Annotated in this window: 57 protein-coding genes, 3 tRNA genes and 1 riboswitch (2 of these 61 only partly in view); of the genes, 41 read left to right on the plus strand and 19 right to left on the minus strand. The window is 60.4% G+C overall.

Features of this window, described 5'->3' with window-relative positions; genetic code table 11:
- Positions 1–215, plus strand: partial view of a DUF533 domain-containing protein gene (locus HCZ23_RS01410; protein WP_167599914.1) — the 3' end only. Its footprint begins 496 nt before the window's first position; 215 of the gene's 711 nt are visible here — the last part of the coding sequence; the start codon falls outside the window, past its left edge; its stop codon occupies positions 213–215.
- A gap of 126 nt (positions 216–341) precedes the next feature.
- Here the strand turns inward: HCZ23_RS01410 and HCZ23_RS01415 are convergent, their stop codons facing one another.
- Positions 342–1229 carry a DMT family transporter gene (locus HCZ23_RS01415; protein ID WP_167599915.1) on the minus strand — a complete coding sequence of 296 codons (888 nt, stop codon included), beginning with the start codon at positions 1227–1229 and terminating at the stop codon, positions 342–344.
- 74 nt (positions 1230–1303) lie between these two features.
- A riboswitch (FMN riboswitch) is annotated at positions 1304–1470 on the minus strand.
- Between the two features lie 265 nt (positions 1471–1735).
- Here HCZ23_RS01415 and HCZ23_RS01420 point away from each other — a divergent pair.
- From HCZ23_RS01420 to HCZ23_RS01430, 3 genes are all read left to right on the plus strand, one after another.
- Positions 1736–2689: a hypothetical protein gene (locus tag HCZ23_RS01420; RefSeq protein ID WP_167599916.1), complete on the plus strand. Its 954-nt coding sequence runs from the start codon at positions 1736–1738 to the stop codon at positions 2687–2689.
- 174 nt (positions 2690–2863) lie between these two features.
- Positions 2864–3031 (plus strand): 50S ribosomal protein L33, encoded by a 168-nt coding sequence (rpmG, locus tag HCZ23_RS01425; protein ID WP_009572866.1) that lies wholly within the window; start codon positions 2864–2866, stop codon positions 3029–3031.
- A gap of 122 nt (positions 3032–3153) precedes the next feature.
- Positions 3154–3771: a GNAT family N-acetyltransferase gene (locus tag HCZ23_RS01430; protein ID WP_167599917.1), complete on the plus strand. Its 618-nt coding sequence runs from the start codon at positions 3154–3156 to the stop codon at positions 3769–3771.
- Between the two features lie 79 nt (positions 3772–3850).
- Here HCZ23_RS01430 and HCZ23_RS01435 read toward each other — a convergent pair whose 3' ends face one another.
- Both HCZ23_RS01435 and HCZ23_RS18265 read right to left on the minus strand, forming a co-directional pair.
- The gene (locus HCZ23_RS01435) at positions 3851–4621 is read right to left on the minus strand and encodes a Bax inhibitor-1/YccA family protein (RefSeq protein WP_167599918.1); all 771 of its coding nucleotides are present in this window, start codon (positions 4619–4621) and stop codon (positions 3851–3853) included.
- A gap of 281 nt (positions 4622–4902) precedes the next feature.
- Positions 4903–5205 carry a DUF1127 domain-containing protein gene (locus HCZ23_RS18265; RefSeq protein WP_368487264.1) on the minus strand — a complete coding sequence of 101 codons (303 nt, stop codon included), beginning with the start codon at positions 5203–5205 and terminating at the stop codon, positions 4903–4905.
- Between the two features lie 54 nt (positions 5206–5259).
- Here HCZ23_RS18265 and HCZ23_RS01445 point away from each other — a divergent pair, with 54 nt between their 5' ends.
- A complete protein-coding gene (locus HCZ23_RS01445) occupies positions 5260–6138 on the plus strand; it encodes a LysR family transcriptional regulator (RefSeq protein WP_167599919.1) in 879 nt (292 codons plus the stop codon).
- A 124-nt stretch (positions 6139–6262) separates the two neighbouring features.
- A complete protein-coding gene (locus HCZ23_RS01450; RefSeq protein ID WP_167599920.1) occupies positions 6263–6766 on the plus strand; it encodes a hypothetical protein in 504 nt (167 codons plus the stop codon).
- Positions 6767–6904: 138 nt separating this feature from the next.
- On the opposite strand, the gene HCZ23_RS01455 is transcribed toward HCZ23_RS01450, so the two are convergent.
- A complete protein-coding gene (locus HCZ23_RS01455; RefSeq protein ID WP_167600285.1) occupies positions 6905–7864 on the minus strand; it encodes an NADPH:quinone oxidoreductase family protein in 960 nt (319 codons plus the stop codon).
- Positions 7865–8309: 445 nt separating this feature from the next.
- Here HCZ23_RS01455 and HCZ23_RS01460 point away from each other — a divergent pair, with 445 nt between their 5' ends.
- From HCZ23_RS01460 to HCZ23_RS01480, 5 genes are all read left to right on the plus strand, one after another.
- A complete protein-coding gene (locus tag HCZ23_RS01460) occupies positions 8310–8693 on the plus strand; it encodes a helix-turn-helix domain-containing protein (RefSeq protein ID WP_167599921.1) in 384 nt (127 codons plus the stop codon).
- Positions 8694–8896: 203 nt separating this feature from the next.
- Positions 8897–9706 carry an inositol monophosphatase family protein gene (locus HCZ23_RS01465; RefSeq protein ID WP_167599922.1) on the plus strand — a complete coding sequence of 270 codons (810 nt, stop codon included), beginning with the start codon at positions 8897–8899 and terminating at the stop codon, positions 9704–9706.
- 42 nt (positions 9707–9748) lie between these two features.
- Positions 9749–11107 (plus strand): 8-oxoguanine deaminase, encoded by a 1359-nt coding sequence (locus HCZ23_RS01470; protein ID WP_167599923.1) that lies wholly within the window; start codon positions 9749–9751, stop codon positions 11105–11107.
- Between the two features lie 43 nt (positions 11108–11150).
- On the plus strand, positions 11151–11648 hold the full coding sequence (locus tag HCZ23_RS01475) for a CAP domain-containing protein (protein ID WP_167599924.1): 498 nt from the start codon (positions 11151–11153) through the stop codon (positions 11646–11648).
- Between the two features lie 223 nt (positions 11649–11871).
- A complete protein-coding gene (locus HCZ23_RS01480; RefSeq protein ID WP_167599925.1) occupies positions 11872–12372 on the plus strand; it encodes a CAP domain-containing protein in 501 nt (166 codons plus the stop codon).
- Between the two features lie 245 nt (positions 12373–12617).
- Here HCZ23_RS01480 and HCZ23_RS01485 read toward each other — a convergent pair whose 3' ends face one another.
- A complete protein-coding gene (locus HCZ23_RS01485; protein ID WP_167599926.1) occupies positions 12618–13262 on the minus strand; it encodes a DUF4236 domain-containing protein in 645 nt (214 codons plus the stop codon).
- 380 nt (positions 13263–13642) lie between these two features.
- A complete protein-coding gene (gene guaD, locus HCZ23_RS01490; RefSeq protein WP_175580858.1) occupies positions 13643–14938 on the minus strand; it encodes a guanine deaminase in 1296 nt (431 codons plus the stop codon).
- 137 nt (positions 14939–15075) lie between these two features.
- On the opposite strand from guaD, the gene mgtE reads away from it, so the two are divergent.
- The 5 genes from mgtE to HCZ23_RS01515 all read left to right on the plus strand — a co-directional run bounded on the left by mgtE (position 15076) and on the right by HCZ23_RS01515 (position 20703).
- Positions 15076–16464, plus strand: coding sequence for a magnesium transporter (gene mgtE / locus HCZ23_RS01495; RefSeq protein WP_167599927.1), 1389 nt, complete (start codon positions 15076–15078; stop codon positions 16462–16464).
- Complete coding sequence (locus HCZ23_RS01500; RefSeq protein WP_368487265.1) at positions 16461–17051, plus strand: 5-formyltetrahydrofolate cyclo-ligase; 591 nt, start codon at positions 16461–16463, stop codon at positions 17049–17051. The genes mgtE and HCZ23_RS01500 overlap by 4 nt, the downstream gene beginning before the upstream one ends.
- A 33-nt stretch (positions 17052–17084) precedes the next feature.
- Positions 17085–17897 (plus strand): TIGR00282 family metallophosphoesterase, encoded by an 813-nt coding sequence (locus tag HCZ23_RS01505; protein WP_167599928.1) that lies wholly within the window; start codon positions 17085–17087, stop codon positions 17895–17897.
- Positions 17898–18055: 158 nt separating this feature from the next.
- The gene (locus HCZ23_RS01510) at positions 18056–19837 is read left to right on the plus strand and encodes an SLC13 family permease (RefSeq protein WP_167599929.1); all 1782 of its coding nucleotides are present in this window, start codon (positions 18056–18058) and stop codon (positions 19835–19837) included.
- Between the two features lie 125 nt (positions 19838–19962).
- A complete protein-coding gene (locus tag HCZ23_RS01515; RefSeq protein WP_167599930.1) occupies positions 19963–20703 on the plus strand; it encodes a YebC/PmpR family DNA-binding transcriptional regulator in 741 nt (246 codons plus the stop codon).
- 6 nt (positions 20704–20709) lie between these two features.
- Here HCZ23_RS01515 and HCZ23_RS01520 read toward each other — a convergent pair whose 3' ends face one another.
- A complete protein-coding gene (locus HCZ23_RS01520; protein WP_167599931.1) occupies positions 20710–21630 on the minus strand; it encodes a LysR family transcriptional regulator ArgP in 921 nt (306 codons plus the stop codon).
- 76 nt (positions 21631–21706) lie between these two features.
- Here HCZ23_RS01520 and HCZ23_RS01525 point away from each other — a divergent pair, with 76 nt between their 5' ends.
- Positions 21707–22324: a LysE/ArgO family amino acid transporter gene (locus HCZ23_RS01525; RefSeq protein WP_254869849.1), complete on the plus strand. Its 618-nt coding sequence runs from the start codon at positions 21707–21709 to the stop codon at positions 22322–22324.
- On the opposite strand, the gene HCZ23_RS01530 is transcribed toward HCZ23_RS01525, so the two are convergent.
- From HCZ23_RS01530 to HCZ23_RS01545, 4 genes are all read right to left on the minus strand, one after another.
- The gene (locus tag HCZ23_RS01530; RefSeq protein ID WP_167599932.1) at positions 22321–23631 is read right to left on the minus strand and encodes an FAD-binding oxidoreductase; all 1311 of its coding nucleotides are present in this window, start codon (positions 23629–23631) and stop codon (positions 22321–22323) included. The two genes, HCZ23_RS01525 and HCZ23_RS01530, sit on opposite strands and share 4 nt — an antisense overlap.
- Before the next feature lie 17 nt (positions 23632–23648).
- Positions 23649–24071: a RidA family protein gene (locus tag HCZ23_RS01535; RefSeq protein ID WP_167599933.1), complete on the minus strand. Its 423-nt coding sequence runs from the start codon at positions 24069–24071 to the stop codon at positions 23649–23651.
- Positions 24072–24126: 55 nt separating this feature from the next.
- Entirely contained in the window at positions 24127–25266 is a 1140-nt protein-coding gene (locus HCZ23_RS01540; protein ID WP_167599934.1) for a tyramine oxidase subunit B, read from the minus strand.
- Positions 25267–25427: 161 nt separating this feature from the next.
- On the minus strand, positions 25428–26459 hold the full coding sequence (locus HCZ23_RS01545) for an AraC family transcriptional regulator (RefSeq protein ID WP_167599935.1): 1032 nt from the start codon (positions 26457–26459) through the stop codon (positions 25428–25430).
- A gap of 205 nt (positions 26460–26664) precedes the next feature.
- On the opposite strand from HCZ23_RS01545, the gene HCZ23_RS01550 reads away from it, so the two are divergent.
- From HCZ23_RS01550 to HCZ23_RS01560, 3 genes are all read left to right on the plus strand, one after another.
- The gene (locus tag HCZ23_RS01550) at positions 26665–27600 is read left to right on the plus strand and encodes a tripartite tricarboxylate transporter substrate binding protein (protein ID WP_167599936.1); all 936 of its coding nucleotides are present in this window, start codon (positions 26665–26667) and stop codon (positions 27598–27600) included.
- Between the two features lie 62 nt (positions 27601–27662).
- Positions 27663–28202, plus strand: coding sequence for a tripartite tricarboxylate transporter TctB family protein (locus tag HCZ23_RS01555; protein ID WP_167599937.1), 540 nt, complete (start codon positions 27663–27665; stop codon positions 28200–28202).
- A gap of 12 nt (positions 28203–28214) precedes the next feature.
- On the plus strand, positions 28215–29687 hold the full coding sequence (locus HCZ23_RS01560; RefSeq protein ID WP_167599938.1) for a tripartite tricarboxylate transporter permease: 1473 nt from the start codon (positions 28215–28217) through the stop codon (positions 29685–29687).
- A gap of 26 nt (positions 29688–29713) precedes the next feature.
- Here the strand turns inward: HCZ23_RS01560 and HCZ23_RS01565 are convergent, their stop codons facing one another.
- Positions 29714–30574 carry a DMT family transporter gene (locus HCZ23_RS01565; RefSeq protein WP_167600289.1) on the minus strand — a complete coding sequence of 287 codons (861 nt, stop codon included), beginning with the start codon at positions 30572–30574 and terminating at the stop codon, positions 29714–29716.
- Positions 30575–30800: 226 nt separating this feature from the next.
- Here HCZ23_RS01565 and HCZ23_RS01570 point away from each other — a divergent pair, with 226 nt between their 5' ends.
- From HCZ23_RS01570 to HCZ23_RS01600, 7 genes are all read left to right on the plus strand, one after another.
- The gene (locus HCZ23_RS01570; RefSeq protein WP_167599939.1) at positions 30801–31043 is read left to right on the plus strand and encodes a YdcH family protein; all 243 of its coding nucleotides are present in this window, start codon (positions 30801–30803) and stop codon (positions 31041–31043) included.
- Between the two features lie 195 nt (positions 31044–31238).
- On the plus strand, positions 31239–31934 hold the full coding sequence (locus HCZ23_RS01575; protein ID WP_368487266.1) for a thermonuclease family protein: 696 nt from the start codon (positions 31239–31241) through the stop codon (positions 31932–31934).
- A 66-nt stretch (positions 31935–32000) separates the two neighbouring features.
- Positions 32001–32076: transfer RNA gene (locus HCZ23_RS01580), tRNA-Val, on the plus strand.
- A gap of 61 nt (positions 32077–32137) precedes the next feature.
- The gene (locus tag HCZ23_RS01585) at positions 32138–32455 is read left to right on the plus strand and encodes a hypothetical protein (RefSeq protein ID WP_167599941.1); all 318 of its coding nucleotides are present in this window, start codon (positions 32138–32140) and stop codon (positions 32453–32455) included.
- 179 nt (positions 32456–32634) lie between these two features.
- Positions 32635–32711: transfer RNA gene (locus tag HCZ23_RS01590), tRNA-Asp, on the plus strand.
- A 62-nt stretch (positions 32712–32773) separates the two neighbouring features.
- Positions 32774–32850 (plus strand) — tRNA-Asp (locus HCZ23_RS01595).
- A 139-nt stretch (positions 32851–32989) separates the two neighbouring features.
- Positions 32990–33838 carry a DMT family transporter gene (locus tag HCZ23_RS01600; protein ID WP_167599942.1) on the plus strand — a complete coding sequence of 283 codons (849 nt, stop codon included), beginning with the start codon at positions 32990–32992 and terminating at the stop codon, positions 33836–33838.
- 2 nt (positions 33839–33840) lie between these two features.
- Here HCZ23_RS01600 and HCZ23_RS01605 read toward each other — a convergent pair whose 3' ends face one another.
- Together HCZ23_RS01605 and HCZ23_RS01610 are read right to left on the minus strand one after the other, a co-directional pair.
- Positions 33841–35238 (minus strand): short-chain fatty acyl-CoA regulator family protein, encoded by a 1398-nt coding sequence (locus tag HCZ23_RS01605; protein WP_167599943.1) that lies wholly within the window; start codon positions 35236–35238, stop codon positions 33841–33843.
- A 126-nt stretch (positions 35239–35364) separates the two neighbouring features.
- Positions 35365–36582, minus strand: coding sequence for a multidrug effflux MFS transporter (locus HCZ23_RS01610; RefSeq protein WP_167599944.1), 1218 nt, complete (start codon positions 36580–36582; stop codon positions 35365–35367).
- Between the two features lie 262 nt (positions 36583–36844).
- On the opposite strand from HCZ23_RS01610, the gene HCZ23_RS01615 reads away from it, so the two are divergent.
- From HCZ23_RS01615 to HCZ23_RS01650, 8 genes are all read left to right on the plus strand, one after another.
- Entirely contained in the window at positions 36845–38377 is a 1533-nt protein-coding gene (locus tag HCZ23_RS01615; protein WP_167599945.1) for an acyl-CoA carboxylase subunit beta, read from the plus strand.
- A gap of 10 nt (positions 38378–38387) precedes the next feature.
- A complete protein-coding gene (locus HCZ23_RS01620) occupies positions 38388–38774 on the plus strand; it encodes a hypothetical protein (protein ID WP_167599946.1) in 387 nt (128 codons plus the stop codon).
- The gene (locus tag HCZ23_RS01625) at positions 38771–39184 is read left to right on the plus strand and encodes a DUF6497 family protein (RefSeq protein ID WP_254869850.1); all 414 of its coding nucleotides are present in this window, start codon (positions 38771–38773) and stop codon (positions 39182–39184) included. Before HCZ23_RS01620 ends, HCZ23_RS01625 begins: the two co-directional genes overlap by 4 nt.
- Position 39185: 1 nt before the next feature.
- Positions 39186–39941 carry a RidA family protein gene (locus tag HCZ23_RS18020; protein WP_254869851.1) on the plus strand — a complete coding sequence of 252 codons (756 nt, stop codon included), beginning with the start codon at positions 39186–39188 and terminating at the stop codon, positions 39939–39941.
- A gap of 14 nt (positions 39942–39955) precedes the next feature.
- Complete coding sequence (locus HCZ23_RS01635) at positions 39956–40375, plus strand: hypothetical protein (RefSeq protein WP_167600292.1); 420 nt, start codon at positions 39956–39958, stop codon at positions 40373–40375.
- Positions 40376–40727: 352 nt separating this feature from the next.
- Entirely contained in the window at positions 40728–40928 is a 201-nt protein-coding gene (locus HCZ23_RS01640; RefSeq protein ID WP_167599947.1) for a glycine zipper 2TM domain-containing protein, read from the plus strand.
- Between the two features lie 161 nt (positions 40929–41089).
- Positions 41090–43087: an acetyl/propionyl/methylcrotonyl-CoA carboxylase subunit alpha gene (locus HCZ23_RS01645; RefSeq protein ID WP_167599948.1), complete on the plus strand. Its 1998-nt coding sequence runs from the start codon at positions 41090–41092 to the stop codon at positions 43085–43087.
- Positions 43088–43208: 121 nt separating this feature from the next.
- A complete protein-coding gene (locus tag HCZ23_RS01650; RefSeq protein WP_167599949.1) occupies positions 43209–44456 on the plus strand; it encodes a hypothetical protein in 1248 nt (415 codons plus the stop codon).
- Positions 44457–44460: 4 nt separating this feature from the next.
- Here the strand turns inward: HCZ23_RS01650 and HCZ23_RS01655 are convergent, their stop codons facing one another.
- The gene (locus HCZ23_RS01655) at positions 44461–44934 is read right to left on the minus strand and encodes a DUF4174 domain-containing protein (protein WP_167599950.1); all 474 of its coding nucleotides are present in this window, start codon (positions 44932–44934) and stop codon (positions 44461–44463) included.
- Between the two features lie 105 nt (positions 44935–45039).
- On the opposite strand from HCZ23_RS01655, the gene scpA reads away from it, so the two are divergent.
- Positions 45040–47163: a methylmalonyl-CoA mutase gene (scpA, locus tag HCZ23_RS01660; protein WP_167599951.1), complete on the plus strand. Its 2124-nt coding sequence runs from the start codon at positions 45040–45042 to the stop codon at positions 47161–47163.
- Positions 47164–47253: 90 nt separating this feature from the next.
- On the opposite strand, the gene nhaA is transcribed toward scpA, so the two are convergent.
- Positions 47254–48486 (minus strand): Na+/H+ antiporter NhaA, encoded by a 1233-nt coding sequence (gene nhaA / locus HCZ23_RS01665; protein WP_167599952.1) that lies wholly within the window; start codon positions 48484–48486, stop codon positions 47254–47256.
- 91 nt (positions 48487–48577) lie between these two features.
- Here nhaA and HCZ23_RS01670 point away from each other — a divergent pair, with 91 nt between their 5' ends.
- Genes HCZ23_RS01670 through HCZ23_RS01690 form a run of 5 tightly spaced genes read left to right on the plus strand, consistent with a single transcriptional unit; the run spans position 48578 to position 51829 of the window.
- Positions 48578–49210, plus strand: a complete 633-nt coding sequence (locus HCZ23_RS01670) for a VOC family protein (RefSeq protein WP_167599953.1) — start codon at positions 48578–48580, stop codon at positions 49208–49210.
- Complete coding sequence (locus tag HCZ23_RS01675; protein WP_167599954.1) at positions 49207–49710, plus strand: GNAT family N-acetyltransferase; 504 nt, start codon at positions 49207–49209, stop codon at positions 49708–49710. Before HCZ23_RS01670 ends, HCZ23_RS01675 begins: the two co-directional genes overlap by 4 nt.
- Before the next feature lie 52 nt (positions 49711–49762).
- Positions 49763–50446, plus strand: coding sequence for a molecular chaperone DjiA (locus HCZ23_RS01680; protein WP_167599955.1), 684 nt, complete (start codon positions 49763–49765; stop codon positions 50444–50446).
- Positions 50446–51504, plus strand: a complete 1059-nt coding sequence (locus tag HCZ23_RS01685; RefSeq protein ID WP_167600293.1) for an endonuclease/exonuclease/phosphatase family protein — start codon at positions 50446–50448, stop codon at positions 51502–51504. The genes HCZ23_RS01680 and HCZ23_RS01685 overlap by 1 nt, the downstream gene beginning before the upstream one ends.
- Positions 51505–51535: 31 nt before the next feature.
- A complete protein-coding gene (locus HCZ23_RS01690; RefSeq protein WP_167599956.1) occupies positions 51536–51829 on the plus strand; it encodes an AAA+ family ATPase in 294 nt (97 codons plus the stop codon).
- Between the two features lie 3 nt (positions 51830–51832).
- Here HCZ23_RS01690 and HCZ23_RS01695 read toward each other — a convergent pair whose 3' ends face one another.
- The 3 genes from HCZ23_RS01695 to HCZ23_RS01705 form a co-directional block, all read right to left on the minus strand.
- Positions 51833–53398 carry a Ppx/GppA family phosphatase gene (locus HCZ23_RS01695; RefSeq protein WP_167599957.1) on the minus strand — a complete coding sequence of 522 codons (1566 nt, stop codon included), beginning with the start codon at positions 53396–53398 and terminating at the stop codon, positions 51833–51835.
- Between the two features lie 104 nt (positions 53399–53502).
- Positions 53503–54186, minus strand: coding sequence for a DnaA/Hda family protein (locus HCZ23_RS01700; RefSeq protein WP_167599958.1), 684 nt, complete (start codon positions 54184–54186; stop codon positions 53503–53505).
- Positions 54187–54188: 2 nt separating this feature from the next.
- On the minus strand, positions 54189–55131 hold the 3' portion of the coding sequence (locus tag HCZ23_RS01705; RefSeq protein ID WP_167599959.1) for an AI-2E family transporter. The gene runs 140 nt beyond the window's last position; the window shows 943 of its 1083 coding nt (coding positions 141–1083); the start codon falls outside the window, past its right edge; its stop codon occupies positions 54189–54191.

Genomic DNA, 55131 nt, shown 5'->3' on the forward strand with positions numbered 1-55131 from the left:
TGCAGGCGGAGCTGGACGCGCCGGTCGATCCGATGGCTCTGGCCAAGGACGCGGGGACGTCCGCAGGGGCGCAGGTCTATGCGGCGGCCTTGATGGCGATTTCGGTGGATACCGAGGCGGAGAAGACGTTTCTGAACGGGCTGGCGCAATCTTTGATGCTGGACCCGGCGAAGCAGGCAGAGATCCATCAGTCGATGGGCAAGCCGGTTATTTGATGTCTTCACGCGAGATTGCTTTGCAATCCGCTCCAGACGGGGCGGCCTGACCGGCCGGGCGACAGTCGGCGCCTTCCCGTACAGACCTTTCAAGTGGAAGGGCGGCCTTGGAGCCGCCCTTTTGATTTACGCCGGTTGCGCCGCGCGGCTTTCCTGACGCAGCAGGTAAAACGATGCGGCGAGGATCATCAGCGACCCGATCCACATCGACCCGGGCGGCACAAAGCCAAAGGCCAAGACGCCAAAGCCCACGTTGAGCGGCAGTTTCAGGTGATCGAAGGGCTGCAAATAGGCGGCATCGGCGACGGCATAGGCCTTGGCGATGGCATACTGCGCCAGAGCGGTCAGAAGACCTGCCGCGACGAGAATGAGCGCGGTGAGACCACCGCCCAAGGCGATGCCGTCCCCTAGGGCCAGGCCGAAGTTCACCGGGCTCAACATCAAAAGCAGGTAGACGGTGAGGCTTTCGGGCGTCTCTGATCGTGTCAGGCGTTTGGTCAGCAAAGAGGTCAGCGCCCAGAAGGCGGCGGCGCCCACGGGGTAGAGCACGAAGAGCGAAAAGCTTTCCGACCAGGGCGCGAGGATGATCATGCCGCCCGCGAAGCCGACGGTGACGGCGATCCAGCGCTCGGGCGTGGCGGCCTCATCCAGGAACAAATTGGCGCCCAGCGTCACGAAGAAGGGGGAGAGCATGATGAGGGCGATTGCCTGCCAGATCGGCACATGGGCGAGGCCTGCGATCCAGAGCTGGACCCCGATGACGGCGGCGGCGACGCGCAGGAGATGAAGCATCAGATTGTGGGTCTTCATCGCGCGCAAGCCCTCGCGGACCACCCACGGCAGCGAGAACAGCAAGGCGATGAAATATTGCCAAAACGCCATGCGGGCAGAGGGCACATGCAGCATCATCGTGGCATATTGGGTCAAAAGGTTGATGACGGCAAAAAGCACACCGGCTGCGATCATCATAAGGGCACCGGCGCGGGCCGGGCCAAGGTCGGTCAAACGAGTCATGTGTCGTCCTTTCTCCACACATAACTCAAGGCATGAGGGCAGGGCGCACGGTTCCTGAACGGTGGCGCAGCCCTGTCTACTCTCTTTCATCCGGACTATGACCGTCGGCTCCGGGATCGCACCGGATCTGCTGTCCCAGCGTGTCTGTGAAGACGCGCGTGGCGCTCGCGGGCTGATAGGAGGCTCCTGAAAGCCCCTAAACACCGCCGGTGGGGAATTTCGCCCCGCCCTGAGAGGTTACGCGGCCTGAATTGGCCGCCCGACCTATTTAAGCGGCGGAGGAACGCGGTGCAATCGCTTTTGATGTGTCGAGGGTGAGAGCGTCAGTATGCTTGATCCTGTCGGGGAAAGGGGGCAGGCTTGGGTCGATAAGCAATATGAAATTTGAAGAGGCGTGAGGTTTGGTCAGAGATTTTCAACGGGGTTCTAAATGCAGGGTTGCTCAGGGCTTTCCATGTTGGCCCGCCCGTTTGAGAGCATCACTTTTCACGATGCTTTGGGCGGTCATGTATGTTCTTGCCTGTGCGCAGGCCTCCACGGCACAAGACATCGACGGAACCGACGATCCGCGTTTCGTACAGGCCAAACAAGACTGGCTTGCCGGAGAGGATATGCCAGCGCTCGAAGAGCTTGCTGCATTGGCCCATGAGGGACATGCACCGGCTAAAATCCTGCTGTCCCGTATCGCAGCCACACCGCATGTGATTGATCCTGTGACGCAGACCTTGGACCGAAAGGCCAAGATTGCGCTGTTGCGTGAACCCGTGGGATTGTCCGGGCGCGACTGGCTTGTCTCTGCGGCGGAGGACAACGATCTGGCCCATGCGCTCTGGGCCGTCGCAGCCCCCGGTAAGATTGCGCCGGACGCGGAGGTGGCCCGGACATTGATCGCCTTCGGTGAGATCAAGCCCGCCCTGATCTATGCCCTGGCGCTTTGGAAGGCCGGGAAAGGCGAAGAGGCGGCGCAGATTCTTCATGAACATGAGGCGCGTTTCGGGGCTGCGGGACAGGATTTCCTCGGGTTTCTTTTGATGGATCTGGCGATAGGCGGCACTGTTGGCCCGCTCCCGGACGGGATGAATACCCCCGCCAAGCTCGAAGCTTACCTGCATGCGCTGCGCTCCGATGAGAATCGCTTTGCCTATTCTGGAACGCTGGACACGTCCCCCTTGCTGCATCCGAGCCGGGAAGGAGATCGTGAGAGGCTGGCGCAGCTCGTGCATGCGGTCCCTGCGGTGCGGCCTCTGGTTTTGTTCTGCGAGGCACGATGTGGGGAGCGGCAACAAGAGATGTGCCTTGCGGAAGGCGCATGGTCTTTGGCCAAGGCTGCGAACCATCCCTATCCTTTCGCCAGCCCTGCCCAGTCGCTTATCGAGGATGCGACCTATTGGGCCTCGCCGCGGTTTTTCTCGGATGTTGAGCACCTGTTGGCGCGTGGCGACTGGCTCGGCTGTCGCTGAAGTTGGACGGCGCCTGCCGCCTGTGGTCACAGGGATGCGAAACCGGCGGATTTTTAGTGATACCCCATTGACTCGGGGGCCGAAGTCCTTAAAAGGCAGGCTTCAAGGATTCCACGGGCTGGCGCTCGAACACAACTGTGCCCCCGTTGCACGCGATAATTGGAGTAATGAAAAATGGCGAAGCCGACGACGATCAAAATCCGTCTCAACTCGACCGCGGACACGGGCCACTTTTACGTGACCAAAAAGAACGCCCGCACCATGACCGAAAAGATGGTCGTAAAAAAATACGACCCGGTTGCGCGTAAGCACGTCGAGTACAAAGAAGGCAAAATCAAGTAAGCCCTTCCGACATACCAAGATGCAAAAGCCGCGCAGCCCGAGAGGGAAGCGCGGTTTTTCTTTGCCAGCTTCTCTCGCCAGCGGACCAGAATTCCAACCCGTCCAGCATGAAGGAGAGAAAAATGTTCGGATGTTTCGAAGATGACTTTAGAGAGCCGGAGCGGCCTGACAGCTCCTGCTCGTTGCCCAGTAGCCTGAGCGAGGCTCTGGCGGTGCGCGCGCAGGAGATTCGCAAGAGCGTGCCGTTCACCGTTCGCGTCGCCATGCCGGCCGATACCGCGGAGATCGACACGCTCTTTCGTGCCTCCTACGGTCAGCTCCTGAAACAGCATTACCCGGCCGCCATTCTCGATGCCGCTTTACCAGCCTTGTTGCAGACGGCGCCCAGGCTCCTGAATTCCGGCACGTTCTTTGTCGCAGAGACCGGCGGGGGTGAGATCATCGCCGCAGGCGGTTGGACGCAGGCCACACCCTTTGGTGGGGTCGGACCGCGCGAGATCGGCCACATGCGCCGGGTCGCCGTGCACCCGGATCACATCCGGCGTGGTGTGGGCTCGGTTCTGCTTGGGCATATCCTCGAGAATGCTGAGCGGACAGGGGTGGAGCGGATGTGTGCGCTCTCGACACTGACGGCGCGGGCGTTTTACGAGGCGCATGACTTTGAGGTCTCGGGGGACGTGGATCTGGCGCTGAAACCCGGTGTTTACCTGCCCGCGATCCAGATGGCTCGGGATCTCTGAGGCGATCTGTAAGACATCTTTTTAGCAACAAAAAAGGCCGCTCCGAAGAGCGGCCTTTTCGTTTCGTGTGATCCGATGATCAGTCCCGGTTGCCAAGGAATTGCAGCAGGAACATGAACAGGTTGATGAAATCGAGATAGAGGTTCAGCGCCCCCATGATCGCGGATTTCGCCAGCCATTCCCCGTCCATCGCATGGGCGTGGGAGATGTAGTCGGTTTTGATCTTTTGCGTGTCGTAGGCGGTGAGGCCTGCAAAGATCAGCACACCGATCGCGGAGATCGCGAACTCAAGGCCAGAGGACTTGAGGAAGATGTTGACGATCGAGGCGAGAACCAGACCGATCACACCCATGATCAGGAAAGACCCCCAACCGGAGATGTCTTTTTTGGTGGTGTAGCCCCAAAGCGACAGGCCCGCGAAGGCCGCGGAGGTCACGAGGAAGGTCTGCGCGATGGAGGCGCCAGTGAACACGAGGAAGATCGAGCTCAAGGACAGGCCCATCAGAGCGGCGTAGGCGTAAAAGTAGGTCTGGGTCGCGGCCGCCGAGAGGCGGGACACGATGGCGCCAAAGCCAAAGACCATGGCGAGCGGCGCAAACATGATCACCCATTTGAGCGGCGAGACGTAAAGCGCATAGCCGAGGCTCGTGAGGTATTCATTGGCACCGATCTGATATTCGGTCGGGGTGGCGCTGACGGCCAGGTTGGACAGCGCCCAAGCGGCCAAAGCGGTCACCAGAAGACCCACGGACATCGTGCCGTAGACCTTGTTCATATGGGCGCGAAGGCCGGCGTCGATCTCAGCCGAGCGTGCGCCGACACCAGCGTTGATCGTTCTGTAGTCAGCCATTTTCTATCTGTCTCCTGTGCGTAAAAATCACTGTTCTCCACCGGTTGCGGAGATATCTCTTCCGATATTGGCAGTCCTGTCCCGGATTTCAAGCCATGGATGCGCGGAAAACATATTGTTTTCGACAGATATATGAGGGGGTTTTAGGGGATGAGGCGGTCAAAAAAAAATGACCGCGACACCCTATCGTATCGCTACAGGGCATCGCGGTCGGGGGACCTCGTAAGATCTGCTCTGCGGCGATCCGACCGGGTCAGACTGTCGCAGGCTTTCTATGTGGTTCAGCGCATCCAGTTGCGCGGGGCATCCCATACCGGGCGCTGGGATTCCTTGAGCGCCTCTTCGCGGGTCAGGCCGATGTCCTTGAGGATCGCGTCGTCCAGGCTGGCCAGGGTGCGGCGCTGTTTCGAGAGGGCAAGGGCGCTGCGCAGGCGTCCGAAGGCAGAACGAGAGGGGCGGTCACAGGCGGTGCCGCGCGCGCCTGCGGAAGTCGGTGCAAAAATCGACGAAGACATCGGCGTTCCTTTCTGTTTCGTTGTGGGTGCCGTTTGTGTAATCATTTTTCTTGATGTCTTATCGCTCATCGTCGAGGATAAGTGAAATGAATGATTGTTTGAAATTGCATCAAGGATGTTGATGTGGCTAGAAACCTCGATCTGACCGCCCTGCGCTCTTTCGTCACCGTGGCCGACACCGGCGGGGTGACCCGTGCGGCGGGCGCGCTCAACTTGACGCAATCCGCCGTCTCGATGCAGCTTAAACGCCTCGAAGAGAGTCTGGACGCCAAGCTTTTGGACCGCAGTGCGCGCAAAATCGCGCTGACGGCGGCGGGGGAACAGCTTTTGTCCTACGCGCGGCGGATGCTGGAGCTGAATGACGAGGTCTATAGCCGTCTGACCGCGACGGAATATGAGGGCGAGATCGTGCTGGGCGTGCCGCATGACATCGTCTACCCGTCGATCCCTTTGGTTTTGCAGCATTTTCACGCGGATTTCCCACGCATGCGGGTGAATCTCCTGTCGTCCTTCACCATGCAGCTCAAGGAAAAATTCGCCCGTGGTGAGTGTGACATGATCCTGACCACCGAGGACGATCTGGATGTCGGTGGCGAGACTTTGGTGGAACTGCCGCTGGTGTGGATCGGAGCGCCCAATGGCGTGGCATGGCGTCAGCGCCCGCTGCGTCTGGCCTTTGAGCATCGCTGCATCTTTCGCAAAAGCGTTCAGGAGGCGTTGGACAAGGCAGGCATCCCTTGGGAAGTCTCGATCGAAAGCGACCAGTCGCGCACCATCGAGGCCTCTGTGTCCGCCGATCTGGCGGTGCATGTGATGCTCGAAGACACCGCGCCGCCCTATTCCCAGCCGATCCAACACGGCGGGGCCCTGCCAGAACTCGCCTCGAAAAAGATCAACCTCTATTGCTCGGACATGATGGCGGGTGAGGCGGCGGAGCGTCTGCGTGAGTTGCTACGCCAATCCTATCGCAACCACCGGGGGTCGAGATTGGCGGCGCAGTAGGGGCGATGGAAGAGGTGCAGAGAAGGTCTGGTATGAGCCCAAATCTACAAATGCTGCGTGTTGCGCGAATGTCTGCTTCCATTTAATTTGCATAGCAAAACCGGATGGATCAGGCGGACGTTACATGAAATTCACATTTAACGAGTTTTGGTGGAAAGCAGATGTCCAATTTCCCGCGTGGTCAGACTTCACCGGAGGCGGAACGACCGAACTAACATTTGCACCCGAGGGCCGAGATGAAGCTTCTATGAGTGCAGAAGAAGTAGCTCTCACAATCTGGGTTCAAGACAACCATGAAAAGCAAAAGCCTGAACTTCTGAACGCAGTCCTCGAAGCTTATCCTGACTTTCGGCGTCAGTATTTCGAAGACTATGATATCAAGGAGAACGAGGAAGAATTACCGGCGATCACTTCGGTAGAGGGTCTAACGAAGGTGATCGCGCTCGAAGAAATCAATGTGCACCAGATTTCGAAAGATGGAGTTCCCTACGTCGGGTACCAGTTCTCATGCAGTTGGGACGAAGAACATGGTCTCGGAGTCTTGATGCACGACAAACGGGTTATTGAGGTTGGTGGCGCTGACAAAGCGTTCTTACTCTGGATCGCGGAGCGTGATCGCGACAGTTGATGCCCGAATTCTAATAGAACTAAATATGTTGGCCATCCGATAGCTGTCCTTCGAACTCTGGCATTGGACGGCCGCTTTGTCCCGCAAAGCAGTCCTTCGCATCTCTGGCGCTGATCTTTGACCGCACCGCTTTGGCGCTCAGGGCTCCAAAACCACTTTCCCCGTCGCCTGACGCGACCGCAAAAGCTCCAGCCCCTCTTCGAACCGCTCCAGCGGCAGGCGATGTGAGATATGCGGTTTGATCCGACCCTCGGCGGCCCAGTCGAACAACTGCTGGAGGGACGCGCGCAGGGGGGCGGGGTTGAAGCCCAGGTAGCTGCCCCAATAAAACCCGATGGCGGTGATGTTTTTCACCAGCATGTGGTTGGGCTTCATCTTTGGCAGATCACCGCCCGCAAAGCCGATCAACAGGATGCGCCCGGCGGGGTTGGTGGCGCGAAAACAGGCCTCGTACAAAGGCTCGCCCACCGCCTCATAGACGACATCTGCGCCGCCCAGGGCCTTGATCTGTTCGCGAATGTCGGGTGCACTGGCGTCGATAAGGTGATCCGCGCCCGCCGCTTTGGCGATGGCGAGCTTTTCCTCTCCGCGCGCAATCGCGATGACCTCGGCGCCCATCAGCTTGCCGATTTCCACCGCCGTGAGGCCGACGCCGCCCGCGGCTCCGGTCACGACCAGACGTTCGCCGGGGTGCAGCCGAGCCTTATAATCGAGCGCCATATGCGAGGTGCCGTAGGCGATCTGAAGGGCTGCGGCCTCGGCATAACCCAAACCTTCCGGGATCGGGATGCAGCGGTCGGCGGGAAAATTGCCCGCATCGGCCAGGCCGCCCTGACCGGCATAAACCGCCACAGATTGCCCGAGGCTGAGCCCCGTGACATCTGCGCCCAAAGCGGTGATCTCGCCCGCCAGTTCCAACCCCAATGTAAAGGGCGGTTCCGGCGTGTCCTGATATTTGCCGACGCACATCAATGTGTCGGCAAAATTGAGCGCGCTGGCGCGGATCGCCACGCGGACCTCATGTGGCGCAGGCGCCGGCAGGGTGATCTCTTCGAGCGCTGGCGCGTGGTCAAACGCCGCGACCCGGCAGGCGCGGATGGGGATCTCGGGTGACGTCGTTGCGTCAGCTCTGGATGTTTTGCTCATGGTAAGGTTTTGGCGCCTTGCGGGCGAGCTGTCCATGTGAAATCCCGTGGAGAGGCGTATTGGGCCATGAAATTGATGATTTAAGGCGAGTCGTTTCGAGGCCAAAGGGGGGCGAAAACTGTCTTTTAAGGTGTGTGGTGTGCTGTATACAATTTGCAAAATGCAACAAATGATCAAAAAACACGCGTGGGTTTAGCGCCCATATTGATGTGAAACAGGTGTCTACACCTCATTGATGCGAATTAAGCCTCTGTTTCCCGGATGAAATACAAGATCTTACGGACATTTTATCAAATCCTATCGAAAAAGACAGGTTGAGAGATAAAGCAGAGAAAGAGAAATGTGCTATACACGCATAGGTTATTGCGCGCAGCACGATTACGAAGGAGCGGTCAGAATGAAACACCCCGTGGACGTCCACGTTGGCAAGCGGATCCGCCATCGCCGTTGGATGGTTGGCATGACACAACAGCAGCTTGCTGAGAAGGTCGGGATCAAATTCCAACAGATCCAGAAATACGAAACGGGGATGAACCGGGTGTCTGCGTCTCGCCTCTGGGACATTGCCGAAGCGCTGTCGGTCCCGGTCGCGTTCTTTTTCGAAGGTATGGATGCGCCGATGCCGTCTCAAGTCGCGGCACAGGCGACCGAGGCCAGCGTGCCCGCCGATATTCTCGCCGATAAGGAAGCCCTCGAATTGGTGCGCTCCTACTACGCGATCCCTGAAAACCAGCGCCGCCGTCTGTTCGAGCTGGCGCGTGTTCTGTCCGACGTGGCCTGAGACGTTCCGACAGAATACGTGGTCCAGGTTGCGCCTGACGCTATACGACCCCCGCGTTTTGACGCCGGGGTCGTTTCTTTGTGAGCGCGTGCTTTTTGAGCACTGCCGATCCTGCTTGACGATGTGGCAGGCGCAGGCGGCCCCGTCCTTGACCCGCACCTCCGGACAGGCTACCCGCGAAGGCAAAGCCTAAAGGAGTTCCCATGTCCACGACCGGCCTTTCCGCGCAAGACCACGCCTCGATCATCGCCACCGCCGAGGCCGCCGCAGAGGCCGCGCGCGAGATCACGCTGCGCTATTTTCGCGGCACGGCGCTCGACACGACGTCCAAACTCGACGCCGGTTTCGATCCGGTGACCGTCGCGGATCGCGGGTCCGAACAGGCGATGCGGGCGGTGATCGAAAAGATGCGGCCCGAGGATGCCATTCTGGGCGAAGAATTCCCGATCAAACCCGGCACCTCCGGTCTCACCTGGGTGCTCGATCCCATTGACGGCACGCGCGGGTTCATCTCCGGCACGCCGACCTGGGGCGTGTTGATCGCGGTGCGGGACGCTGACAATGTGCTCTACGGCGTGATCGACCAGCCCTACATTGGCGAACGCTTCGTGGGCGGGCTGGGCACGGCCTCTCTCACCGGCCCGCATGGCACCCGCGATCTGGGCGTGCGCTCTGGCGTCTCTCTGGAAGATTCAGTGATCTTTTCGACCTTCCCCGAAGTGGGCAGCGAGACCGAAGGCCGAGCCTTCCAAGACCTCGCCGCGCGCTGCAAACTCACCCGCTACGGCATGGATTGCTACGCCTATGCGCTTTTGGCCGCCGGTCAGATCGATCTCGTGGTCGAGGCCGGATTGCAAAGCTACGACATCCTTGCCCCCATCGCGGTGATCGAAGCCGCGGGCGGCATCGTCACTGATTGGCAGGGCGGGCCGGTTTTGGACGGCGGGCGCGTGGTGGCTGCGGCCAGCAAAGAGTTGCATCAGGCGGCATTGGCGGTACTCTCAGGGTATTAAGCCTGTGTAGGTCCGTCGAGAAAGCTTCAGGGGGGTAAGCCCATGCACCGTTGTTTCCTGATCCGCAATGCCGATGTCATCCTGACGATGGATGACACGACGAAAAAGGGGGAGTGGCAGGAGATCAAAGGCGGTGACATTCTGGTCCGCGATGGCGTGATCGAAGCGGTCGGCAAGGGGCTTTACGACGACGACGCACAGATCATCGACGCCGAGGGCTGTCTTGTCACGCCGGGCCTCGTCAACACCCATCACCACCTCTATCAAACGCTGACCCGTGCCGTGCCCGAGGCGCAGGATGCGCTCTTGTTCGGCTGGCTGAAAACGCTCTATCCGATCTGGTCGAAATTCGGCCCCGAGCATATGCGGGTCTCCGCGATGGTCGGGCTGGCGGAGCTGGCGCTCTCGGGCTGCTCGACCACCTCGGACCACCTCTATCTCTACCCCAATGGCGCGCGGCTCGATGACACGATCGAGGCGGCGCAGGCCATTGGGATGCGGCTTCATGCGACGCGCGGCTCCATGTCCATCGGCGAAAGCGCGGGCGGGCTGCCGCCCGACAGTCTGGTCGAGCGCGAAGCGGATATTTTGAACGATTGCGTCCGGGTGATCGACGCATTTCATGACCCGAACCCCGGCGCGATGATCCGCGTGGGCGTGGCGCCGTGCTCGCCCTTTTCGGTCTCGCGCGAGTTGATGCGCGACAGCGCGATCCTCGCCCGCGACAAGGGTGTCATGATGCACACCCATTTGGCCGAGAATGACGAGGACATCGCCTATTCCCTGGAGAAATTTGGTATGCGGCCCGGGCAATATGCCGAGGAGCTGGGCTGGACCGGCCCCGATGTCTGGCATGCCCATTGCGTCAAACTCGATGTTTCGGAAGTGGAGCTGTTCGCCCAGACCGGAACGGGTGTGGCGCATTGCCCCTGTTCAAACTGTCGTCTCGGCTCCGGCGTGGCGCCGGTGCGCGGCATGCGGGATGCGGGCGTGAAACTGGGGCTTGGCGTCGATGGCTCGGCCTCGAACGACAGCGGCAACCTGATCCTCGAGGCCCGTACCGCGATGCTGTTGCAACGCGTGACGTTCGGGGCCGACAAGATGAGCCCGCGCGAGATGCTCTGGATCGCCACACGCGGCGGGGCGGAGGTGCTTGGCCGCCATGACATCGGCATTCTGGCGCCCGGCAAGCGCGCGGACATCGCCGTGTGGGACATGGCCGATGTCGAAGCCGCCGGAAGCTGGGACCCGGCCGCTTTGCTTTTGGCTGGGCCGATGATGGTCAAAGACCTGTTTGTCGAGGGCCGCCATTTGGTCGCCGACAGCTGGGTGACGACGATTGATGTGCCCTCGGTGGTGCGCCATCAAACGCGTCTGGCGCAGGGGCTTATGGACGGCTGAGCGCGTTCTAAATTGAAAAAACTGCAATCGAGTGGGGGAAACCATGAAAACGACACTTTGGGCTATGCTGCCGCTGATCTTGCTGGCGGCCTGTGGCCCGGAAACCGGCGCAGGTTTTGGCGAGCTGACACCCGTCACCACGGCGGCCACCGCGGCGCCCTCCGCGATGGAGGAAGAGGCGCAGATCCTCTCGATGATCAACGCAGAACGCGCGAAAAAGGGGCTGGTGGCGCTGAGCTATAATGCGCAACTGGCAAAGGCGGCGGAGCGTCATGCCAAGGATATGGCGGCAAAGAACTACTTTTCGCACACCAGCAAAAATGGCGCCAAGGTCGGGGATCGGGTCCGCGCGGCAGGCTATTGCTACGGTTACCTGTCGGAAAACCTCTCCGGCGGCTACCCGACCGCGCAGCAGGTGGTGCAGGGCTGGATGAAATCTGATGGCCACCGCAAAAACATCCTGTCCTCGCAGGTCAATGAGATCGGCATCGGCACCGCTGCGGGCGGCCTGCGCGTGGCGGTCTTTGCGCGCGGCTGCTGAGGATCGTTAAAATTCGCCGGGAGTGACATCGGTCCGGGCGGGATTTGCCGTGATCTCGCCCGAAAATCGTCCATTTGCGCGTGTACAAAGAGGCAACGATAAAGCGTTTTTCGTTTAATCTGAATCAGATTGAGCGAGAAACGTTGCCACACTGAATTGATACTGCTGCGTTTCTCAAAAATTGAGTGCCTCAAGTTTTTCGAGAAACGCTTTAGGAGGCCTTATGACAATTTTGCGCGCACTTATGATGATGACACTGACGGTTGGGATCGGCTCAGGTGCGGCCCAGGCCGCCGATGTGCGCCCCCTGCCGAAAGCAACGATTTCGGTGGCGGTGAGCAATCCGCAGACGACGACACAGGATTTGCTGACCGCGATGAATGCCGAGCGGCGCGCGAAAGGCCTGCGCAAGTTGCGGCTCGATCCGGCGCTGTCCAAAGCGGCGCAGGCCCATGTCAACGACATGATGCGCCGCCAGTATTTCGCGCATATCTCGCCCGAAGGCGCCCGCCCGATCCACCGCGCTGCGAAACAGGGCTACAAGGGCTGCCTCGTGGCGGAAAACCTGTCTTACAGTTGGAAATCCATCGAGCTAGCCATGGCGGGCTGGATGAGGTCCGACGGCCACCGCGCCAATCTGTTGAACCGTCAGATGAGAGACGTGGGCATCGGCATCGGGCCGAACAATCTGTTTGTGGCGGTCTTTGCCAAGCCCTGTCGGTGATGTGACAAGGGGGACTGTGGAACGTTGATCCACTTGGCCTCGCTGGGGCGGGTCTTCTGAAACTTGCAAAGGGGCGACGTCGCGCAATATTGTCCCAAGCCGGACTTTCGAGGTAAGGCCCGCGAGGGTCTGGTTTGCGGCACAAAGCACCATTTCGCTGCAGCTGCGCCAACGGCTGCTTACGGCAGACTTCAACAAACGGTCGTCTTTTTAGAAAAGCTAGTCGGGCCCGTCAGAAGTGAGCGTCACGTACTCCGCTGGAGATCATCAAGCTTATCTTGAACTTCAGATAGTTTATCGGAAAGAGCTTGGTGTGCATTAGCGAGCTGGGTTTCAATGCCTTTGGCCTCACGGGCACATGTCGCAACAGCCTCCGCAACTTGATCGCGATAGCGCTTGCTTCCTCCTGCAAACAAACCAAACTGCATGGCCTTGAGGCGCGCCTCAATAGCACCGAGGAACTGCGCACGTTCGCGCACCTTCCCCTTGAGGTCGCTTAGTTTTTGCTCTTCTGTAAGAACGCGCTTCTCAAAGGTTTGCACTTTGGATTGGGTAAGCCCCCGCCCACCGTTCAAGGTGCCGATTGCACGATCAATTCGTGCTCCAATCGCATTGGCTTTCTCGGCTTCCTTTGACACGGCTTCGATAGCTTTCATGGCTGCACTGCGCAGGTGTTCGATTTCATCAGCGGGACGGGACCTTTGGCTTTCATCCCAGCCAGATGTTGATGACCAAGATAAGCCTGTGCCAGGCACGGAAAGTGTGGATCGAACCCCGCGTTTGCTGACGTTTACTGTTGCGCCACGTCCTCCAATGCTAGTCGAGACACCAGATTTTGATAGGTTGAGACGCACGCCGGGCATGATTTTGACGGATTTTCGAAAGCGCATAATTTTATCCCTAAAAGTTCAACTTTAGGTCTGCATTTATAGCCTGGTCAAGCCGACTATCGGGTGAGAAGAGGTTTGGCTTTCAAGAACCGCTCATTTGCGGCACGTCGCCAAACGCGGCAGTTTGACGTTTTCATAAGCCTCTTCCCGAACCCAAGTGGTTGGAAGTTTTTGCCTCCACCGTAATAGCAGACATTTGCCGCAGTGCAGAAATACGGTAATGATGGGCTCGAACCAGACTTTCGCCGCACTTTGCATGAAGGCCCGGTTTCCAATTTTCGGTTATCTTATGACGTGAAGGCTAAATCCCTCTCATCCTGCGACTGGGGCACGACCCTGACGATCAGGCTGTTTTCAACTGACGTTCTACATGGGTCCAGTCAAACCGCCGCCCGTTCTCCCATCACATAGCTCGCAATCACCGCGCGGTCATCGCCCATCATGATGGTCGGGAAAATCTCTTCCCAGATCGTGCTGGCGGTGATGGCGCGCTGGGCGATGGCGGGAGTGGAGGCCAGGTCGATCACCGCGAAATCTGCTTCCATCCCAGGGGCGATGGACCCGATTTTATCTTCCATCCGAAGGGCCTCCGCCGAGCCTTGCGTGGCGAGCCACAAAAGCTGTGCCGGGTGGAGCGCCGTGTGGCGGAGCTGGCCGATTTCATAAGCGGCCGCCATGGTGCGCAGCATCGAAAACGACGATCCGCCGCCGGTGTCGGTCGCGAGCCCCACGCGCAGCCCGTCGGCCTTGCGCGCGCCCGTGTCGAAAAGACCGGAGCCGATGAAAGTGTTCGACGTCGGGCAGTGAATGAGCGAACAATCCATCGCCCGAAGATGCGCGATCTCGCGCGGCTCGAGGTGGATGGAATGGCCGAACAGCGCGCCCTCACGTACCAGCCCGAATTGCTCATAGGTGTCGAGATAATCCCGCGCCTCGGGGTAGAGGCCTTTGACCCAGTCGATCTCGTCGGTCTGCTCGGAAAGATGCGTTTGCATCAGGCATGTCGGGTGTTCGTCCCAAAGCCGCCCCAAGGCATCGAGTTGCTCCGGCGTCGAGGTCGGCGAGAAGCGCGGCGTGATCGCATAGGTGGCGCGGCCCTTGCCATGCCACCGCGCGATCAGGGCCTTGCTGTCGTCATAGGCGGATTGCGGCGTGTCGCGCAGGAACTCGGGCGTGGTTTCCCAACGGTCCATACAGGTCTTACCCGCAACGATCCGCATGTTGCGCCGCGCGGCGGCCTCGAACAGCGCATCGACCGAGCCGGGATGCACGGTGCAGAACGACGTCACCGTCGTGGTGCCATTCGCCAGCAGGAGATCGAGATAGCGCCCGGCGATGTCATCGGCATAGCCGCGATCCGAAAACTTGGCCTCCTCGGGGAAGGTGTAGGTGTTGAGCCAATCGATCAGCCGCTTGCCCCAACTCGCGATCATCGCGGTCTGCGGGTAATGCGCGTGCGCGTCGATGAAGCCGGGCACGATGAGCGCGGGTCCATGGTCGAAGAAATCAGCCTCCGGGTGTTTCGCGCGCATGTGATCGCGCCCACCCAGAGAGATCACCTTGCCGTCCCGCACCAGAATCGCGGCGTCGCTTAGCACCTGAACGGCCTCTTCGGCGGGGATGTCGAAAGGATCACCGTGATAGGTGACGACCTGTCCTGCAATCAGCTTGTCCATCGGGATCCTTTTTGGCAAACGCGCTCTTAAGTCTATGGGCAGATTAGGCATAGGATCGGGGAAGGTAAATCAATCTTGCCCCTGTTTCTCGCGGGAAACCTGTCTTATGGTCGCCACGAAACACGATTGGGCAAGCGATGGTCGAAGAAGAAACGCAGATCGAGGATGAGGCCGAACACGAAGATGGCTACGCGTTGAGTCCGAAAGTGCTCAGCGCCATTCTCTATGCGGTCGACACCGGCGATCGGGGCAAGCTCATCGAGCTGATGGAGCCGCTGCACGCGGCCGACATCGCCGACTTGCTCGAACAGGTGAATGCCTTTGACAGGCGTCGGCTGATTCTGCTCTATGGCGCGGAATTCGATGGCGAAATCCTCTCCGAACTCGATGAGGGCATCCGTGACGAGGTGATCCACGTCCTGCGTCCTGACGTTCTGGCCGATGCGGTCCGGGACATGGAATCGGACGATGTGGTCGATCTGGTCGAGGATCTGGACGAAGAGGCGCAGGAGGCGATCCTTGCGACGCTTGAAGACGCGGATCGTGTCGCGGTTCAGCAGTCGCTGTCCTACCCGGAATATTCCGCCGGTCGTCTGATGCAGCGCGAAGTCGTGATGGCGCCGGAGCATTGGAGCGTCGGTCAGGCCATAGATTTCATGCGCAAATCCGAAAGCCTGCCGGAAGACTTCTACCACGTCGTGCTGATCGACCCGAAAATGCATGCGGTGGGGCACGTCACGCTGGGCAAAATCCTGGGCGCGCCGCGGGCGCAGCCTTTGACGGACCTGTTGGAGCCGGGCTTTCGCACTTTCCGCGTCGACGAAAGCGAAACCGACGTCGCCTATGCCTTTAACCAGTATCACATGATCGCCGCCCCGGTGGTGGATGCGGACGAACGTGTCGTCGGCGTCATCACCATCGACGACGCGATGAACGTGTTGGACGAGGAGCACGAAGAAGACATCATGCGCCTCGCCGGTGTGGGCGAGGGGTCATTGGCCGACCGTGTGATGGACACGGTGAAACAGCGCATCCCCTGGCTCGCGGTGAACCTCGTGACCGCGATCCTCGCCTCCTTGGTGATCGCGCAATTCGAGGACACGATTGCGCAATTCGTGGCGCTGGCCGTGTTGATGCCGATCGTGGCCTCCATGGGGGGCAATGCGGGCACACAGGCGCTGACGGTCGCCGTGCGCGCCATCGCCACGCGCGACTTGACCGGCGCCAACGTCTGGCGGGTCATTCGACGCGAGGTGCTTGTGGGGCTTGCCAATGGGATCGTCTTTGCCGTGATCATGGGGGTGGTCGGCATTCTCTGGTTCGGCTCGCCCGGGCTGGGCGCGGTGATCGGCGCGGCCATGGTGATCAACCTTGTGATCGCGGGGCTTGCGGGCATCGGCATCCCGGTCGTTTTGGAACGTCTGGGCGTCGACCCGGCGCTGGCCTCAGGGGCCTTTGTGACCACGGTGACGGATGTCGTTGGCTTCTTTGCCTTCTTGGGACTTGCGGGGATGGTGCTTCTGTGACGGGTGTGAACGGCACAACCACGGCGCTCAAGACGGCGCTGAGGACCCGCGCCAAAGCGGCACGCGATGCGGCTCATGCGCAAAGCGAAGCCTTGGGCGGGGCGGCGGCACGGCAAGCGACCCAGCTTTTATTGGGATTTCTGACGCCCCATGCGGGCAAGCTGACGGCGGGCTACATGCCCTTGGGCAGCGAAGTGAACCCGCTGGCGGCCATGGCGCGGCTGCACACCCGTGGCCCCGTTGCGGTGCCGGTGGTGGAGGCCAAGGCGCAGCCTTTGCGCTTTGATCTCTGGACGCCGGACACGGAGATGGTGCCGGGCGCCTTTGGGGCGCTGATCCCGGCCTCGTCCGACCCAGTGGTGCCCGAGGTGGTGATCGTTCCGCTTTTGGCCTTCAACCGGGACGGGCATCGTCTCGGCTATGGCGGCGGATTTTATGACCGCACACTCGCCAAGCTGCGCGCCAGTGGCCCGGTCTTTGCCGTGGGCCTCGCCTATGCGGGCCAAGAGGCGCATGACGTGCCGGTGGAACCGACCGACGCGCCGCTGGATGCGATTGTGACCGAGAGAGAAGTGCTCACCTTTTAAGGGGGCAAAGAGACCAAGAAAGGCTATGGCCCCATGAAAATTCTGTTCCTCGGAGATATTGTCGGCAGCGCGGGCCGCAAGGCGGTGATCGAACGCGTGCCGGCGCTTCGCAAGGAGTGGGGGCTCGATTTCGTCGTGGTCAATGGCGAGAATTGCACCAATGGCATGGGCCTGTCGGGCGATCATGCCAAGCTGCTTTTGGAGGCAGAGGTCGATTGTCTGACGCTGGGCGATCACGCGTTTGACCAGAAAGACATGATGCAGTTTTGCGAACGCGAGACCCGCATCGTCCGCCCGATCAACTTTGCCAAGGCCGCGCCGGGCCGCGGTGTCCGCATTTTCGAGGACGCGCGTGGACGGCGCATTCTCGTGGCGCAGGTTCTGGGGCAGGTCTTTATGAAACGCGCCTTTGACGATCCGTTTTCCGCGCTCGATCAGGTCTTCATGAGCCACAAACTCGGCGGCGCCATTCAGGCCGCGCTCATTGACGTGCATTGCGAGGCGACGTCGGAGAAAATGGCCATGGGGCATTTCTGCGATGGCAAGGCCTCGGTTGTTGTTGGCACCCACACCCATGTCTGCACGGGTGACGCGCAAATCCTGCCCGGAGGCACGGCTTACCTCACCGACGCGGGCATGTGCGGCGATTACAATTCGGTCATCGGCATGGACAAGGCGGAACCCCTGCGCCGCTTTGTGACCGGCATGGCCAAAGGCCGCTATGAGCCGGCGAAAGGCGAGGCGACGCTGTCGGGGGTCTATGTCGAGACGGATGACCGCACGGGGCTTGCCACGCGGGTGAAGCAGATTCGGGTCGGCGGCCGCCTAGAGCAAAGCGCGCCGTAACCGCCAGGCCCTCGATACCGGCCCGATACGCGCGAATTTTATTCCGGTTTTGATCAATTGGCCGAAATATCCTTTTGATCTCAGGGCATTTTGTCGCTTGTGATAACGGGCTCCCGCAAGGCATATTGGTGCCAACCCGAACAACCACGTGAGGCGCAATGGAGCTTTTTCAGTTCAGTCCAATGACAGAGGCGGTGATCGCCCTCGTGGTCGTGGGCTTTATGTTCGTGCTCTTCATGCGAGAGGTCTTCCCGACCGAGGTGATCGCCATCACAGGCGCCGCGCTGATGATGGTTCTGGGCATCCTGCCCTATGACGCCGCCCTTTCCGTTCTGTCGAACCCAGCACCGTGGACCATTGCCGCGATGTTCATCGTCATGGGCGCGATGGTGCGCACCGGCGGATTGGAATGGTTCACGCGTCAGGCCGGGAATTATGCCGAGACACACCCGTCTGTCGCCATCGGCATGCTGCTTTCGGTCGTGGTGGTGCTTTCGGCTTTCGTGGCCAACACGCCCGTCGTGGTTGTCATGATCCCCGTGTTCATTCAGCTTTCGGGCAAACTGGGCGTTTCGCCCTCCAAGCTCTTGATCCCTTTGAGTTATTCCGCCATCATGGGTGGCACGATCACGCTTTTGGGCACCTCCACCAACCTGCTGGTCGACGGTGTCGCGCGGGCGCAGGGGCTTGAGCCCTTCACGATTTTCGAGGTCTCCATCCTAGGCCTCGTGGTGACTGCCTGGGGCATGATCTATCTGTTGGTCTTTGGTCGCCATCTCTTGCCCGAGCGCGACAGCCTGGCCGCGATGCTGTCCTCTGGCCGTTCGAAAATGAAGTTTTTCACCGAAGCCGTGATCCCGCCGGACAGCAACCTGATCGGGCGCGAAGTCACCGGCGTGCAGCTTTTCAAACGCGAAGGCGTGCGGCTCATTGACGTCATTCGCGGCGACAAATCCTATCGCCATGAGTTGGAGGGGTTCACCCTTGAGGTCGGCGACCGCGTGGTTCTGCGCTCTAAAATCACCGAACTTCTCAGCCTTCAGCGTGACAAATCCCTCAAGCGCGTCGATCAGGTCTCTGCGGTGGAAACCACCACGATGGAGGTGCTGATCACGCCGGGCTGCAAGATGGTTGGACGCGCTCTGTCGTCGATGCGGCTGCGTCGTCGCTACGGCGTTTACGTTCTGGCCGTGCACCGCCGCAACCAGAACCTTGGTCAACAAATTCAAGACCTTGTGGTCCGTGTTGGCGATACGCTTTTGCTCGAAGGCACGCCCGCGGACATCCAGCGCCTCGCCTCCGACATGGACATGGGCGATGTGTCGAAACCGACCGAACGCGCCTATCACCGCAGCCACGCGCCGATTGCGCTCGTTGCGATGTTCTCCATCGTCGTGCTCGCCGCTCTGGGCGTGGCGCCGATCCTGATGCTCTCGGTGATTGCCGTGGCGGTGGTGTTGACCACCCGCTGCATCGACGCGGACGAGGCGTTTTCCTTTGTCGAGGGGCGCTTGCTGGCGTTGATCTTTGCCATGCTGGCGGTGGGGGCCGCCCTCGATGCCTCGGGAGCTGTCGAGCTGATCGTGGACGCCGTTGCGCCGCTTTTGAGCGGCTTGCCGGTGTTCTTCGTCGTCTGGGCGATCTTTTTGATGACCTCGATCCTCACCGAGCTTGTGTCGAACAACGCGGTCGCCGTCGTCGTGACGCCGATTGCCATTGGACTGGCCAACACCATGGGGCTCGACCCGCGCGGGCTTGTGGTGGCGGTGATGATCGCGGCGTCCGCCTCTTTCGCGACGCCCATCGGCTATCAGACCAACACCATGGTCTACGGTCCCGGCGGCTATAAATTCACCGATTACATGAAGGTCGGCATCCCGCTGAACCTCTCGATCGGGATTTTGTCGGCGGCGGTGATCCCGCTTTTGTGGCCCATGTGAGGATTTTGAGTATTTTTCCCACGGAAAAGACCGCCTGAAAGCCATAGGGCGGCCTTGCAGGTCATAGGGGCGCTGCTTTATAGAGGCGCGTAATCTGACTTTATCGACATTTCCGGAGGCGCCACATGGCCGGCCATTCTAAATGGGCAAACATCCAGCACCGCAAAGGGCGTCAGGACGCCGTGCGCTCGAAGCTGTTTTCGAAACTCGCCAAAGAGATCACCGTGGCGGCGAAAATGGGCGACCCGGATCCTGAGAAGAACCCGCGTCTGCGTTTGGCGGTGAAGACCGCGAAAACCCAATCCGTGCCGAAGGATGTGATCGACCGCGCGATCAAAAAGGCACTGGGGGGCGATGGCGAGAACTATGATGAGATCCGTTACGAAGGTTACGGTCCGGAAGGCATCGCGTTCATCGTCGAGACCATGACCGACAATGTGAACCGCACCGCGTCGAACGTGCGCTCGATCTTCACCAAGGCGGGCGGCAATCTGGGCACCTCCGGCTCTGTGGCCTTCATGTTCGACCGTGTGGGCGAAATCACCTATGACGCCGAAGTGGGCGATGCGGACACCGTGATGATGGCCGCCATCGAAGCCGGCGCCGAGGATGTCGAAAGCGACGAAGAAGGGCATTGGATCTACACTGCCGATGGCGATCTGGCGGCTGTCTCCGACGCGCTGGAAGCCGAGCTGGGCGAGTCCAAGGAATCCAAGCTGATCTGGAAGCCGCAGAACCGCACTGAGGTGAACCTCGAGACTGCGCAAAAGCTGATGCGTCTGGTCGAAGCACTTGAAGATGACGATGACGTGCAATCGGTGACGGCGAATTTCGACGTGCCGGAAGACGTCGCGGCACAGCTCTGAGCCAAGTCATATGAATTGAGAAAGCCCCGTCTTTTCAGGCGGGGTTTTTTGCACCAGATGGGTTTTCGCGGCGCGTTTCACGGCGTCTGTGAGGTCGGTGAGCCTCGGCGCACTCAGCCGCGAGATATGCCAGTAAAGCGGGATGTCCCAAGGCTCAGGCGAGAGGGCGATGAGGCGGCCGCTGTCCAGGTGTGGTTGTAAGAGCGCTAAAGGGTTCAACCCCCAACCCAGCCCCGCCAGAGCCGCATCGACAAAGCCATGGGTCGAGGGGATGCGGTGGGCGGGCAGGGAGACACGCCGCCCGGCCTGATGTGCGGCCCAAGTGTCTTGTAGCCGGTCTTTTTCATCATAGATCAACGAGGGGGCGCGGGCGAAGGCTTCTGGCGTCAGCCCCTCGGGGAAATGCTGCGCCACGAACTCAGGCGTTGCCACCGGCAGATAACGCAGCGCGCCCAGAGGCATGAGATCACAGCCCGAGACCGGCGTGTCGCGGGACGAGACGGCGGCCATCACTTCGCCGCGTTTGAGCCAGTCGGCGGAGTGGTCCTGATCGTCGATCTGGAGCTGAAACAACATGCCGGAGACGGGCGCCATCGCGCTACAGAACCAGGTGGCGAGGCTGTCGGCATTGACCGCAATGGGAACGGAAACTGCGGCATTTTCTGTCTTTCCAAGATCGCGGATCAACTGGCGCTCCAAAAGCCCGACCTCTTCCATATGCCGCGCAAGACGCCGGCCCGTCTCAGTGCCCACGCAGGGCGTGCCACGGATCACCAAAACGCTGCCCAACCGCTCCTCAAACGCCTTGATGCGTTGCGAAATGGCCGAGGGCGTGACAGAGAGCCGTTCTGCCGCCCCTTCGAAAGAGCCGTTCTGCAAAACGGCAGCCAATGCGGTGAGCGCGGGGTAATCGGAAGAATTAAGCATAACTAATTTAGACATAAGAAGTTTAATTTGTCTAATTCATTCAAGCCCCGTAACTCCGCCTGACAAAGGAGTTTTCATGACACAAGACATGCTGCACGCCGCCCTCACCGGGCTTCTTACTGGGCTGAGCCTCATCGTCGCCATTGGCGCGCAGAATGCTTTCGTCTTGCGCCAAGGCCTTAAACGCGCGCATGTGCTGCCGGTCGTGCTGATCTGCGCGCTCTCGGACGCGGTGCTGATCACGCTGGGCGTCTTCGCCTCGGCGCAAATATCCAAAGCCTTTCCGCCTTTATTGCCGATCCTGCGCTGGGGGGGCGCGGCGTTTCTGATCTATTATGGGGCCAAGGCGGCCCTTTCTGCCTGGCACGGTGGCGCGCATCTTGAGGCCGCTGAGGGAGAGGGGCACAGTCGCACGGCCGCCATGCTCACCGCGCTGGCGCTCACATGGCTCAACCCGCATGTCTACCTCGACACAGTGGTGCTTTTGGGAGCGATCTCCGCCCGGTTTGGCGAAGCACGGGCAGGCTTTGCGATGGGGGCGGCCAGCGCCTCTTTGCTGTTCTTCTTCGCTCTGGGATTCGGTGCGCGGTTCCTCGCTCCGATCTTTGCCCGTGACCTGTCCTGGCGTGTGCTCGACGGGGGCATCGCGCTTGTCATGTGGTCCATCGCGATCAGCCTGATCGCGGGCGCCTAGAGCCGCGAAAACCGATAGGGCGCGGGATCGACACAGGTCTCGGCGCCGGTCGCCAGTTCCGCCACCAACTGCCCCGCGGCGGGTCCCGTGCCAAAGCCATGGCCGGACATGCCCGTCGCAATCGTCAGTCCCGGAACAGCATCAATTCGGTCGATCACCGGGTTCGAATCCGGCGTGATGTCCATGGTTCCGGCCCAGGCCTCTGCGATTTCGGCCTCTTTGAACACCGGCCAGGCTTTGCGCAGATTGTCGAGCGCCTGAGCGTTGATCTTGTCGTTTGCCGCCGGGTCCATCACGCGGGCGCGCTCGAAAGGCGAAACCCGGTCGCGCGACCATTTGCGCGCCAGTTTCAGATCCTCGATCAGCGGTCCGGGAAAGACCGGGCGGATCATGTTGTAGGTATGTTTGAGTGTCGGCAAGTATTTCATGCCGATCAGCGCGTGATCCAACACGAAAGGCGACCCGAGGGCGGCGCGATGAGTGATCACATAGCCGCCGCTTTCATGTTTGCGAAAGGAAAAATCCGGGCCGCCCACGGCAATGTCGCTCGGGCCCTCAAGAGGCGTGGTGCGAAACGCGTAGCAAATCAGCGGCAGGACGGGCAGGGCCACGCCCATATTGCCCAAGAACCGCCGCGACCAAAGCCCGCCTGCAAGGATGACCTGATCACAGGCGATCTCGCCGCGCTCAGTCACCACGCCGCTGACCTGTCCGGCCTTGGTCTCGATGGTGCGCACGGCGCAGCGCTCAAGGATGATCGCGCCTTTTTCCTGCGCCGCCTTGGCAAGGGCGGAGCTGGCCCGCGTCGGTTCGGCATAGCCGTCCGAGGGGGTGTAAACCCCGCCTTTCCACGCGGTCCGGCCGCCGGGTACAAGCGCGTCAATCTCGGCTGCGCTCAAAAGCCGACTGCCGAGATCGAGCCCCTGCACAGAGTCATGCCAGCCGCGATACATCTCCATCTCGCTGTCGGAGCCCGCCACGAACATGATGCCGTTTTGGCGATAGCCGACCTGTTCCCCGGTGCGCTGCGGCATCTCGGCCCAGAGCCGCTCGGCCTGTTGCGCCAGCGGAATATCTGCCGCCAACCGGTTGGTTTTGCGCACCCAGCCGAGATTGCGCGAGGATTGCTCCGCCGCGATCCGCCCCTTTTCCAACACGACCACGGGAATGCCGCGTTCCGCCAGCGTGAGCGCCGCCGAGAGCCCCACGATGCCGCCGCCGATGATGGCAACCGTGGTGCGTTCGGGCAGGGTGTCGGAGGTGGCGACGGGCGTGATGGCAGGGGCAGAGATCTTGAGGTCGGACATGGCGCAATCCTTTGAAGTTAAAGCGAGAGTGTGATCCGGTCTTGCACGGTATCTGCCGCGCCCTTGTAGGCGGTGACCTCGATCTCGACCTTATAGTGTGCCGAGCCCAGAGGCGGGTTCGTCACGGTGGTGGTCGGGTCGATGCCGCGGAATTTTTCGCCGAAAATGCCCATCACTGCCGGGGTATCCGCTGGATTTTGGATAAAGACGCGGGTGGAGACGACATCTTCAAGCCCGGAGTCCACCGCGTTCAGCGCACGGGTGATATTGGCAAAGACTTGTTCGGTCTGCTCGGCCAGGTCTTCGGGGATCTCTTTGGTCTCCGGGTTCCGCCCTGCCGTGTTGGACACGAAAATCCAGTTGTCGACCATGACGATCCGCGAATAGCTGCTCAGCTCTTCGAGCTTTGCGCCGGTTTTGACTTTGGTGATTTTGGTCATGTTTGTTCCTAAAAAGGCGCAGGGGGCGAAGGGAAGCACCCCCTGCGCAGAGGGATCAACGCAGGACGGGTTTGTCCCACAAATTGAGTTTCGTGCCGATGCCTTTTGCGATCGCGTTGCGGTAGATCACCGTGCCCCAGGCGACGTCCTCGACCGGCATGCCGCCGACCGAGAGGATGATGATCTCGTCTTCGTTTTGGCGCCCCGGCGTGGCGCCCGCACAGATCGCACCGAGGTCTTCCAACTCCGCGCGGTCCATCTTGCCCTCTTCGATCATGTCGAGGAATTTCACGCCGATGACGGGCACATGGACATGGGCTGGTTTCGGCAATTCGTCGAACCAGGCTTCATAGAGGCCGATGTTGTCGCAGACTTTGCGCACGTCTTTGGATTTCATGCCCTCGTCGATGTCGCAGGAGGCGGGCATCGACAGGAAGGCGCCGGGTTTGAGCCATTCGCGTTTGACCATCGGGTATTTCGACACATCGCCGGTTTCGCCCGAGGCGCAATAGGTCACGATGTCGGACCCGCGCACGAGGGTTTCCAGATCCTCGACGATCTCGATGGTGGTAACCTGCGGATAGGTCTCTTTCACCCACTCGACAAAGCGATCGATCGAGCCCTGGCTGCGCCCCAAAAGCTTCACCGTGTCGATCTCGGGGCAGGTCGCCATGAAGGCCGCCAGCGAGGTCTTGCCCATCACCCCCGGCCCTTGCACGGCGAGCACCTTGCTGTCCTGGCGCGCCAGATGACGGGCGCCGACGCCCGGCACCGCGCCGGTGCGATAGGCCGACAACAGATTCGCCGACATATAGGCCAGAGGCGCGGAGGTGTCGGCGTCGTTGAGCGTGAACATCAGGATCGAACGCGGCAGGCCCTTGTCGCGGTTGGCGATATTGGAGCCATACCATTTTACGCCTGCCGTGCCGTATTGGCCGCCCAAATAGGCCGGCATCGCCATGAAGCGGCGGTCAGCGGTGGGTTTCGGCATGGTCTCGAACGGGCTGTTTTCGGGAAACATGATCATCGCGCCGTGGCTGTCATTGTTGGCCCCCGCCATCCGGTAATCGCCGGAATGCAGCAGTTTGAACATGTCTTCCATCGTGTCGACGCAACCCGCCATATCGGTCACGCCGGCTTTGATCATGTCCTGTTCGTTCAGGTAAATGAAATCGATTTTCGGCAACTCGGTCATCATCCGTCCTTTTCGCAATGCGCCTCTTTCCTTCAGTAACGGGGGAAAGCGCCCGAAAGCCCATTGCGGGACGTGCCATTTTTCCGATATTTTACGCCATGTCGGCGCCGTCTTTTCCGGATTTGCGCGCAAATTTCGTGCAGGGACGCGCTTAACCTCTGTTAAAACCGATAGCCCTTGCCCGAGCGCACTTCGCGTGGCGTAAGCTTCGACCAGCGTTTGTGTGCCCGCCAAAAGGCCGTGCCGTCGGCATATCCGAGCGCGGCGGCGACCTCTCCCACGGGGATGTCGCCATCCGACAAAAGCGTCGTCGCCCGGTCGCGGCGGATGTCGTCCAAAAGATCGCGCAGGCTGGTGCCTTCGTCAGAGAGTTTGCGCTGCAGGTTGCGCGGCGACAGGCCCAGCGTTTCGGCCACGCGTTCAACGGAAATCGGTCGCAACCCCAGCGACGAGGTCACCACCGTGCGCACCGCATCGGTCAGAGTGCTGTTATGCGGGGTCGCCTCGATCAGATCTTCGATGTGGCGCTCCAGCATGCTGACAAGTGCTGCATCTTCGACGCGGTAGAGCTCCATCAAAGGCGCGCGATCCATCACCAGCCGGTTCGTCGCCTGGCCATAAAGGATCGGACAGCGAAAGAATTGCCGCAGGAAACTGTCGTCGTCCGGCGGGGCGTGTTCGAAATGCACCTGTTGCGGCGACCAGCGGCGCAGGAAATTGTCGCGGATGACTTGCACCGTGCCGACCAGTGAAAACTCCGCATCCTGCCGTCGGGGCCAGATGCGCGCGTCTTCGATTTGATAGGACATAAGCATCTCGTCGCCATTGGGCAAAAAGCTCATCTCCGTGCCGCTCTGAAGCGCTGCGGCAGATTTTGCAATCCGATCAATCCCGATATGGATCGAACGTGACAGCGACAAAAGAATGCCCATGGGCCCCAGATCGCCCGCCCGGATTTCCGTGCCGATATGCGCGCCGATGTGCTGATCTCCCGAGAGTTCCGAGGCGCTTTCAAGGAAGCTGTTGAATTCGTTCATCGACAGATGCGCATAGGGATCTTTCAACATATCAAGGCTGATGCCATGTTTTGACAAAAGCGATTGAGTCGCCACCCCGCGCGCATTGAGCCGGTCGAGGACGTAGGTCAAAAGCGTGCTGCGGATCGCCGCATAGCCATGCGTTTCGCGTGCCATGTGATTACTTTTCCGCCCGTTTCCAAAGTGAATATGCGCAAAATATCGGAATTATGTCACAAAATGCAATGGAGAATTGGCCCCTGCTTGTCATTCTACTGTCATCTGGCCCACTCCGAGACCCCACTCCGAGACAACGGGCCGGCCAGGATTTTACACCGCTTTCAAATCGGCGCGCGTGCCGATGTTTGGACAGGAGACCGCCATGACCTCGCTTTTGAAATACGGCACGATCGCTGCGCTGGCCGCACTGCCATTGGCCGCAGCCGCCGAATACCCCGAGAAACCCGTCGAATTCGTGGTGCCCTTCCCGCCGGGCGATCTCGAGGACATCCTGACGCGGATGATTGCCGATGAGTTTCAGGCCACTTATGATGTGCCCGCCGCCGTGGTGAACAAACCCGGTGGCGGCGGCGGTCCGTTCCCCGGCGCGGTCGAGGTGGCTTTGGCCCCTGCGGATGGCTACACGGTCGGCTCCTTTGTGATCGACGTGCCACTGGTGGGACCGCATCTCGGCATTCCGCCGCTCGAAGGCAACCCGTTCGAGCCGGTCGGCATTTTCGTGACCTATCCCTTCGTGATCGCCGCGAAAGCCGATGCGCCCTATAAAACGCTCGACGAATTGGCCGCCTATGCCAAGGATCACGACGTCACTTTGGGGCATTTCGGCGATGTGACCACGCCGGCACGGCACACATTTGCCATCGCGAAATCTATGGGTTTCGAGTTCTCTTCCAACGCGGCTTTCGATGCGCTTGATTGCAACACTCTGGCCTCGGGTGACGCGGATGTGATCAACACAACGCTGCAACTGGTGATGCCCTGCATCGACGATCTGACCTTCCTCGCCTCCGTCACCGAAGACCGTATTTCGATCCTGCCGGACACGCCGACGGTGGGCGAAGTGCTGCCCGATCTCGATCTTTCGACCTGGAACGGGCTGTTCCTGAAAGAGGGCACACCGGAGGAGGTGCGCGAAAAAATCTCTGTGGTGGCCGAGAAGGTCATGATGTCCGACGCGGCCAAGGATCTGGCCGCCCAGACCGGCGCGCTGATCTATTGGAAAGACGCCGCCACCTCTGAGGCTCAGATGGGGGTGGATGTTGAAACCATGGCGCGGATCAGTGCGGCGATTGACTAAATCCAAATGAGAAACCAAGGGGCTGGACCTTGGGTCCGCCCCGGATGCAAAGGGCTGAGGATATGGCGGGAATGACAGCTTTGGCGGGGATGTTGCGACGGGAGAGACGCCCCGGAGATCTGGTTTTCGCCACCGCCTTCATGGCGTTCTCGCTCGCCACTTTGGTGCTTTTGCCGGTCCAGACGACCTGGGTCGCAAACACCGTGCTCTTTGCACAACCCGCCTTTTGGCCCGCCGTCGGAGTTGTCATGATGGTGGGCTTCGGTGCGGTGCATCTGATGAGCTCTCTCGTCTCCGCCCGTCAAGAGGGACGTGGCGCTGAGGTGGTCTACTGGCTGCGTTCGCTCGAATTCGTTGCCTGGTTTCTCTGTTATGTCTGGCTGGTGCCGGTGATCGGCTATCTGCCCGCCACCATGCTTTTTGCCGTGCTGCTGACGAGGCGTCTGGGTTATCGCTCCGCCAAAAGCGTCTTTTGGGCGGCGGCCTTCGGCTTTGCAGTGGTTGCGGTGTTCAAGGCCGGGCTTCAGGTCAAGGTGCCCGCAGGTGCGCTTTACGCCTATCTGCCCGAGAGCATCCGCACCTTCATGATGGTTAATTTCTAAAGGGTTCGCAGAATGGAGACGCTTCTTTCCGGCCTCGATATGTTGATGAGCCTCGATGTGCTTGTGGCGCTTTTGATCGGATCGATCGGCGGCGTGATCATCGGTGCCATTCCGGGCGTCGGCCCTGCCGTGGCGATCGCCATCTTGTTGCCTGCGACCTTCGCCTTGCCGCCCTTGGTGGGGCTGGTGATGCTTTTGGGGATTTACGGCTCGTCGATGTTCGGCGGCTCGCTTCCGGCGGTTCTGATCAACACGCCCGGCACGGCGGTCAACGCGTTGACCACCTACGACGGCTACCCGATGACCCAACGCGGAGAAGCGGCCAAGGCGCTTGGGTTGGCCTATGGTGCGTCGTTTTTCAGCGGCATCCTGTCGATCCTCGCCCTCATCGTGCTGTCGCCCGTGCTGGCCAAAATCGCGCCGATGTTCGGGGCGCGGGAGATTTTTCTCGCGGCCCTTCTGGGCATCGTTCTGGTCATCGTGGCGCACCGTGGACAGGTCGCGGCGGCCGGGATGATGGCGGGATTTGGCATCCTTTTGCAATCCATCGGCATGGAGCCGGTGAAATACACCATGCGCTTCACCTTCGGGCAGGGCTGGCTGACCTCCGGGCTCGATCTGATCGTCGTGGTGCTCGGGCTTTTCGCGATCTCTCAGGCTCTGGCGCTTTTGGTCGACTCGGAAAGCGCGCCGGACGCCGCGCCGATCAAAGGCCATGTCGGGCAGGAAATGCTGGGTGTGCTCCGGCATAAAAAGATCGCGGCGCGCGGGTCGTTCTTTGGCGTCTTGATGGGGATGATCCCCGGCGTCGGCGAATTCACCGCGCAGTTCATGAGCTATACTTTTGCGCAAAAATCTTCGCGCCATCCGGAGCTGTTCGGCAAGGGATCGGAGGAGGGGCTGGTCGCCTCCGAAAGCGCCAACAACGCCGTGCCCGCCGCCGCGATGATCCCGCTTTTGGCGCTTGGCATTCCGGGCGAGGCGCTGACCGCGATGATGCTCTCGGTGTTCTACGTCCATAACGTGGTGCCGGGGCCCGCGCTGTTTCAGGACCGGATGGATTTCATCTACGCGCTCTACATCGCGCTTTTGGCCCTCAACGTCATCGTCATCCTGTTCATGCTGGTGTCGTCCAACTGGCTGATCCGCCTGATCCGAATCCCGACGCGGTTTCTGGGCATGATGGTGCTGATCCTCAGCTTTGTCGGCGTCTACAGCCTGCGCAATTCGGTGGTGGATTGCGCCATCGCCTCCGGGTTCGGGGTGCTGGGGCTGGTGCTCAAACGGCTGAACCTGCCCTCCGTGCCGATCATCTTGGGCATGGTTCTGGGCGGCATCATGGAGGTCAAACTGCGCGCCGCCATGGCCCGCGTCGACAGCCCGCTCGATTTCGTCAACCGCCCGATTGCGGCCATGCTGGCATTGGCGATCCTCGGGGTTCTGGTCTCGCATATCCTGTCGGAACTGCGCGCAAAGCGGGCCTGAGGCGTCAGGTGCGTGTCAGATGAGTTTCAGGCGCGAGCCTTTTTGCGGGCCTCGCGCCAAGTGATGAAGGACACCGCGCCGATGATCATTGCACCGCCCAAAAGCACATAGGGATCAACACTTTCGTCAAACAGAAGATAGCCAAAGCTCACCGACCAGATCAGTTGGATGAACACCACGGGTTGCAGCACCGATTGCGGCGCACAGGCAAAGGCGCGGGTCATGGCGTAATGACCCATCGTGGCGAACGCGGCGGTGAGGAAGAGCAAAATCAGCTCATGCAGCGTCGGCGTCTCCCAATGTAAAAGCGCGAAGGGCGCGATCACGATGGGCACCGTCACCGACATCAGAAAGACGACGACGGAGGCGGGGAGCTCTTTGACCAGCCGATTGGCGATCAGGTAGGAGCCGGCAAAGGCCATGGCCGAAAGCATCATCGACAGATGGCCGGGGTCAATCTCGCGAAAGCCGGGGCGCAGGATCACAAGGCCGCCGAGAAAGGCCACGACGAGCGCGGAAATCCGGGGCAGGGCGATCTTTTCGCCGAACATCACCACCGCGCCGATGGTGATATAGATCGGGTTCATGAAGTTGAGCGAGGTGACTTCGCCCATCGGGATGCGCGTCATGGCGTAAAACCAGCAGCTCATCGCCAGCGCATGAAACAGCGCCCGGCCAAAGGTCAGTTTCCAAACACGTGGCGTGAAACGCACCTGACGCACGGCGCCGAGGGCGGGGATGAGGAAAACCAGCCCCAGAAGAAAGCGCAAAAACGCGCTTTCGAGCACCGGAAGCCCATTGCCGACATATTTCACAAGAACATTCACCATGACGAAGCAAAGCGTCATGAAAAGCATCCAGAGAATGCCTTTCATCGTGTTGGGCATCTTCGAGGATGTATCGGAAGTGGCCTGTGTCATGGGCGGAGACTGGCGGCTACGGCAGCGAATGGCAATCCATGCTATGCGCACGCCGCGGCCCGCAAATCCGCACGTCGGTCCTCAGGCGGCGCTTTTGTCGAGAAAGCCGCTTTTCTTGATCCGCGTCAAAGCGCTGCGGCGGTCTGACCGTCCAGACTGGCCTCAACGAAGGACACGAAAGAGGAGACGCGCAATGTCCAACACCCCGCACCAACTGGCCGCCGATTTCCCGGACCTCGCTGACAAGATCAGCGAATTGAAGGCCGCTGATCCGCATTTCGCGCATATGATGCAGGAATATGACGCGCTGAACGATCAGGTGCATCTGGCCGAGACCGATGTGCAGCCGATGGAGGATCTGGCGCTGACCGAATTGCGCAAGAAACGCATGCATCTCAAGGATGAGATTTACAAGGCGCTGACCGCCATGGCCTGAGGCCGGATCAGGTCGCTTGAGACCGTTTGATATGCTTGAGGGCGCGTTAACCGAAAGGGGACGCGCCCTCTTGCGTTATGAGAACAAATCATGCACAAGTCGTGTGTGAGGTTGGGTAAACTACCATATGTTGCGGCTTTTTGGGCCGCGCTGGGTCTCGGGGTGACCCTTTTTCCTTTCGAGACGGCCGAGGCCGTGAGCGAAAGGGAGGCGCACGAAGTGCAGGCTGTCGAGACTGCAAAACTTGCCTCAAACGCTCACGAAAACATCTCTCTCAAAGGCGCCATTCTGTCCGGACGTGACGGGGCGTTGCGTGTCGTGGACGGCGACACCTTGGCGATCGGCGCGGTCAAAATCCGTCTCCACGGCATCGACGCGCCCGAGATGTCGCAAAGCTGTAGCGATATGCGCGGCGAGGCCTGGGCCTGTGGCACCTGGTCGAAAGCGGTGCTGGAGCGGCTGGCCGTTGGTACCATTGCTTGCGTGGAAAAGGACCGTGATCGCTATGGTCGCTCGGTGGCCGTGTGTTACGGCGCAGAGGGCGATCTGAATGCCGAAATGGTCCGCGCGGGTGCCGCCTATGCCTATGCCAAATACAGTCGCGATTACGTTGCGGACGAAGGGGCGGCACGCGCTGGCGGGCATGGCCTCTGGCGCGCCGGAAGTCAGCCGCCCTCCGCGTATCGCGCCGAAACGCGCACCGCACGCGCGCCGCAAACACCGCCGTCGGACTGCGCGATCAAGGGCAATATTTCCGGCTCCGGCAAGCTCTACCACATGCCCGGCGGGCGCTGGTATGAGGGCACGCGGATCAACGCGGCCTCCGGCGAACGCTGGTTCTGTTCCGAGGACGAGGCCCGCGCCGCCGGTTGGCGCAAGGCAAAAGGGTAAGAGACGGGATATTGCATCTCCCCCTCTTGCCAGCTCGTTTGTTTTCCCCTAAATGAGCCGGACCCCGGGTCGTTAGCTCAGTTGGTAGAGCGCTTCGTTTACACCGAAGATGTCGGGAGTTCGAGCCTCTCACGACCCACCATTTCCCTTATCCTGCGAAATCTGCGGCATGCGCTTGCAATGCAAGGTGTGCGCCTGTCTTAATGACCGTGAATGGCCTGTGGTCTCTCAGTCTGCGGAAGGTGGATGTGCGGATCGTCGAAGAAATACGGATCAGGAACCAGGCCAGCAAGGGCGGCGTGGTGAGGGCCGCACTGATTTGTGCAGGCATCGAGATCTTTCTTCTCTATTTGGCGGTCTACGAGCCCCAGTGGTGGAGGGAGGATCGCCGTTATCTTCCTTATCTTGCACATGTCTTGGCTGGCCTCATGCCATTTGTCTGTGTTTGGGGCGTCTGGACCGCTCCAACAACGCGGGAAGCGTTCGAAAAAAGGCTTGAGAAAAGACGGCGCAGAAAGTGAAAACACGCTTCTGGCAAGAGTGGGCTTGCCGGGCGGGGGTGGACTTTAGGGGCGCAGTTTTGCCGGTTCAAAGTTTTTTCTCGCCCCCGACACTTTTTCGCGATTCCCCGCTTGACGAGGGCGCGCCCCGGCCATAGAACGCCCCTCACGTTCAGGACACGGTCCTGATCGGGCAGCGGGCGGTTGTAGCTCAGTTGGTTAGAGTGCCGGCCTGTCACGCCGGAGGTCGCGGGTTCGAGCCCCGTCAACCGCGCCATCGCTGCCGATCTATAGCCCCTCGGGGCACGCCTGAAAGGGCACTGTCTGAAAAGGCATCGCGCGGTTGTAGCTCAGCTGGTTAGAGTGCCGGCCTGTCACGCCGGAGGTCGCGGGTTCGAGCCCCGTCAACCGCGCCACTTTTCCACAAAATATCAGTCTTGCGCGTCAAAGATCACCGTCAAAGATCACCATTGCCTCACCGGAATGTTGTCTTTGCCGTCTTGTGCCTTTGCCCCAAAGCGACACTATGGTCTGAACGGACATGCGGGGGAGATCATGGGGACATCATATCACAGCAGTCAGCGACTGCGCCTGCTCGGCCTTTTGACGCTGACCCTCATGGCCTTCGCGGCCAATTCGCTTTTGACCCGCGCGGCGCTCACCGATCCGGCCAATGGCGCACTGTCTTTTGCAGGTGTGCGGCTCGCCTCCGGGGCTCTGGTGCTTTTGCTGATCGGCGCGCTGCGGGGGAACGCGCTCTTGCCAAAGCGTCAAGACATCCCTGCCATCGCAGCGCTCTTTGTCTACGCCGCCGCCTTTTCGCTCTCTTACCGCGCCATGTCCGCCGCCAGCGGCGCGCTGATCCTTTTCGCCGTGGTGCAGGTCACCATGCTGGCCGTCGCCCGTGCGCGCGGGCTGCGGATCGGGGCCTTGGGCGGGGCGGGGGTCATCCTGGCCATGGCGGGCTTGGTCTGGCTGCTGCTCCCCGGTCTGCAAGCGCCGCCCTTGGAGGCCGCTTTGCTCATGGCGCTTTCCGGTGTGGCCTGGGGCGTCTACAGTCTGCTGGGCCAAGGTGCCGGAGAGCCCACCGGGCGCACCATCCGCAACTTCATCGGTACCCTGCCGCTCGTGCTCCTCATCTTCCTCCTCAGCCCACCACAGCTCACCGGCTTCGGCTGGCTCATGGCCCTGCTGTCGGGCGGCGGCGCCTCCGCGCTCGGCTACATGCTCTGGTACCGCGTCCTGCCGAGGATCAGCGCCCCTCTGGCCGCCAGCGCACAGCTCTCCGTGCCGCTGATCACCGCCTTGGGCGGGGTGCTCTTCCTCGGTGAGGCGCTGGGGCTACGGTTCGTCCTGGCCTCCGTGCTGATCCTCGGGGGCATTTACCTGACCAGTAAACGCTGAACCTAGTCGATCCGATAGGGCAGCGTGCCGCGGTCGTTCGGGTCGATGCTCAACCGCCGCTCCAAAGGCGGGATCGAGCGTTGGTGACAATCCCGGCGCTCGCAAATCCGACAGGAAATCCCGATGGGCTCAAAGGCCGCCGGTTTCGACACGTCGAGATCGTCGGCATAGACCAGCTCGGAGGCATGGGTGACCTCGCAGCCCAGCCCGATCGCGTATCGCCGCACCGGCGCATGAAAGGCGCCGCCGGGCTTCGAGACATCGCGTGCAATCGACAGATAGCGCACCCCGTCCGGCGTTTCCGCCAGTTGGCGCAGGAAATGTCCCGGCCGTTCAAAGGCTTGGTGCACATTCCATAGCGGGCAGGCACCGCCATAGCGGGCAAATTGCAGCCGTGTGGCGGAATGGCGTTTGGTGATCGTCCCGGCCTGATCGACGCGGACGAAATAAAACGGAATCCCCTTGGCGCCGGGGCGTTGCAGGGTCGATAGCCGGTGTGCAACCTGCTCGACAGAGGCGCCGAACCTTTCGGCCAACATCTCAAGGTCATGCCGGGTCTCCTGTGCCGCTTCCAAAAACGCGCCATAGGGCAAAAGCGCAGCCCCCGCGAAATAATTCGCAAGGCCGATACGGGCGATCTGGCGAGCTTCTTCGCTTTGGAACCGTGCCAAATCAAGCGTCGCGTCGAGCAATTTGCCCTGTGTGACCAAGGCCAGTTGGTGCAGAATCTGGAACCGCCGCGTCGCGGTGGAGGCGCGCGAGGAAATCGTCAGTTCGCCCGCGCGCTCATCATAACGGCGCAGCTCCTTCGTGCCGCTGCGCAGTGTGATGCCCTTTTGCTCCAGCGTCTCGATCGCGGCGCGCACCACATCGCGGGCCTCGCCATGCGGGCGGGCAAAGTTTTCGGCGGCGCGGTCGACGGCGTCGAGGTAGTTGTCGCAGTAGTGAAAGAAGTCGCGGACCTCTTCCCAGGGGCTCGCGCGCGCCGGGCTGTCTTCGCGATCCAGCGCCTCGTCCATCGAGGCGAGGCGCTCAGTGGTCTGGCGATAGGCGCGGTGCAACTCAAGAAAGGCGCGGGCGAGCGCAGGCGCGTTGGAGGCTGCGAGCCGCAGATCGGCCAAGGGCGGCGCGCCATCGGCAAAGACCGGATCGGCCAGCGCCTCGCGCATATCCGTGACCATGCGTTCGGCGTCGCCAGAGGACAGCTCGGTGACGTCAAAACCGAACTCCTGCGCCAAGGCGAGCACCACGCCGGTGGAGACCGGGCGGTTGTTGTTCTCCATCTGGTTGAGATAGGGCAGGGAGACGCCAAGTTTTTCGGCAAAGGCACGTTGCGTGAGGCCGAGCCGCGTGCGGGTCTCGCGCAATTTTGCGCCGGCATAGAGTTTTTGCTGGGCCATTTTTCCTCACTTTTGCCCCTCAAGAGGGGGCGTGACGCCTTTTGCAAAACAAGATTTGCCACTGCAAACCCCGTCTGGCAAGAGGAGAAACGTCACATCCTGGCCGTGTGTCCTGTGAGGCTGGGGTCAGCTTTCCACAAAGATGCGTTCGCGGTGAATGACCCAAAGGGCCGCCAGAATGGAAGAGAAAGACGCGCAGAGCATGATGATCAAAAGCGGTGTCGCGCCGCCGTCTTCGGTCAAAACCGTGCCCGCAAAAGCCGACAGGATGGCGCCGCCGCCGATGAACATCGCGCCGCCGAGACCCGCTGCAGTGCCCGCCAAGTGAGGTCGCACGGAGAGCGATCCGGCGATGGAATTCGGCAATTGCATGCCATTGCCAAGACCCAAAAGCGTGATGAGCGCAAAGAAGCTCTCGGGTGTGGCGCGGTCGATCAGGAACAGCATGAGCGAGGCAAAGACACCCAACGAACAAATGCCCGCGCCGATCAGGATCATCGTGTTCATGCCGAAGCGGGCGGAGAATTTGCCCGCCAGAAAATTGCCGAAGAAATATCCCACGGCAGGCGCAGCCATATAGAGGCCAAGGCGGTCTTCGGTCAGGTGGAAAATATTGGAGCCCAGAAAGGGTGCGCCGCCCAGAAAGGCGAAATAGGCGCCGGAGGCGGTGGCGGCGGAGATGGCGTAGCCGAGAAAGCGTTGCGAGCGCATCAACTCGGGGAAACCGCGCAGCGTGTCGCGGACCGATCCGCCGGTTTTTGGGGCCGTTTCGCCCGAGTCGAAGATGACAATCACCAATAAAACAAGGCCAACGGCAAACAAAAGCCAGAAGCTGCTTTGCCAGCCGAAGAGCTTGGTCAGATAGCCGCCCACGGTTGGCGCCACCATCGGCACAAGCGACATGCCCATGGTGACATAGGCGATCATCTGTGCGGCCTCTTCGCCCGGCACGATGTCGCGCACGATGGCGCGGGACAAGACCATGCCGGTGACGATCCCGGCCTGAACGGCGCGCATCAGGAGAAAGATCTGCGCCGAAGGGGCGTAGATTGCGCCCAGCGTGGCCAAGAGGAAAATCACGATGCCGCCGATCAAAACCGGGCGCCGCCCGAAGCGGTCGGAAAGCGGCCCGACCACAAGTTGCAAGGCTGCGTTCACCGCAAGGAAAATCGCGATGGACAGCTGCATCACGCTATACTCTGTGCCGAAATATTCGGTCATTTCCGGCAGAGCGGGCAGGAAGACGTTCATGCTCATGGCGGAGGTGCCAGCCATGAGAACGAGCGTGAAGATATGCGGCGGGGTGCGCCTGTCGAGAAAACGTGAGATCGGTTTTTGAGCCATTGCCTCACCATAGGTGGGTCTTGTTTTCTGTCTACGGAGATTCTGGCGCAGCGCGGCTTGGTTTTTGCACAGCTTGTGCGGGGCGTTGCGCGTATATTGCAGTCATGCTGTGAAAGTGTTGAGGCTTCGAGAGGGGTGAAAATTTGCATTTTTGCGATTTTCAGCTGATATGCTTTGCATCTTTTGCAAATCTGCCAGACTCCGCTATGAAATATTATTGCTTCCGCCTATGGTGCGAGGGAAATGACGAGGAGGCCTATCCGTGAAAGACATCATCAAAGAACTTCACGATCGCCGCGATGACGCCCGCCTGGGAGGGGGGCAGCGTCGCATCGACAGCCAGCATGCCAAGGGCAAGCTGACCGCGCGCGAACGTATCGAGTTGCTTCTCGACGAAGACAGCTTCGAAGAGTTCGACATGTTCAAAACCCACCGCTGCACCGATTTCGGCATGGAAGCCAGCAAGCCTTACGGCGACGGTGTGATCACCGGCTGGGGCACGATCAATGGGCGGATGGTCTATGTCTTTTCGCAGGATTTTACGGTGTTCGGCGGGTCTTTGTCGGAAACCCACGCCGAGAAAATCGTCAAGATCATGGATATGGCAGTGCAGAACGGCGCGCCTGTCATCGGTCTGAACGACTCGGGTGGTGCCCGGATTCAGGAAGGCGTCGCTTCGCTTGCGGGCTATGCCGAAGTGTTCCAGCGCAACATCATGGCCTCCGGCGTCGTGCCGCAGATCTCCGTCATCATGGGGCCCTGTGCCGGTGGGGCTGTCTATTCGCCCGCGATGACCGACTTCATCTTCATGGTGAAAGACACCTCTTATATGTTCGTGACCGGCCCCGACGTGGTGAAAACCGTGACGAACGAGGTGGTGACCGCCGAGGAATTGGGCGGGGCCTCGACGCACACCAAGAAATCCTCCGTCGCCGACGGTGCGTTTGAAAACGACGTCGAAGCACTGACCGAAGTGCGTCGCCTCGTCGATTTCCTGCCGCTCAACAACCGTGAAAAAGCGCCGGTCCGCCCGTTCTTTGACGAACCAAACCGGATCGAAGCCTCGCTCGACACGATCATCCCGGACAACGCGAACACGCCCTATGACATGAAAGAAGTGATCCACAAGATCGCGGACGAGGGCGATTTCTACGAGATTCAGGAAGACCACGCCAAGAACATCATCACCGGGTTCATCCGCCTCGAAGGCCAGACGGTCGGCGTGGTGGCGAACCAGCCGATGGTGCTCGCGGGCTGTCTCGACATCGACAGCTCGAAGAAAGCCGCCCGTTTCGTGCGCTTCTGCGACGCGTTCGAAATTCCGGTGCTGACGTTGGTCGATGTGCCGGGCTTCTTGCCGGGGACCTCTCAAGAATATGGCGGCGTGATCAAACATGGCGCGAAGCTTCTGTTCGCTTACGGCGAAGCGACCGTGCCGAAAGTGACCGTGATCACCCGTAAGGCCTACGGCGGCGCCTATGACGTGATGGCGTCGAAACACCTGCGCGGTGATTTCAACTACGCCTGGCCGACCGCCGAGATTGCAGTGATGGGTGCCAAAGGGGCGACCGAAATCATCCATCGTGCCGATCTTGGCGATGCCGACAAAATCGCGGCCCACACGCAAAACTACGAAGACCGGTTTGCGAACCCCTTCGTGGCGGCGGAACGCGGGTTCATCGACGAGGTGATCCAACCGCGTTCGACCCGCAAACGTGTGGCCCGGGCCTTCGCGAGCTTGCGCAATAAAAAGCTCGAGAACCCGTGGAAGAAGCACGACAACATTCCGCTCTGAGGCGGATGTTGTGAGCCGAACTCGTTGGCATATGTCCGAGGTGGACGGCGCGCTCATCGTGGCGCGCCGCATCCCCGCCCGTTTCGATGTCGCGGCCACGACCGTGATCGCGGGCGGGGCGGGTTTGCGCAAATCCCGCGTGGCGCATCAGGTGCGTCAGGACATGTGGCGGGCGCTGCAATCCCTGCGCGGGCTGGCACCCGTGGTGCGGGTGGCGGTGCAGGGTGCGGATCTGGAGATCACCGCAGGCGGCATGATCGCGGGGCGGTTCCCGAAACACGACAGCGAAGCCCGCATTCAGGCGGTGCTCGATGATCCCGATAATCGCGCCCGTTGGGCTCGGTTCGCCCAAAGAGGCACTGTGAGAGACACGAAGACAGAGGAGGCCATGACATGATTGCAAGACGCATCGCATCTGCGGCTTTGGCCTCTGTCGTGGGCTTTGCCGCCTTGGCGGAATTGACGCCCGTCGAGGCGCAGGACTTGACCGTGCCTTCCGGCCAGCCGGTGGAATTTTTCGAAACCGTGATGGATCAGCCCGCCATGGGGCTCACTGCGCGGTTTCGGTTTCTCGCACCTGAGCTGCCGCGCTATTTGAAAGACCTGTCTTATGAGGAGCTTGAGGCCGATCTTTCGGCGCTTTGCGTCGGCTACGCCTTGCCGCGCCTCGGCACACCGGAACCTGCGATGATCGTGATTTCGCTTTCCGAAGCCCCGACCGAATTCGGATCGCCTGATCCAGATGTGGCGCAGGTCTTTGAGGCCTATCGTCCGGTGGATGGCGTCTGTGAATGGGAGGCGTTTTGAGATGACCATGAAATGGGTTGATGAAATCTATGACGCTCTTGATGCTCTTGGTGGCGCTGCGCGATATAGTGATCTCTATGAATATATTGAGAGAACGACTGATCGTGATTTAACGCCGCATTGGAAAAGCCCTGTTCGTAGAACCATCCAGCAGCATTCTAGCGACTCAGAAGTCTTCTGCTATGAAGATCTTTTTGAGCATCTTGGTCGCGGCTTTTGGGGAATACGTGGTAAATTGATCCCTCTGGAGCGTATCGAAGAACTGTCTAAGAAAAGCTCTGAAGAGATTGTCTCTGATGTGTTGGTTAAAGAACATTTGCGTAAGCGTCCGGTTAGAAAAAATATTCCACGCGGCCCGAAGTTCCACATGTTCTCCAACGGCCCGCGTCCCGTCGCGCCGTTTTCGCATGCGGTCGAGGACGATGGCTGGGTCATTCTGACCGGCCAGATGCCGACCGATCCAAACGCCCCCGACGCGCCTCTCCCGGATGGGATCGAGGCGCAGACGCGCCGCGTGATGGACAATCTTTTACTTATTTTGAATGAACTGGGCCTTGGTGCCGAGCATATTATGCAGTGCCGCTGTTTCCTGACTGAGTTCGAACGCGACTACGCCCTGTTCAACGAGACCTACAAAAGCTACTTCCCTCTCGATCGGCTTCCGGCGCGCACCACAGTGGGCGTGACCGCGTTGGCCGTGGGCGCATTGGTCGAGATCGACCTGATTGCGCGCAGACCTGATGAGGGAGACAGCTGATGGCACGCGACTACATGCTCAAACACAAGGGGTTTCCGGGGCGTTTGCCCGGCTCCGATTATCAATTCGTCATTCGACGCGCGAACCCGAAAGGCGTGACGCCTCTGAAGGCGTTGGAGCGCTACAAGGACCGCAAACCGGCCGACAAACGCGCCGATGCCGGTTTCATGAAGGCGCTCTGGGAGCATTTCGGTGAGGAGGCGTTTGAACGTGGCAATCTCGATGCCGGGCGTCTGTCCTGGCTTTTCGGGCGCGAAGTGGTGCCTGCGGACCCGGAGGATTTCGATCCGGCGTCCTATGAGGCGCTTTTGCAAATCGACCTGCGCCGCGCCATGGCCTCTTTCCCCGAAATCTTCGCCGAGGACGAGGTCGAAGAGATGCCCGACTGGGACGAGATGTGGAACGGCGATAATGACGAGGACATGAGGGACTGATGCGCGGGTTTTCGCTTGGCATACCGGCATTTGCGCGAACTGCTGCCCATATCGGCGGGCAGGGCGGGCATGGCCTTGTGAGCGAGCGGATTACATCCCATCCTTTTCCCATGGCAATGACGACCAGCAACGTCGGAGCCTGTTCTGAAAACCGTTACCCTTCCCCTCTGGCGAGGTCCGTGCTCCCCCCGCGCGGCCCTCGCCACTCTTTCTTTTCAGGATGCGTGGGTCGCAAGGATAAAGCGGCTGGGCGTGGTTTCGCCCATGCCCTGTGTACGCGCGAAAATCTCTTTTCGATGGGGTTGACCTGGGCTAGCATTGGCGCAGTCATAACCACATCAAGAGCAGAAAAATGCGCAAATCCATTCTTATCCTTTCCCTCGTTTCCGTCTCCGCCCTTGCGGGCTGTTTGCAGACAGACGGCGAACGTGCTCTCGCCGGTGCCGCTGCGGGTGCCGTCGTCGCCGATGCGACCGACAACAACGCGCTCACCGGCGCGGCTCTCGGTGCGCTCGCAGGCACCTACTGCGACGACGCAGGCATCTGTAACTGATCATAACCGTCTGAACGGCCGTCTGACGCGGCCTTTGGACCGGAGTGTTGAGAGCTTCTCGGGCGTGACCGTCCGGGGAGCTTTTTCGTGTTTGAAACTGACGATCCGACAGCGGGCAGCCGCCCGGTCGGGACTGATTTAAGAAAGGGAGAGGGCAGGACATGTTCGACAAGATCCTGATTGCGAACCGCGGCGAGATCGCTTGCCGGGTGATGAAAACCGCCAAGAAGATGGGGATCAAGACGGTCGCCATTTATTCGGATGCGGACAAACACGCGCTGCATGTGCAGATGGCGGACGAAGCGGTCCACATCGGCCCGCCGCCGGCGAACCAGTCCTATATCGTCATCGACAAGGTGATGGACGCGATCAAGCAAACCGGCGCGCAGGCCGTGCATCCAGGCTATGGGTTCCTCTCCGAGAACTCGAAATTCGCCGAGGCGCTGGCTGCCGAGGGCGTCGCCTTTGTCGGCCCGCCGACAGGCGCGATCGAAGCCATGGGCGACAAAATCACCTCGAAAAAACTCGCCCAAGAGGCGGGTGTCTCGACGGTTCCGGGCTACATGGGCCTCATCGAGGATGCCGACGAGGCGGTGAAAATCTCCAACGAAATCGGCTACCCGGTGATGATCAAAGCCTCCGCTGGTGGCGGTGGTAAAGGCATGCGGATCGCCTGGAACGACGAAGAGGCCCGCGAAGGGTTCCAGTCGTCCAAAAACGAAGCCGCAAGCTCCTTCGGCGACGACCGGATTTTCATCGAGAAATTCGTGACCCAACCGCGCCACATCGAGATTCAGGTGCTCTGCGATGCGCATGGCAACGGCATTTACCTCAATGAGCGGGAATGTTCGATCCAGCGCCGCAACCAGAAAGTCATCGAAGAGGCGCCGTCGCCTTTCCTTGACGAAGCCACCCGCAAAGCCATGGGCGAACAGGCCGTGGCTCTGGCGAAGGCGGTGGATTACACCTCCGCAGGCACGGTCGAGTTCATCGTCGATGGCGACCGCAATTTCTACTTCCTCGAGATGAACACCCGCCTTCAGGTGGAACACCCGGTGACCGAGCTGATCACGGGCGTGGACCTTGTGGAGCAGATGATCCGCGTCGCCAATGGCGAACCGCTTTCGATCACCCAGGACGATGTGAAAATCAACGGCTGGGCGATGGAAAGCCGCCTCTACGCCGAAGATCCCTATCGCAACTTCCTGCCCTCCATCGGACGTCTGACCAAATACCGTCCGCCGGAAGAAATTGTCACGAAAACCAATGTCGTGCGCAATGACACGGGTGTCTATGAGGGCGGTGAAATCTCGATGTATTACGACCCGATGATCGCCAAACTCTGCACCTGGGGCCCGGATCGTGCGACGGCCATCGAGAACATGCGCAACGCTTTGGACGCGTTCGAGGTCGAGGGCATCGGTCACAACCTGCCATTCCTCTCCGCCGTCTACGATCATCCGAAATTCGTCTCGGGCGACATGACCACGGCCTTCATTGCCGAGGAATATCCCGAAGGTTTCGAGGGCGCGGAGCTGCCCTATGAGGATCTCGAGCGCATCGCCGCCGCCGCCGCCGCCATGTACCGTGTTGCGGAAATCCGTCGCACGCGCATTTCGGGTCGGATGGACAACCACGAGCGTACCGTTGGCACCGATTGGGTGGTTCAGATCGGCGATCACGATTTCCCGCTGACCATCGAGGCCGACAAAAACGGCTCCACCGTGTTGATCAACGACAAGAAACATCGTTGCGAAAGCACCTGGGTGCCGGGCGACACTTTGGCGCTGATCGACATGGAACACGGCACTTTGACGCTGAAGGTCGGTAAAATCCCCGGCGGGTTCCGCATCCGCAACCGGGGCGCCGATCTCAAGGTCTACGTCCGCAGCCCGCGGGCCGCTGAACTGTCGAAATTCATGATCGAGAAACTGCCGCCCGACACGTCGAAAATGCTGCTCTGCCCGATGCCGGGTCTGATCGTGAAGGTCAATGTCGAGGTCGGCGACGAAGTTCAGGAAGGTCAGGCGCTCTGCACCGTCGAAGCGATGAAGATGGAAAACATCCTGCGCGCCGAGCGCAAAGGTGTGGTCTCCAAAATCAACGCAGGCCCCGGTGACAGCCTGGCTGTCGATGAAGTGATCATGGAGTTCGAATAACCCATGACGGCCGGGCGGGCATATGTGAGGGGAGAGGGCGCGGAGTCTGGACAAATGTTCTCATTTTGTTCTAATCTGACTGCGTCTTTCCAGTCCCGTCTGCCCCTTTGTCTGCCCGGTCATGTCCCTGCTTTCGCACCTGCGCGTTTCGACGCTTTTCTTCGATATGAACAGCTACTACGCCTCCGTGGCGCAGGCCGAGGAGCCTGCGCTGATGGGGCGGCCCGTCGGCGTTCTGACGACGGATGCGCCGAACGCGGCCTGTATCGCGGCGAGTGTCGAGGCAAAACGGCGCGGCGTGCGGATGGGCACGCGACAGGACGAGGCCCGGAGGCTCTGTCCGGGGATCGTCTTTCGCCCTGTGAAACACGACGTCTGCGTCGATTATCACCATGCGATTTTACAGGCGGTCGAGACGGTTATTCCCGTGCATCGGGTCTGGTCGATCGACGAATGTTCCTGTCTCTTGACCGGCTCAGAACAGGAACTGCCGCGCGCGCTTCAGATCGGGCAGGCGTTGCAAAAGGCGGTGTTGGCGGTCAACCCGGCGCTGCGCTGTTCGGTGGGGCTGGCGCCCACGCGGCTTTTGGCGAAAATTGCCGCCGAGCTGGAAAAACCCATGGGGCTCAATTGGTTGGTGCCCGAAGTTTTGCCGGATCGGATTGCGCATCTGGCGCTGGACGACCTGCCGGGCGTGTCCTGGCGGATGAAAGCGCGGCTGGAGGCGGCGGGCATTTCCGACGTGACGACGCTCTATGGCATCGCGCCCAAACGGGCCCGCGCGCTTTGGGGCAATGTCACGGGCGAGCGGTTCATTCGCGAGCTCAGAGGCGAGACGGTGGTCTGGCCGGAGACCAAACGCGGCATGATCGGCCATGGCCAAGTTTTGACGGGGCCGAATGCCACGCCCGAGGGCGCGCGTCTGGTCACAAGGCGTCTGTTGGTCAAAGCCGCGGCACGTCTGCGCCGCGAGGGCTATTTCGCCCGCAGCCTGTCGATCAGCGTCAAAAACGGCGAGAAAATCGAGGGCAGGCGTCGGCACTCTCGCGACAGCACGCTGCGCGCGACGCAGGACACGTTTTTCCTTTTGGAGGTCTTGGCCGGGCTCTGGGCCGATCTGCCCCCGACGCCGCGCCCGAAGGCCGTCTCCGTGACATTGGGCGGGCTGATCAAGGAGGCGCGCGTGATGGACGATCTCTTTGCGCCGACAGAGGACCGCGCGCCGCTCTGTCTGGCCATCGACCGGCTCAACCAGCGCTTCGGTCAGGACACGGTGCGCTACGGCCTCTTGCCGCCGCATCACGTCGCCTATACGGGGGCCAAAATCGCCTTTGGCCGCATCCCCCTGCGCGAGGATTTCGCGGAGTAGGGCCTCACCGTCCGCTTTCCAACTCCTGCTGTCTGAGCGGGGTTTTGTCGATGGCGCGGGTGATTTCGCGCACGTCCCAGGGCGCGGGTTTGCGGAGCATGACGCGCCCGTCCTTGTCGACGACAACGAGCGCAAAACCACGCGGGCGCAGCGCCGTGCGGATCGGCGAGCGGGCCGCCGGGTCGGTGTCGGTCAAAACCACCACGTCGCGCTCCAAAAGCGCATCGGGGCGGTTTTCCAGCAACGCGATCTGGTCGCTGTATGAGGGGTCCAAGGGGCTGTCGGCGAAGACAACCAGCACGCGTGCGGTCCATTTGAACTCGGAAAGCTCGGTGTCGCCCGCCTGCTGGATCAAGGGCGGCAGCTCTTCGGCGGCGATTTCCGGTTCGGGTGGGGTGTCCTGTGCAAAACCTGCAGTCGGCGCCAAGGGTGACGTGAAAAAAAGCGCAATAAGTGCTGTGACATAGAGATGTTTCATCGGTCCTCCCGCGGGTCTCCTTTATATAGGACGGCGAGAGGGCCAAACCAAGGTTGAACGTGGCACGTCAAGGTGTTGCGCAAAGAATATGGAGAGGAGCCGGATATGACGGACAGGAAAAAGTGGGAAGAACTTGCCACGAAGGAACTCAGGGGCAAGCCGCTTGAGAGCCTTGAGTGGGACACGCTTGAGGGCATCAAGGTCAAGCCGCTCTATGCCGAGGACGATCTCGCGGGCATGGATCATCTCGGCAACACGCCGGGGATGGAGCCCTTTACGCGCGGTGTGAAGGCGACGATGTATGCGGGCCGTCCCTGGACCATCCGCCAATACGCGGGCTTCTCGACCGCTGAGGAATCGAACGCCTTTTACCGCAAGGCGCTGGCCGCCGGTCAGCAAGGTGTCTCGGTCGCTTTCGATCTGGCCACGCACCGCGGCTACGATTCCGATCACCCGCGCGTGGTGGGCGATGTCGGTAAGGCCGGTGTTGCGATTGACAGCGTCGAGGACATGAAAATCCTGTTCGACGGCATTCCGTTGGACAAGGTTTCCGTGTCGATGACGATGAACGGGGCGGTGATCCCGATCCTCGCCAACTTCATCGTGACCGGCGAAGAACAGGGTCATGATCGCGCGTTGCTCGCAGGGACCATTCAGAACGACATTCTGAAAGAGTTCATGGTGCGCAACACCTATATCTACCCGCCGGAACCCTCGATGAAGATCATCGCGGACATCATCGAGTTCACCGCCAACGAGATGCCGAAGTTCAACTCGATCTCGATCTCCGGCTACCACATGCAGGAAGCGGGCGCGAACCTCGTGCAGGAGCTGGCCTTCACGCTGGCTGACGGGCGCGAATATGTGCGCACCGCGATCAACGCCGGGATGGATGTCGATAAATTCGCGGGGCGTCTGTCGTTCTTCTTCGCCATTGGTATGAACTTCTTTATGGAGGCCGCGAAACTGCGCGCTGCGCGCTACCTCTGGACCCGCGTCATGGAAGAGTTCGAGCCGAAGCTCGAAAAGTCCAAGATGCTGCGGACCCACTGCCAGACCTCGGGCGTGTCGCTGCAAGAACAGGACCCCTACAACAACGTGATCCGCACCGCCTATGAGGCGATGTCGGCGGCCTTGGGCGGCACGCAGTCCTTGCACACCAACGCGCTAGACGAAGCGATTGCACTTCCAACTGAATTCTCCGCGCGAATTGCGCGAAATACTCAGTTGATTTTGCAGGAAGAAACCGGGATCACCAATGTGGTCGATCCGCTCGCGGGCTCCTACTACGTCGAAAGCCTCACCAAGGAACTGGCCGACAAGGCCTGGGCCCTGATGGAGGAAATCGAAGAGATGGGCGGCATGACCAAGGCCGTCAATTCCGGCATGCCGAAGCTGCGGATCGAAGAGACCGCCGCGAAACGTCAGGCCCAGATCGACCGGGGCGAGGAAGTCATCGTTGGCGTCAACAAGTACCGCAAGGACAAGGAAGACCCGATCGATATTCTCGATGTGGACAACGTCGCCGTGCGCAACAGCCAGATCGCCCGCCTCGACAAAATCAAAGCCACCCGCGATGCCGCCAAGGTCGAAGAGACGCTTGGCGCGCTCGAAGCGGCGGCGAAAACCGGCGAGGGCAACCTCCTGTCGCTGGCGGTCGAGGCCGCCCGCGCACGTGCAACCGTTGGGGAGATTTCGATGGCCATGGAAAAAGCATTCGGACGCCACCGCGCCGAGGTGAAAACGCTGGCGGGGGTCTACGGCGCCGCCTACGAGGGCGACGAAGGCTTTGCCCAGATCCAGAAAGATGTCGAAACATTCGCCGAGAAAGCCGGCCGTCGCCCGCGGATGCTCGTTGTCAAAATGGGTCAGGACGGTCACGACCGGGGTGCGAAAGTCATCGCCACCGCCTTTGCCGACATCGGCTTTGACGTTGACGTAGGCCCGCTGTTCCAGACGCCGGAAGAGGCCGCGCAAGACGCCATCGACAACGACGTGCATATCGTCGGCATCTCGTCGCAGGCGGCAGGTCACAAGACGCTGGCACCGAAGCTGATCGAAGCTCTGAAAGAGCAGGGCGCCGAGGACATCATCGTGATCTGTGGCGGCGTGATCCCGCAGCAGGACTACGAATTCCTCTACAACGCGGGCGTCAAAGCGATCTTCGGGCCGGGCACCAACATCCCGGCAGCGGCGCGTCAGATCCTTGATCTGATCTCGACAGACTGATCTGAGTATTTGAACTGCAATGAAAAAGGGCCTGGGGATCGCTCCTCCGGCCCTTTTGTTTGCGGCACTTTGTTTGTGATGCCCTTCTGATCAGCTCTGTTTGACAGGCTCGGCGTCAGGAAGGATCTTGGCCTCTTTTTCGTCTGCGGTTTTGACCGGCATCTTTTCGGCAGAGGGCGCAAATTTCAGCACCACGAAGCCGATGATCGCGGAGATCACGGAGCCGGACAGAACGCCAATGCGCACTTCGTTCATATGGAAAGCGTCATCAAAGGACAGCCCGCCGATGAAGAGCGACATGGTAAAGCCGATGCCCGCAAGCGCTGCGACACCGTAGATATGGAGCCAGGTTGCGCCAAAGGGTTTCTTCGCAACGCCCATCTTGACCAAAAGCCAGGTCATGCCGAAAACGCCCACCTGTTTGCCGAGGATGAGGCCCAAGGCAATGCCAAGCGGCAGCGGCGAGAAGACGTCAGCCATGGTGATCCCGGAGAGCACAACGCCGGCGTTGGCAAAGGCAAAGACCGGCACGATCAGGAAAAACACATAGGGCGACAGCGCATGCTCAAGCGCATGCAGCGGCGACTTGCCCCAGCGGTCTTTGATCGGGATGAAGAAGGCGGTGATCACGCCCGCGAGCGTCGCATGCACACCGGATTTGAGCACGAGAACCCAAAGGATTGTGCCCAACAAGATGATGGGCGCGATGCGGTGAATGCCCGAACGGTTGAGGTAAAACATGATCGCCAGCGGGATGATCGACAGGAAAAGATAATCCAGATGCAGATCGGCGGTGTAGAAAAACGCGATGATCAAGATCGCGCCCAAGTCATCAAGGATCGCGAGCGTCAAAAGGAAAACTTTGAGCGACGAGGGCACGCGGTCGCCCACAAGCGCCAGAATGCCCAAGGCAAAGGCGATGTCGGTCGCGGCCGGAATGGCCCAGCCGGAATGCGTTTCAGGCGAGGAGATATTGAGCGCGAAATAGACCAGAGCAGGGACAAGCATGCCGCCGACGGCCGCCATGCCCGGCAGAACCACGTCGCGCGGGTTCTTGAGCTTGCCTTCCATCAGCTCGTATTTGAGCTCTAGCCCCACGAGGAGGAAGAACACGGCCATCAATCCATCATTGATCCACAAGATCAAAGGCTTGGAGAGGCCGTTTTCGCCGAGCTGAACGGTGAAATACGACGACAGGGCGCCATCGTAATAGGGATAAAGCGAGGAATTGGCCACGAACATGGCAGCGACGGCGGCCACCATGAGCACGATACCGCCTGAAATCTCACTGTCGAAGAACTGTTCCAATTTGCGCAGGAGCATTGTCTTTTTCTGGTCTTTCCTGAAAGTTGATTTAAAGGTGCGTCATATGGAGATGGGGCCTTTTTTTAAGGTTTCAATAAGGACAAGGGCAATGACCTATCAGATTGATCATTTGGTGATTTCCGCGGGCGATCTTGAACAGGGGCGCGACTGGGCCGAGGCGCTTTTGGGCGTGCCTTTTGGGCCGCGTGGCATGCATAAAGATATGGCGACGGAAAACCGTCTGGTGGCGATGACGCGCCCGGATGGGCAAAAAGCCTATCTCGAAGTGATCGCGCCCGATCCGAAGGCCGAAAAACCGGATTTTCCACGTTGGTTCGATTTGGACAACTTCGGCGGGACGCCGAAACTCACGAACTGGGTCGTGGCCTGTGCCGATCTCGAAGAAGCCTGGGAGCGCGCGCCAGCCGATGTCGGTCGGATCATGTCGTTTCAACGCGGTGACTATGCCTGGCGGATGATCGTGCCGGAGAGTGGCATTTTGCCCTATGATAATTGCTTCCCGGCGCTGATCGAATGGCACTCGCATCACCCGGCGCCAAAGCTGCCGGACCCGGGGTTGGCCTTTCGCAGGCTGAAGATTTCGCACCCAGATGCAGACGGGTTGCGGGCCGCTCTTGCGCCTTTTGTCGAGGCGATGGAGAATGTTCGAATTGTACAAGCCCAAACGCCCGGTCTGACCGCCGAGATTGGCACACCCTCTGGGGAGATCTGGATCGCATGAGTGACACACCTTACCTGCGTGACGCGACACCTGCCGATGCGGACGCGCTCAAAGCCATCATGGCGCCAGTCATAGCTGGCTCGACGGCCTCGTTTTCCTCAGAAGAACGCGATGAGGCCGCTTGGGCCGAAATGGTCACGGATCGCTTAAACCGGGGCCGCGCCTTTTATGTCGCCGAACATCAGGGCGAGGTGGTGGGCTATGCCACTTACGACCAGTTCCGTCCCGGCAACAATGGCTACCGCTTTACGATGGAGCATTCCGTCTACCTCAACGACGCGGCGCAGGGCTTTGGCCTTGGACGGACGCTCATGTTGATGGTCGAACAACATGCGCGCGAGGCGGGGCATCATTCGATGATCGCGGCGATTGACGCCGACAACGCGGGTTCCATCGCTTTTCACAAGGCCTTGGGCTACGCGGAGGCCGGGCGCATCCCGCAAGCCGGGTTCAAATTCGACCGCTGGCTCGATGTGTTGTTCCTGCAAAAGTTCCTTTGACATCACGTATTTGTCGCGGGACTTGTCACGCCAAAATGGGTAAGCTCGCGACATGTCGATCTGGTCCAAAATCCTCGAGGCGCTCAAGGCGCTGCGTGCGGGCGAAAGCCTGTCGTCGGTCTTCGAGCAGTTCCGCTCGGACCCGGATCGGCGCGTAGGCTTTGCCATTGCGGTGATCGCCTTGGGCGCGAAAATGGCCAAGGCGGACGGTCTGGTGACCCGCGACGAGGTCACGGCCTTTCGCGAAGTGTTCCAGATCGCGCCAGAGGACGAAGCCGCCGCCGCCCGTGTGTTCAACCTTGCCCGACAGGACGTGGCGGGGTTCGAAGACTACGCCAAGAGCGTGAAAAAGATGTATGGCGCGGAATGCCGCCCGCTGATGGACATCATGGACGGGCTGTTTCACATCGCCATGGCCGACGGCGAATATCACCCCGGCGAGGACGCGTTTCTGATCCGCGTGGCGGAGATTTTCGACATCGAGGACCGTGCCTTTCGCGTGCTGCGCGCGCGCTACGTGCCCGATGCGGTGCGCGATCCTTACGATGTGCTGGGGGTTGATCCGAAGGCGTCTCTGGCGGAGATCAAATCGGCCTATCGGGCGCTGGTGCGCGAGACCCATCCCGACCGGATGATCGCCCGTGGTGTGCCCGAAGAGGCGGTGCAACTGGCCTCTGACCGGCTGGTGGAGATCAACGCGGCCTGGGAAGAAATCTCCGCGGAGCGCGCGGCGTGATCCGCATCGCGACTTATAATGTCGAATGGTTTGACAATCTCTTCGACCGGATGGGGCGTCCGCAGGCCGACGATAAATGGTCCGCGCGGCACAATGTGACCCGCGAGATGCAGCTTGAGGCCTTGGGCATCGTGTTCAACGCGATGGATGCCGATGCGATCATGGTGATCGAGGCGCCCGACACCAATCGCAAACGCGACACCCGACGAGCGCTTGAGCAATTCGCCGATTGGGCGGGGTTGCGGGCCATGGCGGTCGAGATTGGCTATATCAACGAGACGCAGCAAGAGATTGCCCTGATGTACGACCCGCTGGTGCTGCGCGCGCGGCATGATCCGGTCGGGGCGCCTGCGGATTTGGGCGATGACTTCGAGCCGCCTGCCTTCAATTCGATCTATCGTCTGGACCTGGACACCGACCGGGACCGCGAAGAGGTGCGGTTCTCGAAACCGCCGCTGGAACTGGCGATGGAGGTGCGCGAGACCGGGTTTGCCTTTCGCATGATCGGCGTGCATGTGAAGTCCAAGGCACCCCATGGCGCGCGGTCGCGCGACGATGTGATCCGCATTTCCATCGAGAACCGGCGCAAGCAATTGGCGCAATGCATCTGGCTGCGGGAACGCGTGGAGGGCCATCTGCGCGCGGGCGAGCCTTTGGTGGTGTTGGGGGATTTCAACGACGGGCCGGGGCTTGATGAATATGAAAAGCTCTTTGGGCGCTCAGGCGTGGAGATCGTCATGGGGCGCGAAGACCCGGATGTGCCGCCCGAGATGCGCCTGTCCGATCCGCATGCGACCGAGGCTCTGGCGCGACGTGGCAATCAGGGGCGGACCTCGGCGCGGTTTTATATCGACGAAGAAAAACGCTATCTCTCTGCGCTTTTGGACTATGTGATGGTGTCGCAGGATTTGAAACAGGGCGCGCGCTGGCGCATCTGGCACCCGTTCGACGACCCGGTCTGTTTCAACACGCCGGAGTTGAAAGAGGCGCTGCTCAAGGCGTCGGATCATTTCCCGGTGACGGTCGATCTGGAGCTGTCTGTGACCGGGCAGGGGTGAAAAACGGCGGGGGAGGCGTTATATTGTGGCTATGAAAAAGATTGCGCTCATCCCGATGCTCTTCCTCGCCGCGCCTGCGCTGGCCGAGGATGCGCCCTCTGACGCAGAAGAGGGATGGAGCCTTCTGCGCGAAGGCTCGAAACTGTTGCTTGAACATCTTTTCGAGGAAATGGGACCGGCGCTCGACGAGCTCGAGGGCTATGTCGATGACCTCAATGCCTATGAGGCGCCGGTGATCCTGCCCAATGGCGATATTCTGATCCGGCGCAAACCTGAGGTCACGCCGGAAGAGCCGAGCATCCCCGATGAGGGCATCGAGCTTTAAGGCTCAATATCTAAGGTGACGCACTTCGGTCTTGGCGCCGAGACTGTTGGCCAAGGATTGGAACCGCGCGTTGGTAACCTCGCCGAACAGGTCTTCGGCCTCGGGGCGCAAGGACAGCACCAACTCCTTTTTCTTCGGAAAATAGGCGATTTTGGCCAAATCCGTCGGCACATCGACAGAGAACATCGCGCCGAACCGCATCGCCTTGCCAAGCACCTCGGCATCGCGGATTTCCTTATCCGAGAGCATTTCGATCAGATTGGCAAAGGGCGTGTTGTCGCGCGAATTCTTGTAGCGGTGCAACAGGGCAAGGCCTAAGAAAATCCGTTCCTTATGGGTCAGACCGCCCAGGTTGGCCCGCGTCGCATTGTCGAAACAGACCTCGGCGCGGTAGTCGGGATGCGCGCGCCAGGTGACGTCATGCAACAGGCAGGCGGCGCGGATCAGCCGCATCTTTTCGTACTGCCGCGCCTTGAAAATCGGCTCGATGAAGGTGTGGAGCTGCTTGCCGAAACCGGGCAGGCGGGCGTCTTTCATCTCAGAGAACCGACAGGCCTCGATCAGCGGATCGCGGGCGCGCACGCTTTGCGGCATTTGCTCGTAAAGCATGCCTTCGCGGATGCCATAAGACGAGACGCAAATCTCTTTCGGATGAAAGGTCCGCACCAGTTGGCGGAGCACTTCGGAGGCAATCGGCACCAAGGACATCCGGCTCGACGAGGTGCCGGTTTTGGCGCGCAGCTCATCCATATCGCTTTTGCGGATGAATTTGATCGTGTCGGTGACAGATCGGCTCGACATCCGATATTCATGCAAAACGTGCAGCGGGTAATTGCGCCGCTCCATATCGATCCGGGCAATCGCGCGCCAGGAGCCCCCCACAAGGTAGATGCGCGGATGCGCGGTGCCCATGGTCTCGGCGAGCTCTTTCATGATCGGCGCGATGTGATCTTTGAGACCTTTACGCCCGCCTTTGAGGCCCTGAAGTTTCAGAGGGCCCAAGGGCGAGGTCACGCGTTTGCCGACTTCGCCGTTCGAGACCACGGCCAGCTCCATCGACGAGCCGCCAATGTCACAGACGAGACCATCCGCCTCGGGCCAGCCCAAAAGCACACCCTGCGCCGAGAGCCGCGCCTCTTCCTCGCCATCGATCACCCACAGGCTGAGGCCAGTCTCCCGCTCTATGTCCTCCCGAAAAGCAGGACCGTCCTCAGCCTCCCGCACCGCAGCGGTCGCAACCGCCGTCAGTGGGGGAATGCCCATACCTTGCGCCAGTTTCTGAAACCGGCGGATCGCGGACATGGCGCGGACCTTGCCCTCGGGGTTGAGCCGCCCGGTTTCCCGCAGGCCAGCGCCCAGCCCACACATGATTTTCTCATTGTAGAAATAAGCCGGGCTGCGCGCAGCCCCATCAAAGACCACCAAACGCACGGAGTTCGAGCCCACATCGACCACGCCGACCCGCGACAGGGCACGGGCCTCTTCGTCGAGAAACAGGGGACGGCCAAAGACGCCCCAGTCCTGTGTCTCGGTCGGGGTTCCCGTCGCGGAGTGCGAAAGATCGGTCATGGTGTGTGGCCTATGTTTATCGTCGCAGGTGCCAGTCTGACACACTGGCCTCGCGTTCGTAAATCGCATGGATTTTGGGCAAAATCCAGCGCCTTTTGGGGCGCTTACGTGTCGGAAGGAAAGAGGCTCTGGGCCAGACCGCGCGAAATGGGCTTGCCGGCCCGAAGCGCTTCGCGGTCGAGCGTCTCGACCATGTCGCGCACGGCACCCGCCGAACGTTCCATGCGTTTCACGAGCCAGGGGATGAGCGCCACGGGGACGGTGATCTGCCGGTCCTCGAATTGTTTGACCAGCATGGCCATGAGCAACATGTCATCGGGCGGATCGATCCGGGTCACGGTGGTGCCCTGCATCCGAGACGCCAGATCGGGCAGGGTGAGCGCCCAATGATTGGGGGCGGTGCGCGCAGTGACCAAAAGCCGCCCGCCCTCGGCCAAGGTCAGGTTGTGCAGGTGAAACAGCGCATTTTCCGCCGCTTTCGGATCGGGCAATTCTGGCAGGCGGTCGGCGTCCTCGACCACGACAGAGCGCTGGGTCGCCAGAGCAGGAATATCGGCCTCGCTCAATTCGGCGGCGGAGACGATCACGCCCTCATGCTCGGCGGCAAACACATGCGCCATATGGGTCTTGCCCGACCCGGCGGAGCCAATGAGGACCAGTTTGCCCGAGGGCCAAGTGGCCACGGAATCGAGGGTCGCGATGGCCATGGCATTCGACGGTGCGACGAAAAACGTATCGCGCCCAAGCACCTCGCGGGTGGGAAGATCGAGAATGAGCTGTTCGGCCATGGTCAGACGTCTTCTGTCTCTGGCTCTTCATCGGCGCTGAGGCCACGATAGAGCCGACTGTCCTGATATCGGTCGATGCCAAAACGCGCCACGACGCCCAAAGCGGCGGCGACTGGCACGGCGATCAGCATGCCGACAAAGCCGAACAAAGTGCCAAAGGCGGAGAGCGCAAAGATCAGCCAGACGGGATGCAATCCGATGGAGGAGCCGACGAGGTTCGGGGTCAGGATATTGCCCTCGACGAATTGGCCGATGGCGAAGATCGCGACCACGGCGGCGATCCATTGCCATTCGCCCCAAAACTGGAACAGCGCAAGGCCGATGGACAAAAGCCCACCCACGATGGCCCCGACATAGGGGATAAAGGTCAAAGCCCCCGCCACAGCCCCCGCGACGAGGCCGAATTTGAGGCCCACGAGCATGAGACCTGCGGCGTAAAACGTGCCGAGGATAAGGCAAACGGTGCCTTGGCCCCGGATGAAGGAGGCCAAAGTACTGTCGATGTCAGAGGCGAGGCGACGGATGACCGGCGCGTGATCACGCGGCAAAAGCCCGTCGATCTTGGCAACCATACGGTCCCAATCCATCAACAGATAAAAGGTGATCACCGGCACCAGAACCAACAACATCACGACGTTGAAGAGGCTCATCGCAGAGGCCAGCGCACCGGAGAGCAATTCGCCACCTTTCGACTGAATCGTCTCGCCGATCTTGACAAGGGTCTGACGCAGCTGGCTGCCTTCATCGAGGAGGGTGGGGAATTTCTCGGTCAGGAAATTCTGGAGATTGTTGATCAATTCGGGCGCGATATTGACCAGATCCGTCGTCTGATTGATCAGCGTCGGAATGACCAGAAGCGCGATAAGCACAAAAAGCACCGCTGCGACCAAGGTGATCACCACCGTGGCGGCAATGCGGCTAAAGCCCCAGCTTTCCAACTTGTCG

Source organism: Celeribacter sp. HF31 (assembly GCF_011806455.1).
Taxonomy (GTDB): Bacteria; Pseudomonadota; Alphaproteobacteria; order Rhodobacterales; family Rhodobacteraceae; genus Celeribacter.

Excerpts from the sequence above, each read along its gene's own strand:
- HCZ23_RS01415 (WP_167599915.1), bottom strand. The coding sequence starts at position 1,229 with ATGACTCGTTTGACCGACCTTGGCCCGGCCCGCGCCGGTGCCCTTATG.
- HCZ23_RS01420 (WP_167599916.1), top strand. The coding sequence starts at position 1,736 with ATGTATGTTCTTGCCTGTGCGCAGGCCTCCACGGCACAAGACATCGAC.
- rpmG (WP_009572866.1), top strand. The coding sequence starts at position 2,864 with ATGGCGAAGCCGACGACGATCAAAATCCGTCTCAACTCGACCGCGGAC.
- HCZ23_RS01430 (WP_167599917.1), top strand. The coding sequence starts at position 3,154 with ATGTTCGGATGTTTCGAAGATGACTTTAGAGAGCCGGAGCGGCCTGAC.
- HCZ23_RS01435 (WP_167599918.1), bottom strand. The coding sequence starts at position 4,621 with ATGGCTGACTACAGAACGATCAACGCTGGTGTCGGCGCACGCTCGGCT.
- HCZ23_RS18265 (WP_368487264.1), bottom strand. The coding sequence starts at position 5,205 with ATGAGCGATAAGACATCAAGAAAAATGATTACACAAACGGCACCCACA.
- HCZ23_RS01450 (WP_167599920.1), top strand. The coding sequence starts at position 6,263 with ATGAAATTCACATTTAACGAGTTTTGGTGGAAAGCAGATGTCCAATTT.
- HCZ23_RS01460 (WP_167599921.1), top strand. The coding sequence starts at position 8,310 with ATGAAACACCCCGTGGACGTCCACGTTGGCAAGCGGATCCGCCATCGC.
- HCZ23_RS01465 (WP_167599922.1), top strand. The coding sequence starts at position 8,897 with ATGTCCACGACCGGCCTTTCCGCGCAAGACCACGCCTCGATCATCGCC.
- HCZ23_RS01470 (WP_167599923.1), top strand. The coding sequence starts at position 9,749 with ATGCACCGTTGTTTCCTGATCCGCAATGCCGATGTCATCCTGACGATG.
- HCZ23_RS01475 (WP_167599924.1), top strand. The coding sequence starts at position 11,151 with ATGAAAACGACACTTTGGGCTATGCTGCCGCTGATCTTGCTGGCGGCC.
- HCZ23_RS01480 (WP_167599925.1), top strand. The coding sequence starts at position 11,872 with ATGACAATTTTGCGCGCACTTATGATGATGACACTGACGGTTGGGATC.
- HCZ23_RS01485 (WP_167599926.1), bottom strand. The coding sequence starts at position 13,262 with ATGCGCTTTCGAAAATCCGTCAAAATCATGCCCGGCGTGCGTCTCAAC.
- guaD (WP_175580858.1), bottom strand. The coding sequence starts at position 14,938 with ATGGACAAGCTGATTGCAGGACAGGTCGTCACCTATCACGGTGATCCT.
- mgtE (WP_167599927.1), top strand. The coding sequence starts at position 15,076 with ATGGTCGAAGAAGAAACGCAGATCGAGGATGAGGCCGAACACGAAGAT.
- HCZ23_RS01505 (WP_167599928.1), top strand. The coding sequence starts at position 17,085 with ATGAAAATTCTGTTCCTCGGAGATATTGTCGGCAGCGCGGGCCGCAAG.
- HCZ23_RS01510 (WP_167599929.1), top strand. The coding sequence starts at position 18,056 with ATGGAGCTTTTTCAGTTCAGTCCAATGACAGAGGCGGTGATCGCCCTC.
- HCZ23_RS01515 (WP_167599930.1), top strand. The coding sequence starts at position 19,963 with ATGGCCGGCCATTCTAAATGGGCAAACATCCAGCACCGCAAAGGGCGT.
- HCZ23_RS01520 (WP_167599931.1), bottom strand. The coding sequence starts at position 21,630 with ATGCTTAATTCTTCCGATTACCCCGCGCTCACCGCATTGGCTGCCGTT.
- HCZ23_RS01525 (WP_254869849.1), top strand. The coding sequence starts at position 21,707 with ATGACACAAGACATGCTGCACGCCGCCCTCACCGGGCTTCTTACTGGG.
- HCZ23_RS01530 (WP_167599932.1), bottom strand. The coding sequence starts at position 23,631 with ATGTCCGACCTCAAGATCTCTGCCCCTGCCATCACGCCCGTCGCCACC.
- HCZ23_RS01535 (WP_167599933.1), bottom strand. The coding sequence starts at position 24,071 with ATGACCAAAATCACCAAAGTCAAAACCGGCGCAAAGCTCGAAGAGCTG.
- HCZ23_RS01540 (WP_167599934.1), bottom strand. The coding sequence starts at position 25,266 with ATGACCGAGTTGCCGAAAATCGATTTCATTTACCTGAACGAACAGGAC.
- HCZ23_RS01545 (WP_167599935.1), bottom strand. The coding sequence starts at position 26,459 with ATGGCACGCGAAACGCATGGCTATGCGGCGATCCGCAGCACGCTTTTG.
- HCZ23_RS01550 (WP_167599936.1), top strand. The coding sequence starts at position 26,665 with ATGACCTCGCTTTTGAAATACGGCACGATCGCTGCGCTGGCCGCACTG.
- HCZ23_RS01555 (WP_167599937.1), top strand. The coding sequence starts at position 27,663 with ATGGCGGGAATGACAGCTTTGGCGGGGATGTTGCGACGGGAGAGACGC.
- HCZ23_RS01560 (WP_167599938.1), top strand. The coding sequence starts at position 28,215 with ATGGAGACGCTTCTTTCCGGCCTCGATATGTTGATGAGCCTCGATGTG.
- HCZ23_RS01565 (WP_167600289.1), bottom strand. The coding sequence starts at position 30,574 with ATGCCCAACACGATGAAAGGCATTCTCTGGATGCTTTTCATGACGCTT.
- HCZ23_RS01570 (WP_167599939.1), top strand. The coding sequence starts at position 30,801 with ATGTCCAACACCCCGCACCAACTGGCCGCCGATTTCCCGGACCTCGCT.
- HCZ23_RS01585 (WP_167599941.1), top strand. The coding sequence starts at position 32,138 with ATGACCGTGAATGGCCTGTGGTCTCTCAGTCTGCGGAAGGTGGATGTG.
- HCZ23_RS01600 (WP_167599942.1), top strand. The coding sequence starts at position 32,990 with ATGGGGACATCATATCACAGCAGTCAGCGACTGCGCCTGCTCGGCCTT.
- HCZ23_RS01605 (WP_167599943.1), bottom strand. The coding sequence starts at position 35,238 with ATGGCCCAGCAAAAACTCTATGCCGGCGCAAAATTGCGCGAGACCCGC.
- HCZ23_RS01610 (WP_167599944.1), bottom strand. The coding sequence starts at position 36,582 with ATGGCTCAAAAACCGATCTCACGTTTTCTCGACAGGCGCACCCCGCCG.
- HCZ23_RS01625 (WP_254869850.1), top strand. The coding sequence starts at position 38,771 with ATGATTGCAAGACGCATCGCATCTGCGGCTTTGGCCTCTGTCGTGGGC.
- HCZ23_RS18020 (WP_254869851.1), top strand. The coding sequence starts at position 39,186 with ATGACCATGAAATGGGTTGATGAAATCTATGACGCTCTTGATGCTCTT.
- HCZ23_RS01635 (WP_167600292.1), top strand. The coding sequence starts at position 39,956 with ATGCTCAAACACAAGGGGTTTCCGGGGCGTTTGCCCGGCTCCGATTAT.
- HCZ23_RS01640 (WP_167599947.1), top strand. The coding sequence starts at position 40,728 with ATGCGCAAATCCATTCTTATCCTTTCCCTCGTTTCCGTCTCCGCCCTT.
- HCZ23_RS01645 (WP_167599948.1), top strand. The coding sequence starts at position 41,090 with ATGTTCGACAAGATCCTGATTGCGAACCGCGGCGAGATCGCTTGCCGG.
- HCZ23_RS01650 (WP_167599949.1), top strand. The coding sequence starts at position 43,209 with ATGTCCCTGCTTTCGCACCTGCGCGTTTCGACGCTTTTCTTCGATATG.
- HCZ23_RS01655 (WP_167599950.1), bottom strand. The coding sequence starts at position 44,934 with ATGAAACATCTCTATGTCACAGCACTTATTGCGCTTTTTTTCACGTCA.
- scpA (WP_167599951.1), top strand. The coding sequence starts at position 45,040 with ATGACGGACAGGAAAAAGTGGGAAGAACTTGCCACGAAGGAACTCAGG.
- nhaA (WP_167599952.1), bottom strand. The coding sequence starts at position 48,486 with ATGCTCCTGCGCAAATTGGAACAGTTCTTCGACAGTGAGATTTCAGGC.
- HCZ23_RS01670 (WP_167599953.1), top strand. The coding sequence starts at position 48,578 with ATGACCTATCAGATTGATCATTTGGTGATTTCCGCGGGCGATCTTGAA.
- HCZ23_RS01675 (WP_167599954.1), top strand. The coding sequence starts at position 49,207 with ATGAGTGACACACCTTACCTGCGTGACGCGACACCTGCCGATGCGGAC.
- HCZ23_RS01680 (WP_167599955.1), top strand. The coding sequence starts at position 49,763 with ATGTCGATCTGGTCCAAAATCCTCGAGGCGCTCAAGGCGCTGCGTGCG.
- HCZ23_RS01690 (WP_167599956.1), top strand. The coding sequence starts at position 51,536 with ATGAAAAAGATTGCGCTCATCCCGATGCTCTTCCTCGCCGCGCCTGCG.
- HCZ23_RS01695 (WP_167599957.1), bottom strand. The coding sequence starts at position 53,398 with ATGACCGATCTTTCGCACTCCGCGACGGGAACCCCGACCGAGACACAG.
- HCZ23_RS01700 (WP_167599958.1), bottom strand. The coding sequence starts at position 54,186 with ATGGCCGAACAGCTCATTCTCGATCTTCCCACCCGCGAGGTGCTTGGG.